Origin of the sequence: Chitinophaga varians (assembly GCF_012641275.1) — a bacterium.
Classification (GTDB): Bacteria; Bacteroidota; Bacteroidia; order Chitinophagales; family Chitinophagaceae; genus Chitinophaga; species Chitinophaga varians_A.
This window is the reverse complement of sequence record NZ_JABAIA010000004.1, coordinates 57,672-115,342: the sequence shown is the minus strand read 5'-3', so window position 1 is coordinate 115,342 and position 57,671 is coordinate 57,672. Positions and strand designations below refer to the sequence as shown.

The following is a 57,671-nucleotide window of genomic DNA, read 5'->3' as shown; positions in this document are numbered from 1 at the left end:
GCGGCATGATGTACCTTGGCGAAAACATCATCGATGAAAACGGGCAGCCATGGCCGATGGCCGGGCTGCTGAAAGTCAGTACCAGCATGCAACATAAAGCCCTCACATTGGGTTACCGGGAAATACATATCGGCAATGAGGTTTTCAGGGGACACGAATTTCACTATTCACAATATGAAACAGTGCCGGAGATCACGGGACCGGCTATACGTATATTCAACGCCCGGCAGGAAACCGTTGCCGGTGTGGTGTTTCACACGCCGCGGATACTGGCGGGTTATATGCATTTTTATTGGGGAGATAATATTGAGGGGTTGCAGCGGGTATTGGGATTAGTCAGTTAAACCTTTCAAAAAACGTCGCTCCTCACGCTTAATATCGCGGCGTATACCACGGTATCTCAAAAGCACCTTCGTGCAGCTCTATTCTCACTATATCATCAACATTAGCGGCCACATATTTCCTCTTCCCGACAGGGATCAATACAGGCGATTTTACAGGCCCCCATGGTTCCACCACCAGAAAATAACTGGTGGACCTTCGTCGGCTGGCCCTTTTATCAAAGACCTTTGTCTCAAAGAATTGTGGCTTGCTATGATCAAAAAAAACATTCAGGTAGACGAGAGATTCAAAGAATGCAGGTGTACAGAAAATAATAAAGCTGATAACGCCCCATGTTTTTTGCGCTGAAGCCGTTTTCCAGTGGCGGATAGCGTAAATGATCCCTACGGTAAACACTCCTGTAACTGCGAAAGCGCCCAGCCATAGCTCTTTCAGGGTTATGTTGAAAATGGGGCCTGCAAATACGAACAAGCCGATTGCACAAAATATAATGGTCACTAAAACGAGGGAGAACGGCTCCTTTTTCCGGCTAATCATAACGGGCTGTCCTTTATAGTAGACAAAGGTTATCAGCGTAACCGGCAACAAAACAACCAGTATCAGCGGCAACCAGGGCATAGAACGGACAAAGAAAAAACACAGCAGCATTACCACGAAGCCGATAAGATTTAGCACCCATGCTATTTTCCGGGCCATCTTTAATTCATATGACGCAACAATGTCCGTCTTATCTTCTGTTCCGGTTACATTGACAGCCACTTCACCGAGTTTAGGAAAACGAGCTGCTATCCAATCTGCTATCTCCCGGAAGTTCCTGCGCCGGCGGGATATGCGGACTTTTCGTTTGCCCGTTACCGCGGGCAACAGCACCAGACTACCTTCTTTTAATTGATACCCTTTTACCTCCTGCCATAATAATTCACGTTTGCAAAGGAAAGACCGGTAACGTATACCTGTGGCGTCTGATGTCACTTCCGACAGCATCTCGTTAACACAGTAGGTCGCCAGGGCCAGACCCGGCAATACCAGCAGGAACCCGCACAAAGTTTGCAGAGGCAATGTTACACCCCCCAGTATTGTTGTACCGAAAGCCACTAACGGCACCAGGGCAAAAGGAGTTACCAGGCAAAAAACAAAGATGCGGAAACCGCGGCTATAGGTATACTGTTGCTGCATAAAGGGTTAATACAATAAAAATCCGGTAACAAACATAAGGAAAAAACGGGCATCCCTTTGTCTGTTACCGGATATGTTTTGTTAACGAACGTTTACTTAGTAAATACGTCGTCGCTGAGATTACTGTTGATGGCCGCCTTCACGACTTTTACATTGGTATCAAAACCGCCGGCGGTGGTGCGGAACCGGGAAGGTATCTGTACGCCGTTTACATTGCGGTATTCCAGGTAGTCTGTTACGGCATTGCTGGCCGGTGAGCCTTCCTGTCCGCTGAGCAGCAGGGTGCGTACTTTCAGGCCTGTTTTGGCGCTGTAATAGTTCTTTTGCAGGCTGCCGTTGGCGGTGGCGATGGTCAGTACATATACGTCTTCATCATTGACCGTTTCTGTTTGAGGCGCCAGTTCCACTTTCACGTTATCCGGTGTTTCCAGCCAGGAAAGTTCGGGGAACAGCTGGTTTTTTTCTTTCAGCATTATTTTTTCGGAAGGCCCCAGCGGTATTTCACGGCCCATCTGCCACATTCTCGCAGAGTCTCCATTGACAGCCACTTTATACGCCACACCGTTGATAGCCGGAATAGTGACCGCCTGCCAGATTTTGCCGGGCACCTTGTACAGTGATTTCAATTCCACTTCCGTGCCTTGTGTTTCTCCCTGTGCTTCTATGGAAAGATCTTTCACGCCTTTCAGTTTTTCGCTGCCGCCGATAGCGTTGACATAGCCTTTCAGCACCGTAGCCGCGGTAGTTCCCGCCGGTACCGGTTTTCCGGTTTCGGCTTTCCAGCTGTTGTTGGACGGGTTAATATCCGGCATATCGCCCTTCGGGTCAATGATAACGCTGACGAGTTTTTCTTTGGACGGATGATGATAAGCCCAGGTAGCGCCACGCTGCCAGATTTCCACCGGCAGGCGCACGGTATCAACGCGGCCGCTCTCCGTGCGGACAGTCATCACTACCGGCATAGGCAGCTGTTCCAGGTTTTGCAGGGTAATGATAGCGCCTTTGGCCGGGTCGCTGCCAACGTAGGTTACGCTCTTCACCGCCTGGTCCAGTTTCCAGATATTGAAGAACCAGCCCCGCCAGAACCACGCCAGGTCTTCGCCTGCGGCATTCTCTATAGAACGGAAGAAGTCCCACGGTGTTGGGTGTTTAAATGCCCATCGTTTGATGTATTCCCGGAAGGCATAGTCAAATCTTTCATGTCCCAGGATCTGGTCACGCAGCAGTTTCAGGCCCATGGCAGGTTTAAAATAGGCTGCCACGCCGTTGTAGCGGAGACCGATCACATCGGGCGTGTTCATGATGGCTTCCGCATTGGAGCCGAACATGGAAGCCGCCGCGCGCTGGCCGGACTGTTCCGTGTTGAATTCTCCCTTGTTAAAGGACGCCGCCGCGATACCATTGATGAAAGTATTGAAGCCTTCATCCATCCAGGCATATTTACGTTCATTGGAACCGACGATCATCGGGAACCAGTTATGGCCGAACTCATGGCTGGTAACGCCCCACAGGCCGCCTTTGGTGGACTTGGCAGAGCAGAACACGATGCCGGGGTATTCCATCCCGCCTACTATCCCGGCCACGTTCGTCGCCACAGGATAGGTATAGGGATACCATTGGCTGGAGTAATGTTCAATACAGCCTTTTACAAACTCCGTAGAACGGCGCCAGGCATTGGGGGCAGCTGATTCGGCCGGATATACCGACTGTGCCAGCGCTGTTTTGCCACCAGGCAGGTTCATACGGGCAGCATCCCATATGAAAGCGCCGGAAGCGGCCCATGCCACATCGCGGGATTCTTTACAGACGAAATGCCAGGTACGGTTACCTTTTACGGCAGCATTATGAAATTCGGTGGTATCGCGGATCATCACGGTAGCGTCGCTGTTGCGCGCTTTGGCAATGCGGGCCGCTTCCGTGCTGTTCAGTACCTGTGCCTCATTGACGAGCGCGCCGGAGCCTACCACCACCATGTTGGCCGGGGCGGTAATAGTATAATCGAAGTTGCCGTACTCCAGGTAAAACTCAGATGCTCCCAGGTAAGGAATATTGTTCCAGCCCAGCACATCGTCGTACACGGCCATGCGGGGGTACCACTGGGCAATTTCGTATATCCATCCGTGACGGGTGTTTAGGCGGCCGGTACGGTCAGTACCATATTCCGGTATGGTATAGCTATAATCTATTTTCAATTGCAGGTTGCCTCCCGGCTTCAGGGCGTCTGAGAGCCGTACCTGCATTCTTGTATCGTCTACCAGGTATTTGGCAGCGCTGCTTTTGCCATTGCTCACCACATCTACCGACTTCAGTTCAAACCCTTTGGTAAAGGTACGGTTGGCAAACCGGTCGCCAGTGGCCGCTACCGTGGCGGTGCCGCGGGAATCCTCGCGGTACACGTTCTGGTCCATCTGCAGCCACAGGAAAGGCAGATGGTCTGGGCTGTTGTTTTTATAAGTGATCAATACGCTGCCGGATATGCGGTGTTGCAGGGTATCCAGGGCGACGGTTATCTTATAGTCGGCGGCATTTTGCCAGTATTTAGGCCCGGGCTGTCCTCCCGCGCTCCTGTATTCATTTCCGTTAGACGGATAAAACAAAGGGGAAAATGCCTCATGATGGTCATACCGGGAAACCGGCGTATTCTGTGCCAGACAAGGCTGTGCCATTCCACACAGCAACAGGGAGGCCAGAGAATAAATCTTGCGTAGTGTCATCTCGTTAGCGATAAGTTAGATTTTGTGGTGTCTAAATATACTGCGATTTGTCGACTTTGACCTTTACGGATTTTGACCAGTATCATTTAATTAATTAATAATTGGCTTATTGGGTTATTGAAAAAGCGAAGACCTGGGCGGGTTATATCCGCTCAGGTCTTCGCCTCTAAATAATCTAATTATAAACTGCTCAATTCGATCGTTATTTCTGCCACCATACTCTGGTAGCAATATCATCTCCACCCATGGCCTGCACTACGTTCTGGTAGTTGGCTGCGTTGATGGTCTGTACGATGATCGGGAATTTCATACGGGCAGGCATGCCCACACCGGCTACAATCCCTTCTCCGCGCGGCAGCACCGGGAAACCGGTACGGCGGTATTCAAACCACTGCTGCATATCGTTAAAGAACAAGGCAAAATATTTCTGGGTAAGCACCTGCTCAGGGGTATTATTGAACGCGATACCCGGACGTGCCAGGAAATCGGCAGGCACCTGTGCGCCCCAGTAGGTAACGGACGCCTTCACACCGTTTTCGTATGCCGTTTGTGCGTTACCGGTAGCATAACCGCGCATAAAGGCTTCCGCCCGGATGAACTCCACTTCCGCATAAGTCATGATAGTGCCGATGAGGTTGGATTTTTTCAGGTCTGTGTTGAGCGTGGAGGCATTGATACCGGAAATATCATCAAACTGCTCCGGTTTATATCCGCTGGGGATGCCTCTGTATACGCCATCGCTGGCTTTTTTGCCCCATAGCGGCAACCGCGGGTCGTTCCAGGAAGTCAGCTTGTTCACGAAGAAAGCGGACAGCGCCCGGTCGCCGTTGAAATCATAATCACGATAGCTGAAGAACGGGTTCTGGAAAGGTTTGATATTGGTGTACTTCAAGACGGCCGACTCGTCATTGTTAAGCATGACAGGGTACTTGTCAGGCGCATTCAGCATATTGGCCAGCTCCTGGCGGGCGTCGGGCGATTTGTGCGCGATACGCATCAGCAAACGCAGGCGGAGGGAGTTGCACAGCTTTTTCCATTTGATGATGTTAGCGGGAACGGCCACACTGTTGAACAACAGGTCATCCCCCTGCTCTATGCCTTTGCTGGTCACAAACAGGCGGTTGGCCGTGTCCAGCTTGGCGATCAGGTCGCGGTAGATATCCTGTTGCGGGTCAAACCTGTTTTGCAGCTGGTTATCGGGATATCCGCGCAGGGCATCCTGGTAAGGGATGTCTCCATAGATATCGGTCAGGTTCTGGAAAAGCCAGGCCCACAGCGTCAGCGCCACCGCTTCGCTGTTGACTTCCCCGGCCAGTTTGGCGGAGGCACGCATATCTTTCACGTTGTTCAGCGTGAGATAGTAGTTTTCCCAGGGATAGTCTGACTCTGTGTTTTTGATGATGTACCGGTGCAGGTCAGTCGTGGAAATTTCGGTCACGGTCACCTGCATCAGTTCATTGTTGATACGATGGGATTCTCTCAGGCCGGTATTCATGCCATCGTACAGGATGGCATTGAGGAAGTTGCCTGCCGGCACCACTTTCAGTGTTTCCGGGTTATGCTGCATGTCCCCGAAGTCCTTGGTACAGGCTACGCTTGTACACAGTCCTATCGCGACACCCATATAAATAAAATACTTTTTCATATATGCCTGTATGTTGTATTAGAAGTTGAGTTTTATGTTAACGCCCATGGTACGGGTAGAAGGGAATTGACCTGTTTCAAAACCCGGTACGATGGAAGAGCTGTTCAGTGTGGCGGTTTCCGGATCAAAGGCCGGGAAGTTGGACCATACAAAGAGGTCGCGGCCATAAAGGCTCACCGCGGCACCTCTGATGAAAGAACGGCCAAAAACACTGGCAGGAACGTTATAGCTCAGCACCACTTCACGCAGTTTGATATAGGAAGCGTCGAATGTGTTGGACTCTACGTTGTTTCGGTCATAGATGGCATTGTAATATTGGTCCATATTGGTGACCAGCACATTATTAGGCACATATTTACCGTTAGCGTCCAGCATCACACCGTCACCGATCAGGCCATTATCACGGCCCGGCAGGGTGGATTTGATCTTGCCCTGTTCAGCCAGGATAGCGTGTGTGAGGGAGTAGATCTTACCGCCCTGACGCATATCGAACAGTACGGAGAGGGACAGGTTTTTATAGGTGAACTGGTTGTTCAGGCCGCCTCTCCAGTCCGGATTGGCATTACCGCGGAAGGTAGCTTCGGAAGACAGCTGCGCAAGACCGTTCTTATATACGATCTGTCCATCAGGGCTGCGCTGGAAGCCGATACCATACAGCTCTCCGAGCGGATGGCCTTCTCTTGCTTCGAGAGTGCCTCTCGGGCCTTCGGCAATGATCAGGGAAGTACCTACTTCCGGGTTCAGCCTGATCACCTCATTACGGTTGCGTGACCAGTTAATGGTAGACTTCCACTGGAAGTTTTTCAGTTTCACCGGTGTTACGTTCAGCATTACCTCTACGCCCCTGTTCTCCACGATGCCTACGTTGGCCAGCTGGTATTCATAACCAGTGGAACGATCGATCGGGATAGCAGAGATCTGGTTGATAGCGCGCTGACGGTACCAGGTAACGTCGAAGCCTACACGGTTGCTGAACAATTTCCACTCTGTACCTATTTCCAGCGCGTTGTTACGCTGCGGTTGCAGGTTCGGATTAGGGATGGTGGTGGGATTGCTCATGCTGCCGGTGATAGAGCCGGACTCATAGTCTTTCTCCAGGGAGTAGGTGCCGAAAGGCGCATCAAATCCAACGCTGGCATAAGAGGTACGCAGTTTGGCATAAGATACGAAAGACGGCAGGTGTACCATTTCGCTCAGCACGGCGCTGGCAGCGATGGAAGGATAATAGAACACGTTGTTCTGCAGCGGCAGGGTGCTGGACTGGTCTCTGCGAAGCGTCAGATCGAGGAACAGTTTATTTTTCCAGGAAGTGTTCACAAAGGCGTACAGGCTGTTTACCTGCGCCACAGGGCGGGAAGAGCTGGAAAGCACCGGGTCTTTACTGTTGGCGAGGTTGTATACGCCTACGGCAGCCAGTTTATCAGCGCGTTGATTCGTGTAATAGCGGCGCTGGTTGCGTACGTTGCCACCCAGGCTGGCGATGATATTGAAATCGGCGCCGATATTTTTATTGTAGCGCAACAGGAAGTCGTTATTGTTTTCGTAGTTCATTACGGTCTGCTGACGGTACATACCATCCTGGAACTTCTGGGTGTTTTTGGGACGGCGCTGGTTACGGAATTCATAGCCCATATCGAGGCCGCTGCGCAGCATCAGCTCCAGGTTGTCAAGAATTTTGTACTTCGCCATCACGTTACCGGTAACGTTGTGCCGGTTGGAGGCGTTGATCATTTCATTTACGATCAGGTACGGGTTGTCAATCAATGAACTGAAAGGATGGTTCTGTTCAATGCCTTCCCTGCCTGGCTTCCAGTAAGGCTTATACCAGTTCAGGTCCACGTTGGGGTTCTGGAAATTGATAAAATAAGCGATAGACTGGTTATTATAGCCGGAGTTGGGCAGGTTGTCAGCGATTTTGTTCGTATAGTCGATCCTGGTAGACAGGGAGATTTTTTTGCTTACCTGTGTATTACCGGAGAACGAGATGGAGTAACGTTTGTAGCCGGTGTTAGGCATGATCCATTCGTTCTTCATGTGCGTGAAGCTGAGGCGCATGTCGCCTTTATCATTGCTGCCTGCCACGGAAACGGTGTTGGTATTGGTAAGACCGGTACGGAAGAAATCCTTGCGATTGTTTTTGTAGGGCACCCAGGGCGTGCGTTCTGTTCTTACGCCGTTGGCGTCCATGGGTGAGTTGAACTGGAAGTACGACTGTCCGTCGAACTTAGGGCCCCATGAGGAGCTGGTGGAGGAAGTATTGGAGCCGTCGGCTGTTTTGCCGTAGGAGTAATATTTAGCGTTGTTGGTACCCTGACCGTATTCATATTGGTAATCGGGCCAGTTGTTGATCTGGTCGAAAGCGAGGTTGCTGCTAACGGTCACGCCCATACCTTTTGTATTGCGGCTGCCGTTTTTGGTGGTCACGATGATGGCGCCGCCGGCACCACGAGCACCGTACAATGCCGCAGCACTGGGGCCTTTCAGTACGTTGATAGACTCGATGTCGTCCGGGTTGAGGTCTGTGAGCGCAGAACCGAAGTCGATGGGGCTGTCGTTGCCGAGATATCCCTGGTGGCCGGTGCCGTTGAAGGATTTATTCACGATTACGCCGTCTACCACGAGGATCGCTTCACCGCCTTGTCCGTCGAGGATGCTTTCCCCGCGGAGCACGACGCGGCTGCTGCCCATAGGTCCGCCGGCTTTGGTGAGGTTGAGGCCTGCCACTTTACCGCTGAGAGCATTGACAAAACCATTGGTAGGCGCGGCGCTGACGGCGCTACCGTCCAATTTCTGTGTAGCGAAGCCGAGGCTTTTCTGCTCACGGGAAATACCCAACGCAGTGACTACAACGCTGTTCAGTTCGCGGCTGTTGGGTTTCAGGGATATTTTAACAATATCTTCCTTGCCTGTCACCGTATATTTTTCCGGGGTAAAGCCCATATATGAAAAGATGAGGGTGTTGCCGGTAGCGGTTTTCACGGAGAATACACCGGAAACGTCTGTGGTGCCCAGCATTTTGCCGTGCTGGTCTATGATGCTTACGCCCGGCAGCGGGGTGTTGGCATCATCAGTCACCTTGCCCTGTACCACCTGGATATCCGTAGTAGCGCCGGTTGGAGCAGGATTGTACTTTACAGATACCTGGTTGCCTTCCAGGAGGAACTGCAGGCCGTAATTTTTTTGCAGGTATTCCAGGGCCGCTTTAACGCTGGACTGATGAAAGGTGATGTGCGCCACCTTTACTTTTTCCAGTGCCTGTTGCTGATAGGAGAAATGGTAACCGGGCGCCTGTTTTTGCAGGCTGGCCACTACCATTGCCAGGTTGGAACCGTGCAGGTCCACCTGGATGGCCTGGGCCTGTACCTGGGCACTCATTACAGCTACCAGTGCTAATGACCAGCAACCAATCTTTGCGCGGTATTGCCATCCGGAAACAGGTTGGAGCCACCGTTGCAGATTCTTTTTCATACTGTTGTTTTGAAGTTTTGTTTGCTTTACAGGAATAAATAGTACCCCTGCACCGCTTTGGGCGATGCCTTACAGACCAATGCAGGTGAATATGTTTATTGAATAATGATGCTGTCGTTCCGCTGCTGAAAATCAAGCTCCCAGATGAAAGCCAGGTGCTGTAACACTTTCGGCAGATCATTGGCCGGGAACACGGCGGTTACTGTTTGTTGTTGTGGTTTGCCGGCATAAATAAAATGCAGTCCATATGTATTTTCCAGTTGAAGCAATACTTCCTTAAATGGTGTATTGACAAAATTCAGCTGCCCTTTACGCCAACTGTCGGCGTGTGCAGGCGGAAGCTGTGTAACAGTTGTATGATGTGTATGTTTATCGAAGATGAGCAATTGCCCGGGGGACAGGATTTTTTCGCCGGAGAGGCTGTCGCAGGTAACGCCGATTTTGCCGCTTTGCAGGGCGATGCGTGTTTCTCCCGCGCCCGGCAGTGCGTTAACGTTAAAGGCAGTGCCATATACGCGGGCGGTGGTGCTGCCGGCTTGTAGCACAAATGGCCTGTTGGCATCAGGATGGATTTCAAAGAAAGCCTCCCCTGCCAGTTCCACCTGTCTGTCTTTTTTATTATAGGCAGATGAATAACGGACTACCGCATGTTTGTTGAGTGTAACGGTAGATGCGTCCGGCAGCTGGATGATACGAACGATATTGCTGTCGTTACGTATTTCCGTCCAGGCCAGCTGTTGCGGCGCAGACAAAGAGAATGCCCACCAGGCGGCGCCTGCAACGGCGGCCACGCATGCAGCAGCGGCGGCTGTGGTGAGCCGGCGCCATTTTCCTTTAGTCGCCGGCGCCATGGCAATCACCTGCGAAGCGAGATGGCGGCGTTCCTCTCCGGTGGAAGTTTGCGCGACGGCGTCCCAGTGCTGCTCCATGAATTGATCTATCCATTCAGCGCCCTGCTGGTCCAGCCACTGTTGCACCTGTCTGGCTTCTTCTGCCGGACAGTGTCCCTGAAAATATTTTATGATGCGTTCCTGGTCCATTTTTCGTTTAGTGCTTCCCGGTAGCCTGTCAGTCCCTCTCCGGAAGCCGTGTTTGAATAATACACGTACACAATGAAAAATGCCTGTACAAAAAAAGCGGGCTTAACAATTTGTTAATCTACGGGCAGTTAACACCACCGTAATTTTGCGGCGTACAAAAATCAACATGTCATTGGCACATCAACAGGAAGAAAGGCTGCAGCGGATAATAGACCAGACCTATGACAAACTTTTTGGGGTACTGTTCGCACTTTGTAAAGACCATGACCTCTGCGCCGATCTGGTGCAACAGGCTTATATCAGGGTATGGGAGAACCTTGACAGTATCCGGGACGATGAAAAAATAATCGCTTTATTAAAAGTCTATGGCAGAAACCTGTTCCTGGACGAACTGCGCAAAAAAGCGCGACAGGAAGAGGCGCTATCCCAATACACGCCGGAAACCACGGCCCCTTCCCCGGAAGAGAAATTAATGGAACAGGAGCTGCAACGCAGGCTGCAAACCACTATCAACCGTTTGCCGGCACAACAGCAGCAGATTTTCAGATTGCATAAAGAGCATGCCTATAGCTACAAACAGATTTCTACCCGGCTCAATATCACTACCGGTACTATAGAAACACAGATGAACAGGGCGCTAAAATTTCTGAGGAAAGAACTGGGACGATAAGTATTTCATCAAACAATAAAATAATATAAGATAAAAGGAGCAAGATCAAAGTGATACCTGCTCCTTTTGTCTTATATCAACATATAGTTACTGAAATAATCTCTTCATATGCTTTAGCCGGAAGGCGAAAATGATGCTCAATACACCGGTCACCCAGAAGGCCGCCGCCATCACGCCCAGGATAGTGGCCACTCCCAGGGCAGGGTTGTCCAGTATCACGATGGCGATCATGATCAGCAGGATGCCGCCCACCAGTACCCAGCCCCAGTTGGGAATTTTGTCTGTACTGAGCGCTATAGCGAACACAATCAGGCTGATGCCTTTGAACATGAACCAGAACCCCAGGAAAATGGGGATGACCGCCATGCTGATAGCCGGATACAACATCAGGATGAAACCCACCACCAGGTCTATAATGCCCGATGCCAGCGACCATCCCCAGCCATGCATGGAGCGCCGGTTGCCGGTAGCGAATATGATTTCAAAAATGCCGGTCACGAATAAGGTTACACTGAAAAAGATGCTGAGCAGCACATAACTGCTGAATGGATTACTGAAAACAATGAAGCCCGCAATAATGAAGATGATGCCATTGAGCAGATAAAGCCACCAATACTTTACATTGTTGCGGATAGCTGACAGGACCTGTGACATATATGAATTTTATTTTATTGTTATAAAATAATGACAATCTATATCTTCCTAACACCTGTACCCTTAAAAAGTTCGGGACGAAGACCCTCGGTTTGGCCGGTGAAATGCCCTAACTTTGTCAAAATGATTTAAATCATAAATTTAATAGACCACGGAAACTATATTTGCAGAATGAATAAGGCGATCAAGCAAGACAGAAAATCACCTAACTGGTGGCATCAAGTGGACTTTCTGGGAATTCATGCAGTTCCCCTGCTGGCATTTTTTACCGGCACCACTGCATTTGACTGGATACTGTGCGGCGTATTGTACGTAGTGCGCATGTTTTTTGTAACCGCCGGTTATCACCGGTATTTTTCGCATCGCGCATTTAAAACGTCGCGGTTCTTTCAATTTATCCTTGCAGGCGGCGCACAAAGCAGCTTACAGAAAGGTGCGCTCTGGTGGTCTGCCAATCACCGTATTCACCATAAACACAGTGACACGCCGGAAGATCCACACTCTGCCAATATCTATGGTATCTGGTACGCCCATATCGGCTGGATCATGGGCCCTGAATATAAACCTACCCGTTTTGACCTGATCAAGGACCACAAAGCGAAAGAACTGTTCTGGCTCAACAAATGGCACATGGTGCCGGCTGTGATACTGGCTATCGCCGTATATTTTGTGGGCAATAAAGTAAACGGCACCGGATGGTTCGACTGGACAGCGGGATTGTCTACCTTGTTGATAGGCTTCTTCCTCAGCACCGTTATTCTGTACCACGGTACCTTTACTATTAACTCCCTGATGCATAAAATCGGTAACCAACGCTATTATACCGGCGACCAGTCCCGCAACAGCCTTGTGCTGGCACTGATCACCCTGGGCGAAGGATGGCACAACAACCACCACTACTACCAGAGCGCTGCCCGTCAGGGCTTCTACTGGTGGGAAATAGACATCAGCTATTATGTGATCAAAACACTGGGCTGGCTTGGCATTGTATGGGATATCCGTCCTGTGCCTTCCAAAGTACAGAACAGCAACAAGCTGAAAGATATCCAGGCAGGACGTGTAGCCGTGCCCGAAGCACAATTACAGGATTAATTACGAATTACGAATTACGAATTACGAATTTTTTTAGCGAAGACCTGAGCGGATTACTGCTCAGGTCTTCGTTTTTTAGGTAAATAGTAATCTCCTCATATTAATTCGTAATTCGTAATTCGTAATTCGTAATTCGTAATTGATTATTATCTTGTTTGCCGGAAAAAAACACCTTACATGCAATATACACCAGCTACCGACAGATATGATGCCATGATGTACAACCGTTGTGGTAAAAGCGGCCTGCAATTGCCGGCTATTTCACTGGGCCTGTGGCACAACTTCGGCTCTATTGACAACTATGAAAATGGCCGTAGTATTATCCGGCGCGCTTTCGACAAAGGTATTACCCACTTTGACCTGGCCAACAACTATGGCCCGGTGCCAGGCAGTGCGGAAGAAAATTTCGGACGTATCCTCCGCCAGGATTTCACCGGACATCTGCGTGATGAACTGGTGATCTCCACCAAAGCCGGTTACCTGATGTGGCCCGGCCCTTATGGTGATAAAGGCTCCCGTAAATACCTTATCTCCAGCCTCGACCAAAGCCTGCGCCGCATGGGACTGGAATATGTGGACATATTCTACTCCCACCGCCCTGATCCTGAAACACCGATAGCAGAAACGATGGGCGCCCTGCATAGCATCGTGCAACAGGGAAAAGCGCTATATGTGGGCCTTTCCAACTATACCGCGGAACAAACCAAAGAGGCTGTCGCCGTACTGAAATCACTCGGGACCACCTGCCTGATCCATCAGCCTAAATACAGCATGTTTGAAAGGTGGGTGGAAAACGGTCTGCTTGATGTGCTCGAGACTAACGGTATCGGCTGTATTCCGTTTTCCCCGTTAGCACAGGGCCTGCTTACAGACCGTTACCTGAACGGTATTCCCGCAGGTTCACGCGCCAGCAAACCCAGCGGATTCCTCCAGGAGAATGAAGTATCAGGAGAGAAAATAGCGAAGATCCGGCAGCTCAACAGCCTGGCGCAGGAGCGCGGCCAGTCCCTCGCCCAGATGGCGCTGGCATGGATACTGAAAGACAAACGTATCACCACGGTACTGATAGGCGCCAGCTCCGTAGCGCAGCTGGACAACAACCTGGATACACTGAAGAACGTGTCTTTTACTTCAGCAGAACTGGAAAAAATAGAAAATATCCTGCACGGCCGGGGCTAACGCCCCGGGCCGCAGGCCTTTATCAACGGGGCTTCGCTCTTTCGTATTGCACCGGCCATTTAACGCCGGTATCGCCCAACAGATGGGCCGCCCGTAACGGGAAATAAGGATCGCGCAACAGCTCGCGCGCCAGCAGCACGATGTCTGCCCTTCCCTGTTCTATGATCGACTCTGCCTCTTGAGCGGTAGTGATAAGTCCTACCGCGCCGGTGGCTATCTTCGCTTTCTTCTTGATTTCTTCTGCAAAAGGCGTCTGGTACAACGGTCCCAGGCTGATCTTCTGATGCGGCACCAGTCCGCCGGACGAGCAATCGATCAGGTCCACCTCTTCTGCTTTCAACAGGGCGGCCAACTGCGTGGACTGCTCCAGGTCCCAGCCGCCGGGCGCCCAATCGGTAGCGGATATACGAACCAGCAGCGGCAGTTCCTTTGGCCATACTGCCCGTACGGATTCCACTGTCTGTAACAGCATACGTATCCTGTTGTCAAAGCTGCCGCCGTATTCGTCAGTACGCTGATTGCTCAGCGGCGACAGGAAACTGTGCAACAGGTAACCATGCGCCGCATGTATCTCCACTACTTTAAAGCCGGCCTGTAAGGCCCTGGCGGCGGCCTTCCGGAAATCGTTCAGCACTTCCAGGATGCCTTCCTGGGTGAGGGCCACCGGCATCGGATAGCCGTCATTGAACGGAATAGCGCTGGGCGCATACACGTCTTCCCAACCACCATCTGCCGGCGTTACCTTGCCGCTTCCCTCCCATGGCCTTCGCGTGCTGGATTTCCTGCCGGCATGTGCCAGCTGGATGCCCGGCACCGCTCCCTGTGCGGCAATAAATGCCGTAATACGTTGCAGCATCGGGATGTGCTCATCTTTCCAGATGCCGAGGTCCTGCGGGGAGATGCGGCCTTCCGGAGACACCGCCGCCGCTTCAGTCAACACCAGTCCGGCCCCGCCTACCGCCCGGCTGCCCAAATGCACCAGGTGCCAGTCGTTGGCAAAACCATCTTCAGAAGAATACTCACACATGGGTGATACCGCGATACGGTTACGCAGCGTGACGGTCCTCAGCTGCAGGGGAGTGAACAAATGCGCCATGGTCTCTCGTTTTATCTGCTTAAAAATAAGATATTCTGCCCGAACTACCATCTTATAAACAGATGCCGGAGGTGGACACAGCAAGCCCTGGTTATCCTATATAAAGCACCACACGCCGCTCCTTTAAAATAGCTACGGCAACGCATATGCTGAGATGGAAAGCCGATAAAGGCCCGGCTCCGTGCGTGTGCGTGCCACAGGGTAAATGAAGAATCATTCAACAAATAACCCCTACATTTGAAGATGACAGCAAATATCGAAGTACACCGGCAACAACTGGCCACGGAAGGCTATACTGTACTGGAAGATATCTTTTCGGGAGAAGAGGTGCAGGCGGTCCTGCAACAGGTAGCTGCTGCCGACACCAGTCAGACGGTGTTCCGTAAGACGGCCGATCTGTTTGCCATCCGGCAGTTCCTGCAATCAGTGCCGGGTGTACGGAACGCTATTTTTACGCCGGCATTACAGTACATCATTCATACACTGTTTGGAGAAGATTATGTACCGGTAAAGTCCATCTATTTCGACAAGCCGGGGCAGTCCAACTGGTTTGTGGCATGGCACCAGGACCTGACCATCTCCGTCAGCGAGCGCCTGCCAGTGGAAGGTTTTGGCCCGTGGACGGTAAAGCAGGACCAGTATGCTGTGCAGCCGCCATTGTCCCTGCTGGAAAATATTTACACCATCCGGCTGCACCTCGATGATACCGACGCACAGAACGGGGCGCTAAAAGTGATACCCGGCACACATTTACAGGGCATTGTAAGGCCGGACACTATTTCCCTGCAAGCCGCTCCTGAAGTAAGCTGCAATGTAAAAAGCGGTGGTATTATGATTATGCGGCCCTTGCTGATGCATGCGTCGTCACGCAGTACCAGTGGCGCCAGCCGCAGGGTGGTACATATGGAATTCTGCAACAGCGGACTTCCCGGCGGATTGATGTGGTCTGAAAAAATTTAGGAATTTTTTGATGTACGATTTTTTGATTTCGGCGATCATCGAAGCGGATGCACATAAAAAAAGATCGAAGCGATGAACTTCGATCTTTTTATTTTATTATTTATTCATTCTTATAATTTCACAAATCAAACTCCGATTTAGTACCCCGGGTTTTGAATCAACACTGACTTCCCGTTTTTCACGCTCAGGTCTATCTGCCGTTGCGGAATCGGGTAATACCTGTTCCTTGCGCTAAAATTACCGGTTGCAATATCAGAGGTGATCGTTCTCTCATAGGTAAAATAGCGGTTGATCTCTGTTTGTGCCAGTCCCCATCTTACCAGGTCAAAGAAACGATGTCCTTCCATGGCCAGTTCCAGCTTACGTTCGAATCGGACCGCTTTCAGTGCAAAATCTTTTCCACCACCGGCGAAGGCACCTGCCGGATAGGGGCTTACGTGATAATTGGCTGCAGGTTCATCGGTGGTACCACCCATAGGGTCATTGGGGTCAATATATTCCTTCACCCATCCTGCGGGATTGGCTGCACGTTCACGGACCATATTCACGTATGCCTGCGCCTTATCGAGGCTGCCGGCATTGGCCTGGCATTCGGCCGCCATCAGCAGTACGTCGGCAAAACGTATCAGTACATAGTTGATGGCATTGCCCGGCGCCCAGGCGTTACCGTCATAGAACTTGTCCTGGTTCACCTGCATGTAGACATTTTTGAGCGCGGCATAAGGGCCTGCTGACTGTTGGTTGCGTACCCATGCCATGCCCGGATGCAGGCCCCAGTCGAGGAATGGAATACCCCGACGGCCAACGGTCCAGTCCAGCCGCGGGTCCAGGTTGCCGTTATCCGGTGTAAAAGCTACGGTATCGGGCACGCCCATATCATTTTTTACCGGATGCTGATTAAAATCGTCAAGATAAGGCAGTCCGTCATCATTAGTACGGAAGGAATTCACCAGGTCCTGTGAAGGCTGATAAAAACCGCAGCAGCTGAAAGGGCCGTTGTACGGATAGTTCAGCATTTCGCCCTGATTGGCATTACCGGTACCACCGGAACCGTCATTGGCGCTGTATTGTATGGAGAAGACCGCTTCCTTGTTATTTTCCGTAAAAGCATCGAAGTTATCGTGGAAATGCTCCATCAGGCCAAATTTCAAACCTTTCGTCGTAACGCCGGAATTGATCACATCTTCCAGCAGCGGCAAAGCGGCCGCATACTTTCCCTGGAACAATAATGTTTTAGCGAGATAAGCCACGGCAGCCCACTTATTGGCGCGGCCCACCTCCTTTTGTGTTTCGGGCAGGTGATCCGCGGCATACTTAAAATCCGCTTCGATCATCGGCCAGATATCCTTATCATTCGGTACTTTATAATCATCTACCACCAGTTTCTGATAGTTGGCTGAATTTTCATCTACCCAGGGCACTTTATCAAACATCTTCTTGAGGTCGGAATAATAGTGGGCGCGCAGGAAGCGGGCCTCCCCTGCCACCACCTGTTTCTCCGCGTCGGTCATGTCGGTCACTTTGGCCAGCACGTGCAGGGTGAAGTTACAGCGACGAATTCCTTCATAGTCTACTCTCCATTTATCATTGAAGAAGCCGTTGCTGGAGTTGGCGACGAAAGTACCGATCTGGAGAATAGGTGCCGCATCGCTGGGGTCACTGCCTTTGTGGGCATCGCCACCGGCCACGCTGCCATAGATCCAGTTGTCCGGTGATACGGCGTAACCACTGCCACCGGAGAGGTTTTTCATATCGCCGTCCTGATAGTCCTGTCCGTCGAGCGCGCCATATGCGCCGATGAGCAGTGTGTTCACCCCTTTTTTATTGGTGAGTGCGTCTTCCTGCAAAGCAGATTGAGGTTCGCGCTCCAGGAAACTTTTGCTACAACCGGCGAGCAGCAGGGTTGTAAAAGAAGCGCCCAACACTATATGATAGAATGTTTTCATGGTCTTTAATTTAAGTGAGCAACGATTAAAAAGCCAGGTTCACCCCGATGAGGTATTGGCGTTGATTCGGGTATGCGCCTTCGTCCACGCCGAAGTCGGTGATATTGGAACCGCCGATTTCAGGATCGATACCCGAATATTTGGTGATGGTGAACAGGTTGGCTGCCTGCACATATACCCGGAACTTCGTGATGTGTAAGCGTGACAGGGAGCCGGCCGGCAGCGTATATCCGAGCGTTACGTTTTTAGCGCGCAGATAGGCGCCGTTTTCCACCATATAGGAGTTGGGAACGCCTTGTGTGCTGACAGAGCCGTCCACTTCCTGTATGGGTGCTTTGGCATCTTTATGGTCAGGGCGCCAGGAATCGTAGAGCGCTGTTTTACTCTTTGCGCTTTCGAATGATGAATAGAAATCGCGCCACCAGCGGACGTTGTTCCATATCTGGTTGCCATGTGTACCGAAGAGGAAAATATTGAAGTCGAAGTTTTTGTAGGCTACGCCGATATTGATACCGTAGGTGAAGTCCGGGTTAGGATTACCGAGGAAAGTGCGGTCGTCCGGCGTAATGCGGCCATCGCCGTTGATGTCTTTATAGCGGAAGCGTCCCATGCCGGCGCCTTCCTGGTAGAAAGCGTCCGGGTTATTGGTGGCTTTCTTTACTTTATCGTCTGCATCGGTTACTTCCTGGGCGCTGTTCCAGAAGCCTTCGATCTGATAGCCGAAGAACGAAGACACCGGATGGCCTACTGCATTACGGATAATGTTGCTGCCATCGAAGCGGCGGCTGTCACCATCGAAGTAGTCCACACCGTCGGCGATCTTTATGATCTCGTTTTTGTAGGTCGTGAGCGTACCGGTAACATTCAGTTTCAGTTTGTTGCTGAATTCCTTGTGCCATCCGACAGAGAAATCGAAGCCATGGTTTTTCATCTGCGCGATATTCACGAACGGCTGCGCGGCCGTACCGGCGAGGCCTGGCAGCTCAGGGTTGTACAGCAGGTCTTTGATGTCTTTGCGGTAATAATCGATAGAGAAGTCCAGTTCACCTTTGAACAGGGACGCGTCCAGGCCGATGTTGGCGTTGACATCACTTTCCCATTTTGCATCGGGGTTACCGATCTGCATGCCTGCGAAGCCGGCCGTAAGGCTGTTGTTGGTGCCTGCCAGGTCGTAGTAGCTGGCGCTGCGTTTGCCGCCATAGAGGAAGTACCCGTTGTTGACGCTGAGATTGAGCTGGTTGCCCATGATGCCCCAGCCGCCACGGATTTTCAGGTCGCTGATCCAGGTGAGCGGTTTCATGAAGGCTTCCTCGGAGAGGCGCCAGCCTGCTGTTACAGCGGGGAAGGTGCCGAAGCGGTTGTTGATGAATTTGGAAGAACCATCACGGCGGATAGTGGCGCTGATGAGGTATTTATCACGGAAGGAATAGTCCACTCTTGCGAGGAGCGAATACAGTCCTTCCTGTTCGCGGTTGCTGTAGTTTGTCTGAGTGCCGGTGCCGGTGCTGAGGTCAGGGAAATTGGGATCGAAAGTAAAGTAGTCTTTGGTAGTGCCGCCTACAGCGCGTTTGCGGCTATCGAACGCTTCTGTGCCGGCCAGTATTTTCAGGTCGTGTGTATTATTAAAGCGCTGGTGATAGGTCAGCGTGTTGGTCCATGTCCAGCTGTGGCCGTTGTTAGAGCCTTCCGAGTAGGAGTTGGAAGTATTGTTTTCCTTGTTCTCATACTGCGGATAGGTAAAGGAGTGGGACCACCCGGAATAGATCTCACCGCCAAAGCTGGTACGGAAGGTGAGGTATTTCAGGAAGTCCACTTCTCCGTAGATGTTACCAAACAAACGGGTGTTAAGGCCTTTGTTGTTTCTGGTGCGAGCCTGCATCGCTACCGGGTTATAGGCATCTCCGAGGGCATCGCCCCAAGAGCCAGCAAAATTGCCTTTGATATCATACACCGGTATGATGCTTTGTTCGCGCATGGCGTGGCCGATGGCCGCGTCGGAGCTGTTGATTTCCACAGCAGGGTTTTCCGTCATCGAAAAAGCGAGATTTTCCCCCACTCTGATGTGATCAGTGATGTTGTACTGGGTATTGGAGCGGATCGTATATCTTTTCAGATAGGTGTTCAGCAACGTACCCTGTTGATTAAAATAATTGAGGGAAAAGAGGTAATTGCCGCGGTCCCCGCCACCGCTCACGGCCACGTTGTGGCTGGTGATGGGGGCCGGGCGGAAGACTTCATGATACCAGTCAGTCCCGGCCTTGTTGGCACGTACAATGCGGTAAAAGTTGTTATAATCGTTTTGATCAGTAAAGTTGGGATTCACATAATATTTGGAAGGGTCTACAGCGGGATCGCCTTCCATGGCGCCATCGGGGGTGATATAATCGGGGATGACCGGCGCATTGCCGTTGCCATATTGCGGGGTATGTGGATTAAGGCCGGAATTGGTATAGGCCATCCAGCGGAGCTGTGCCTGTTCTGTGGGATTGAGGGTATTCCAGACATTGCCTTTTTTCGGGTATTGGCGGCCGTAGTACCCGTCATAATGAACGGATACTTTGCCGGTGCCCCGACGGGTGGTGATAACGATCACGCCGTTGGAGGCGCGGGCGCCGTAGATAGAGGCAGCGCCGGCATCTTTCAGTACCTGGAGGCTGGCCACATCGTTGGGGTTGAGGTCAGCGATATCTGTTGTGGGCACGCCGTCCACCACATACAGGGGGGAGTTGGAGCCGAAGGTGTTGATACCGCGGATTCTGATCTGTGGCGCCTCACCTGGTTGACCGGAACCGATGACCGTCACGCCTGATGCCTGTCCTTGCAGCTGTTCCGTTACCTGCGCCGTTGGTTGCCGGTTCAACTGCTCAATGTTTACCACTGCCACTGACCCGGTGAGGTCTTTTTTCTTCTGTGTAGTATAACCGGTGACCACAATTTCATTCAGTGCGCTGGCACCTTCTTTCAGGGTGAAGTTCACCAGCTGTCTATCGCCAACGACTATACGCTGTGTTTCAAAACCGATGAAGGTCACTTCCAGCTGGTCGTCGCTTCTGCCGGGCACGGAGATGGTATATACGCCGTCCGCGTTGGTAACGGTGCCGATGCTGGTGCCGGGTATTTTTACGGTCACGCCGGCGATGGGATTTCCTTTTTCATCTTTCACGGTACCTTTCACCGGGCGCTGCTGCAGCGGGCCTGAGGAGGTAGCAGGCGCTGCGGGCGCTGTTTTTTCGGTGATCATGTAAAAGTGGTCCCTTAATTTTTCGAAATGCAGGTTAAATGGTGCCAATGCTTTATGCAGTGCTTCTTCCACTGTCTGGCAGCCGTCGACGGACAGTTGAACCCTTTTGCTTTTCACCAGGTTGCTTTTGTAAGCGATAGATACATTAAAACGTTGTTCTATCAGGTGCAGCACATCTTTCAGGGAAGACTCATCAGGTTGGCCCATAGTTCCCGGACGCAGGGGCGTCGCAGGAGTGCCGGTGGCAGCCAGGGCCGGGACAGCAACCGATTGAAATAGGAAATACAGGGCTAAAGAGGGCACTAGCGCCACACGTAAACCTCTTTTCATGTGAACGGGTTTTGACGATTAATATTAATAATGAGATTTTGGTTGCAGCAAAAGGTGGCCTGCCTTTTACGCGGGTATTACTTCTTTTGTATCCAGACTTCGTCGCCTTTTTGGTTGAATTTCATTCGGAAAACCTTTTCCAGCTGTACCAGCATGGTATCAGCATTATAGATGATGGGCATGGAGCCCGACACTTTGTATTTCAGCAGCTGGGTATCCGGAACGATAATGGTTTTGCCGAAGACCTGCTGCATGAATGCCGCAGCATCGGCGAGGGAATAATCGTCCATCACGAGACGGCCGGTATGCCAGGAAACGTACTGGCTGGCATTGACGCTGCTTTTGGTAAAGTCGCCGTCCTGTTTGTTGTACCGTACCATTTCTCCCGGTTGCAGGGCCATGGAGGTATTCCGGCCTTCGATATTGAGCTGTATCTTTCCCTGTTGCAGTACCACTACCACTTCTTTACCTGCGCTGTTGACATTAAACTGTGTGCCCAGTACTTCTACATTGATATTGTCATAGGTATGCACCACAAACCGCTGGTGTGAGACCGTATGTTTTACATGAAAGAAAGCTTCGCCGTCGAGCCATACTTCCCTTTGTTTGCCGGAGGTGGCGTACAACAGGCGGGAATCGGCGTTGAGCGTTACTTCCGAGCTGTCGGGCAGCAGGAGTGTCTTCGTTTCCCCCAGGCGGGTATGCGCGCTCACGATGGCGGGTGTATGGTCTTCGCGCCACCAGGACCATCCGCCGGCCAGGAGCATGCCTGACAGCAGGACTGCCGCATACTTCCACAGCTGACGCCAGTGCGACCGTGTAGCCGTTGCCGTGATGGGCGCCTCGTCTTCCAGTCCCCCGCTGATAGCTGCCCACAGCTCCTCTTTCTGCCCTTCAGAGAGCTGATACGATGTGAAGCTGATGCCTTGTAGCAGTTGTTTTGCTTCCCGGATGTCATTTTCCTTCTCCGGGTGTTGCTGCAGCCAGTGTTCCCAGAAAACATTCCTGGTGGACGGTTGCAGCACCCATTGCTGGAAATCCTCGTCCAGGGCAAAGTCACGGGCGCTATATGACAGATAATCTTTACGGGCCAAGTGGCGGTCTTTTTACTAAAGAGCAGGTAACGGGTTTTTTCTCATCACTTTTTTGGAGATTTTTTTTCATCTTCCCAAAAACAGCAACAGCAGCGGGAAAGGCAGGTTCTTTTTGAGGATGGCGATAGCTTTGGAGATGGTGTTATATACGGAATCCACCTGCATGGACATGATACCGGCCACTTCATTGTAACTGAGGTTCTGATAAAAACGAAGGTAGATGGCTTCCCGCTGGCGGCGGGTCAGGTTACCGAGTGCAGCCTGTAACAGCTTCTTTTGTTCTGCTGCGGTCTCTTCCTGTATCAGTTTATTCTCCTGTGGGGTGGTGAACTCAAATTCAAACCCCTCCCAGGAGTCGCGGTATTGCCAACGGCGGTCTTTTTGCAGGGAGCGTAGCAGGCGACGGCGCAGGCTGCTGATCAGGTAATAGCGGATATGTTGTACCTGCGGGCTCAGGTGTTCTCTGGTAAGCCAGAGGTCCTGGAACAGGTCCTGGATGTTGTCATTCACTCTTTCATGGTCGCGGCAGAAATGCATGCCATAATGATAGAGGTGATCAACATGGGTTTTATATATTTCAGCGAAGGCGTGGCGATCTCCCTCCAGCAGGCGTCCCCAAAGTGAGGAATGGGAAGGCACCACTTTCAGGTCTGCGCGTACTGCTTTCCCTGTGTTCATAACTATTTTGGTTGAGTTAGATAAAGCTGTGCAATTATTCTGACAAATACAAATCTTTTTTGGTACGGGATATGTATCGCGTTCATTTAAAAACATATCCATGAAAAAGCTTACCTCTCTCCTGTTAGTAATGATGATCGTAATGATGACCAGCTGCGAAGTTGTTGGCGGTATTTTTAAGGCCGGTGTATGGACCGGTATAATTATCGTGGCGGTGGTGATTGCATTGATCATCTGGCTGATTTCCCGCGGCACCCGGAAGAATTGATTATCATTCGGGAATAAATAAAATTCAGTTTAATATTCGTTATTCCTACATTGTTTTGTAAAGACAACCAAGTAGTTAAACCAACTATTTTTGAAAAAAAGTAACGCAATATTTTTTTAATTCAAATAATTACCTACTTTTGCATCCCCGTCAAACGGGAAACACACCGGAAAAAAGTTTCGGGACGTAGCGCAGCCCGGTAGCGCACTTGCATGGGGTGCAAGGGGTCGCTAGTTCGAATCTAGTCGTCCCGACGAACAAAATCAAGCACTTACATATTACTGTAAGTGCTTTTTTGTTTCCAGTAACCTCCCAGTAACCTCCAAATAAAATTGATTCAACACAAGGTTCCGGTAACACTATTCAAATCTATTTCATATGGTTAATTTTTATTGTGACATGAAGGTCATCCCAACGCTCAAACGGGACATCATACACGTATGAAATTTATATTCAAAGACATAAGGAATGGCACCAGACGAGAGATTACGGCAAATGCTAAACAAAGGCTTAAGCCATTAATGGATAGTTAAAATTTTATTTGTGGTTGTGGTGTTCAATATTCAATCATTCTATTAGAGGATACGACCTCTTAAGAATATTCAAGGCCAACACTATCTGTTACGTCAAGCATGATAAATATCTTTGATTCGAGCGCGTTGATGCACGGAGCCTTATATGCAAATTAATGGAAATCAAAAGATTTATTTATATTACATTCTATGTTAAATCTATTATTTCCTAATATTTATGAGTTACATTCCCAAAACCATCAGTGAGGTCGTGACAGAATACCTCAATAAAACAACTTTTCTACCCGCCATACAAAGGGAGTACGTTTGGAATACAGATGCAATTGAAAAATTATTTGATTCGATAATGTGTGAATATCCAATTAGCACATTTCTTTTTTGGAAGATCCGGGAGGAAAATAGAAATCAATGGACTGCATATGAGTTTATTCGAGATTTTAATACAGACAATCCTCATAACAAGGAAGCGAACTTAGCTGGTGTCAGTCATGATATTTATTTGGTTTTGGATGGGCAACAACGTCTAACCTCTCTGCTTATTGGACTCAAAGGCTCCTATAAATACTTCTACTACAGGTGGCATAAAACCAAATTATACATTAACTTACTTACCTCCCCTATACCTCCTGAAAATGCACAGGATCTTACCTATGAGTTTAAATTCAAGCCAGACAACAAAGCTGATCAAAAAAATTCTAATCCTCAGTATTGGTATCTAGTGGGAGACATCCTCAATTTTGAAGAAGCTGAAGATGCAAAGAAGAGTATCAAAACTGATTTGGCCAACTTTACAGAAGATCAGAGAGATATTGCCAACTCTAATATCGGGAAGCTCTTCTCTCGTATTCATATTGCCAGGACGCTGAACTATTATGAAGAAAAGTCTCAAAACTATGATAAAGTTGTAGAAGCATTTATTCGCGCCAACACAGGTGGCATAAAACTTGGGTATAGCGACATTTTGCTTTCCACTGCTACGGCGAAGTGGAACAAGTTGAATGCCCGGGAAGAAATACACGCATTTACAGACGAAATTAATTCTATTGGTAGTGGCTATTCTTTTGAAAAGGATTTCGTTTTAAAAGGCTGTCTATACTTAACAGAGAATCTGCCTATTCAATATAAAGTCCAAAACTTCACTCGTGATAACTTGGCGAAAATTGAAGATAATTGGGAGATAACTAAGAGCTGTATTGAGAAAGCAGTAAAACTGGTGTCAAAATTTGGTTTCAATGACAAAAACCTAGTATCCAAAGGGGCCTTACTCCCTATTGCACTTTACATAAAGCTCTTAAACAAGAAAAATTTCATAGAATCTACAGCTAGCACGGATGTGCTAAATCAGTTATCTATTCAACGTTGGTTGACCATTTCTCTATTAAAAAATGCTTTTGGAAGTTCTTCTGATAGTACTTTAAAGGTCGTCCAGGATGTGATCAAGGATCAAACAGACTATTCTGTGTTCCCTTTTGAAGAAATCAACAAGAAATTAAATATTGAATCTTTTTTTAATGATACTGAAATAGAGCAATTATTATCTGTGAACTATGGAACAAAGTATAGCTTCCTATTGCTATCGTTGCTATACCCTGATCGTGACTGGAAAGACAATAAATACCACGAGGATCATATATTTCCGAAGTCTGAATTTACTACATCAAAGTTAAAACAACGTGGGTATGATGAAAAAAGAATCGAGGAATATAAAAAATGCTACAATGCATTACCCAATCTTCAACTTCTTACAGATAGCGAAAATCTGCAAAAGAATGCTTGTGAATTTGATGAATGGCTGGTGAGCCGCGACTCGAACTACAGAAGCAGACACAGTATTCCTGACTTAGAGAGTTATGATTTTGATCATTTTACTTCGTTTATACAGGGAAGAATGGAACAAATAAAGAGTAAATTGCAGCAAATTACCATAGGACATAAAGTAGGCAACCTAGAGATAGCCGGTTGATAATTGTATTGTAGCAAACGGACAATTACTTGATTTGTTCTAAAGGCTTTGTGTTTTAACTCTTGAGCATTTTAGTAAAGAATGATGCAGTAAACAACAGCCACATTCCCTCCGTCTGCAAGAACAAACGGTAACTTTAGGCGTATAAGGAGTCAATTCAAGACGCTAAAGTTTTTGCCATATGAAACCGAATGAAAAAGTGTATTCGCTGTGAAAAAACCAATACTACTAGAAAGCAATGAGTAGACTAGCTGAATTTATTGGTCAAACCAAGGCCAACGAGCAGCAAAAGAAAGCAATCACCTGCACAGAGGGACCTTTGCTTATTATTGCAGGGCCAGGTTCTGGCAAGACGTTCACTTTGGTGGAACGAATTGTTTATCTCGTACTTCAAGGGGTTGCCGCAGAGCGTATTTTTGTAGCCACATTTACGGAAAAGGCCGCAAGAGAGCTTGTTAGTCGTGTGTCAAATAGATTACGGGAGATTGACATGAAAGTCAACCTTAATGCGATGTATATTGGCACACTGCATTCCCTATTTTTGCGAATATTGGAGGAAAACAGACTTGAAACCAGGCTGAAGCGCAATTATCGTTTATTAGACACCTTCGATCAACAATATTTTATTTTTCGTAATATCAAATCATATCTTCAGGTTCAGGACGCAGATCGACTTCTAGGTTCTCCTGCTGCAAGTAACTGGGATAAGGCACAAAAACTGATCAGTTATTTAAGCAAGGTCAGTGAAGAGTGTCTTCAACCCAGTAATCTAAAGGCTGCAACAGAAACTGAAATACGTTTAATAGGTGACTTCTATGATATTTATAAAAAACAACTAATTGAGGAAAATGCCCTTGACTTCAGTACGATTCAAACGGAAATACTGGATTTGTTGCAGACCCGGCCTAAGGTACTGGAAAAATTACAGGGTGCGTTTGATTATTTCATGATTGATGAATACCAAGATACTAACACTATCCAGGAAAAGATTCTATTACTTTTGGCCAACCGAAGTAAAAATATCTGTGTGGTTGGCGATGATGATCAAAGTCTTTATCGTTTTCGTGGAGCTTCTGTGCGGAATATTTTAGAATTTTCGAACCACTTTCCTGAGGGCAATTGCCAGCGGGTTACACTCAATATCAATTATCGATCTACGCCTGATATTGTACGTTTCTGCAACAATTGGATGATGGAATGTGATTGGACAGATGGAATAAGGACTTTTCGTTTTGAGAAGTCTATAAAAGCATACAGGCAGGATAGTTCTGACCAACCATCTGTAATCAAAGTAAGCGACTCCGGAACACAGGAAGAATATTTTACTACAATTTACCAGTTTATCGATGCTTTGAGGCAGTCCGGTAAATTGACAGATCTGAATCAGATTGCCTTTCTTTTCAAGTCCGTAAAGAATGAAAACGTTGTCGAACTTGCTAATTTCCTAGAGTCGAAAGATATACCAGTATTTTCCCCGCGTTCCTCGCTCTTCTTTGAACGCGAGGAAACACAGTTGCTTTTAGGGGCAATTATCTTTCTCTTTCCTAACCTATTTGATGATCTTAAATGGAAAGAGGAGGCGCGTCTTTCTATATGGGATACCTATTTAGCATACAAAGTTCGGTTTGCTGCCAAGCTTCGCAGCGATCCCGATCGTCATAATGCGCTGCTTCAATATTGTAGAAAGAGAGCAAAAGAACACCTAACACTTTCTTCTAACACCAACTATAGCTTCTCGAGCCTACTCTATCAATTATTAGAATTTCCCATGTTTGGCGATTATTTAAATACGTCAATTACTAAAAAAAATAATACGAGGGCTGCATACAACATTGCGATGCTGTCTAAACTATTTTATAAGTTTGAATATTTATATAATATAAACGTCCTAGGTCCTAAGAATCTCCCAAAGGTACTCCAGCAGCTTTTTAATCAATTTTTACGGTTTGTTATTGAAGGTGGGATTGAGGAGTACGAAGATTTTGATGAAGCCACGCCTTCGGGATGTATTTCCTTTATGACGATCCATCAGTCAAAGGGTCTGGAATTCCCGATCACTGTTGTCGGATCACTAAATTTGGTCCCTCGAAAACAGTTTGATCAGATCGATATTATCCTCCAAAATGAATATTATGACAAACCACCCTTTGAACCTATGGAAAAGGTTAAAAATTTTGACTTTTACCGACTGTTCTACACCGCCTTTTCAAGAGCGCAAAATCTCCTAATATTGACCGCCAGAGAACAAGGGGGTCAAGGTAGGAACCCATCCAAATACTTTGAAACCCTTTATCGGTCAACTCCCGCTGACTTCAATATAAATCAGTTACATTTAAATCAGGTAACAGCTACCAACGTTAAACACGAATACTCGTTTACTTCTCATATCCTATTATATGAAAACTGCCCATTGCAGTACAGATTTTATAAAGAGTTGGAGTTTGTGGAAGTACGAACGGGAGGTGTGCTCGGCGGTAGTCTTCTGCACCAGACCATCGAAGACATACACAAAGCTGTTCTTCGAGGCGAAGAAAACCAGTTAACTGATGATCGAATATCCGATTGGTTTAACAGTAATTATTTTCTTCTATCTAGACAGCAAAGATCATATATGCACCAGGGGCAGTTGGATGCACTACTTAGGCAGATAATCCGTTACCGAGACAGAAACACCGGACTTTGGGACCGCATCAAAGAAGCAGAAGTTGATGTGTCACTGGTCAAAGACAATTATATACTCAGGGGTACAATAGACCTCATTCGAGGTGAAGATGACACTGTAGAGCTAATTGATTTTAAATCGGGAGATAAGCCGGATGTTAACTCAAGTGACACCAAGGACAGGCAACTCATGGCCCGTTACCAACGGCAGTTGGAGGTATATGCTCACCTAGTAGAAGAACGTACTGGACAAAAAGTGTCAAAAATGCATCTTTATTTTCCGAAAGAAGACGAAGGAAGTCCTTACATTTCTTTTTTATATAACCCTGAGCGGATTACTAATACTATAAGGGCATTTGATGAGGTGGTAAACAAAATTGAAAATAAGAACTTTGATATGGATACGGTGGTAAAGTCAGAAAAGCAGTGCGGAAACTGCGATATGAGATATCATTGCAATCCAAAGCAATACGATTAATTTATGGAAAAACTGGGATTAAAGATCGAAGAATCAATCGACTCTGTTGAAAATTACAAATTCGAGCCTATAAAAGGCTATCCAATGCTGCACTGGAAAGGAAAGCGGCCATTCACAGCAACACCGTATTTTCCGGCACAACTCAAAGAGCAACATGGACAGGAAATTAATGGTTGGATCAATAAGATTTTTTGGGGAGATAATCTTCAGGTTATGGCACATTTGCTCAAGCAGTATCGCGGGCAAGTGGATCTAATTTATATTGACCCTCCTTTTGACAGCAAAGCTGATTATAAGAAGACGATTCGGCTAAAAGGAGTCCAAGCTCAAAATAATGCTACAGCATTTGAGGAAAAACAATATTCTGATATCTGGAATAATGACGAGTATTTACAGTTTATGTACGAGCGAGTGATTTTGTTGAAAGAACTACTTTCAGACAAAGGTCATATTTTCCTCCATTGCGACTGGCATAAAAGTCACTACCTGCGTCTAATATTGGATGAGATCTTTGGCTCAGAAAATTTTAGAAACGAGATTATTTGGGTGCGCTCCACGAATCCTAAAGGATCTCAGCATGCAGCTTCTCGCTTTAGTACCTTCACAGATACGATTTTGCTTTATTCAAAAAGCGCACTGGCAAGCCTTCGATTAGACAGAATCAGGCGGCCGCTCAATGAGGAGGAAATTGCCGAAAAGTACCACCGTATAGATGATAAAGGAAAATTCTATGATGGTCCAATTATTCGTTCTCTCTCAATGGGTGAACGTCCGAACCTTGTTTATGAATATAAAGGCTACACTCCTCCGGCCTCTGGTTGGAGGGTTAAAAAGGAGACGCTGAAAAAGATAGATGCTGAAGGAAACCTCGGCTGGTCTTCTAACGATGTGCCATTCCGAAAGTTACGACCAGAAGATGATAAAGGAAATCCAATAGGAAACATATGGGACGATATTTCACTGATTAACTCCCAGGCTCAAGAACGCGTTGGCTACCCAACACAAAAGCCAATCGACTTGCTTAAGCGTATTATTTTGGCGTCAACAGAACCAGGAGATCTTGTTTTTGACTGTTTTATGGGTTCTGGTACAACACAAGTTGCAGCAATGGAATTAGGTCGAAAATTTATTGGAGCTGACATAAACCTGGGAGCCATTCAAACTACGACTAAGCGGCTTATCCATCATTCAGTATCATTGAATCAAGTGATTGCGGAACCTTCACTTGATATGGATACTGATGAGCAAATTGAAGAGGAGGAAAATGAAAAAAGTATCAGCACTATTTACACAGGATTCCAAGTATACAATGTAAATCACTATGATGTATTCCGAAATCCGGTACAAGCAAAAGAACTTTTAATAAAGGCCTTAGAGATCCAGCCTCTGCCGAATAATGCACTTTATGATGGTGAAAAGGATGGCCGGATGGTTAAAATTATGCCAGTTAACCGGATAGCAACAAGAGCCGACCTTAATGAATTAATCACAGGATTTGACTATAAAGTGTTTGAGAAGCGAAATACGGAAAACCCTGGAAGGGCTGTTGAATATTTATTACTCGTATGTATGGGACATGAGGCGGACCTCGCCGCCGCTTTGCAAAAACAAATGCCTTATAAATTAGACATCGAGGTAGTTGATATCCTCCGCGACAAATCGAATTTAGAGTTTAAACGTGATTCCGAGGCTAAAATTAGCATTGATTCTGAATCACTTACAATTGAACAGTTCTACCCGATGAATCTACTCCAAAAACTATCGCTAATGAAAGAGCATGTTGAAGACTGGAAAGAACTAACCGAATCAATCATGATTGATTTCAATTTCGACGGAGCTGTTTTTGAGCCCCAAGTAATCGATATTCCATCAAAGGAAGAACTGGTTGCTGGCAAATATCCAGTCCCCCAAAATGCAGGAACTATAAAAATCCGGATCACGGACTTGCTTAGTGAATCCTTTGAAATGGAGTTGGTTAATTAATCTAGTGGAACGATATTTAGAAAATCATGGTAAAACAACAACAAAACGAAATTGAGTTTCCTTTTTATGTGTACCTGAGGGCTTTTTATAACCAGGAGCGCAAAAAGATACTGACTTCCTATAACACACTAACCCGAAAGTTTATTAGTTTTAATGATCCGGATAACAAAACTTCATTTTTACGTAGGCCACAATTTGAAGCACTGGAAATCTATGTTTTCTTAAAAGAGTTCTGCGAAAACAAGCACCTACATGAAATTTTTCAGGAATGGTTTGACAAATCCGGCAAATTCAATAACAGGTCGGACACTGGAATTTCAAGCTCAGGGCAAACCTCTTTATTTGGCCCAGTGGAAACAAAAGACTCGGACGAAAAGAAAGCTTTTAAAGCCGTCTTTGAGCAAATAAAGAAGTTTGAACAAATATATCCTAACTTCATTTTTGCTCTTACAATGGGCCTAGGTAAGACCGTACTTATGGCCACTTCCATATTTTATGAATTCTTGCTTGCGAACAAATATCCTAAATCAGAACGGTATTGCCATAATGCGCTGGTTTTCGCTCCTGACAAAACAGTACTTCAGTCTTTAAAAGAGATCCAAGTTTTTGACAAATCTAAGGTAGTTCCTCCAGAATATATTAATTGGCTAGAAGCGAATTTGAAATTTTATTTCCTGGACGAAAGTGGAGACGCTCTCAATACAATTGAAAATTCCAAGTATAATGTTATAATTTCCAACTCGCAGAAGATCATACTGAAAAAGCAACACAAGACTAAGAGTGCTTCCCAGCTCCTTTTTGAGGATTTTAACACTAGCTATAAAGCTAAAAGCCTTAATAAAGACTTTGAAGATCTCTATGGATTTGAGATAGACACAGACCAGGATCTAATCACGAATCAGCGATTTGCCAAACTTACCAAGCTTAAACAGCTTGGAATTTATGTAGATGAAGCACATCATGTCTTCGGAAACCAATTGGCAATTGACTTTGGGCTGAAGAAATCTTCAACAAGTCTGAGAGTAACTATCAATGAACTGGCGGAAAACCTGAAAGAAGCCGGTACGAGAGTAGTAGGTTGTTACAACTACACAGGAACACCTTATGTTGGCAGCCGCTTGTTACCAGAGGTTGTGTATGCTTATGGGCTAAAAGAGGCAATCAATAACCGATACCTGAAAAAGGTCAATATCAGCGGCTTTACCAATGTTAAAACACAAGCCAAGGCATTTGTTCGTACAGCCATAGTAGAATTTTGGAGTAGTTACAATAGGAAGCGCTATGAGGGCTGCTTACCCAAGATAGCTTTTTTTGCCTCTTCTATTGAGGAACTTGATAAAGAGTTACGGCCTGCTGTTGAGGATGTGTTAAGTGAACTAGGAATTCCTCTTTCGAGCATCCTTGTTAATGTAGGTGATGCCAAACTGACTAGTAATGATGATCTACGTGAGTTTAAGAATTTGGATACTCCAACCTCCGAAAAGCAATTTATTTTATTGGTTAACAAAGGGAAAGAAGGCTGGAATTGTCGGTCGCTCTTCGGAGTCGCACTGAATAGAGAACCTAAATCCAAGATATTTGTGCTTCAAGCCGCAATGCGTTGTCTGCGACAAATTGGCGATGTTCAGGAGACTGGAATGGTATTTCTATCCGACGAGAACGTACGTATCCTTAATGAAGAATTGGAAGAAAATTTCAAGTTGTCAGTAGATGATCTCAATGAAGCCGGAGATAACTCTGAAATTATGGAAGTCAGACTGGTTCCTCCGCCTGTGAAGGTAAAGCTTAAGAGAATTAATAAACTCCATCAACTGGTCCCTAAAAAAATTGGAGGTTCTGTAGATCTCGAACTAGCATCCTTCGATACTGAAAAGTATAAAATATTTCGTTCCCAGCGAAACATTACTGATTTGTCTAAAAAAATTGGTCAGGAGGTAGATTTTTCCCATATAAAGGACAAAAGACAATATTCAGAGATCATGCTTATTGCGGAGATTTCAAGGTACCTTAACGAATCTCCAATCAGAATTAGAGAACTCCTCGTAGATTCCGTAGATGGTCTTGATCAGGTGATCGCAAAAGTTAACGAATTTAATGAAGTACTTCACGACTGGATCATACCTCGACTTTTTGGAACACTTTACACCATTAAAGAATATACCGATGAAGAGGATATGGAAATCGAACTGATTAAGGAACCTAAAGACGGTGATTGCTACAAGGTAAAGGCGAGACAGGAACTTATTGCAAGTCTTGACTCAGAGAGATATGCTCCATTTGCCGAACGGTCCTTCCATGTAGACAAGTATTGTTTCGACAGCAACCCCGAAAGCAAGATGTTTTGGACACTGTTGCAAGATGAACGAATCGAAAAGGTGTGGTTCACAGGTATGTTCACACATGGGCAATCTGACTTTGTTGTCAACTATATTGATCCAGAATCTCATACAGTAAGAAGTTACTATCCTGACTTCCTACTGAAACTGAAAGAGGAAGCAGGAGACGGATATGTTATCCTGGAAGTTAAAGGTGACAATAAAATTGAAGATGCAGTGGTTAAAGCTAAGTCAGAATATGCCACCCAAATAGCAGGAGCAAGCGGCATGGTATATAAAATTATTAAGGCTAGCGATGCAAGTGCTGGAATACGACTGAAATATTAATAATATATATTCAGGAATTTAAAAAGCATGTAACTAGACGGTAAACAAGCTGTGTCAAGGGCAAAAAGTAGCTTTTGCCACAGTTTATTTTACACTCCCGACCCAAAAGAAAAATCAGGCTGAAAGCTACCCTCAAACAGTAACGTTTTTAACTAAGGTTCCTATTCATTGAGGTCACCTCACATTTTTTGGAAAAAAAATAATCATCGGAGTACTCTACTTAATTGGATTGTAATTTACACGGAATTCTACGCAAATTACACCTAGCACAACCTCATAAATTATTCATATGTTTGTAAACAGAAATATTTAACATGCATATTGTAAAAAGCCACATATAGGCAATTGACCTCAGTAGGATTGAAAGAAAAACTATAATAAATTAATTATCCATGAAGTTGCAATTTCTCTAGCATTGGGTATTTTCTCCGAAAAGGCCTCAAAATTTGAAACAAATAATCTGAATTTTTATTAATTGTACCCTACAAACTTAAAAAATGCTTTTACTTGCCAGCACACAAGAATCATCTAATGATTTGATAATCAAATACTATGGAACAAATGAAATAGAAATCTCAGCTTTAGCAAATAGTATAATAAATATTGCCAATGTCATACAAGGAATTAACAGTGAACTGTATACAGGAAAAGTTATTCAAATTGAAATAAGTTCGATAGAAAATGGTAGCTTCATTGTTCATCTTAGAATTAGGGCATTCCTACAGAATTTAAGAAGAACTGTATTCACTAACGATAATATTTCAACAACTGCAAATATTATTGCAATCGTTGGCGGAATTTATGGTTTAATGCTGTTTTTAAAAGGAGATAAACCTGAGGCAATAGAAAAAGAACAAAATGAGGTAATTGTAAAGAATGATTCAGGAGAAACAATGATTGTTGACAATAGGGTATATAACATATATATTGGAAATAATGAGATCAATACCTATGCTGTAAAAAGTATTGAGTCAATTCAAAAAGATAATCGGATTACAAATTTTGAACTCCAAGACAGCTCGGGACAAACGTTGGTAAATATTCCAAAAAAATCATTTCCTGCAATCACTGAGAAGGAAGACATTGCAAAGGCTCACAATCTTAGGACCATTACAAAACAAGGAATTCTAAATATCGAAACATTATCCTTTGACCATCGCATCAAATGGATATTTTATTATGAAGGACATAAAATATCAGCCAAAATTAAAGATGAAGAGTTTACGAAAATGATAGATAGTGGTGAACAATTTGCAAAGGGAGATAAGTTAGAAGCAGAAATCGAAATTACCCAAGAATACGATAGTTCGGTTGATGTTTATATCATCAAGAGTTACACAATAACAAAAATAATCAATCACATACCAAGGAATAACCAACCAAGATTAGATTTTTAGTAAATCCATCTAAATCAGATTTAGTTACTCTGACCTTCTATGTAAGTACCCCATCTAGGAGACTATTACATAAAGTGTGTCAGTAAAAAGTTTTTTAACTTTAAACTGACAATATGGAAAAGCAAAACTTTGATTTCGAAGCCTTCAAGAAGCAAGCGGCGAGCCGTTTGAAGAACGGAGATACGCTTTTAGGCAAGGACGGCGTGCTAACGCCGTTGCTAAAGGAGTTTCTTGAAGGCGCCCTGGATGGTGAGTTGAAAGTTAGCTTGTCCCCAATCCTGTACACGGTAAATTAGAGATTTTGGGCGTTTTTATGTCTTTCAACGACCTCGTTCGGCGTTAGATTATTAAGCGAACTGTGGGGGCGAAAATTGTTATACTCCCAGCGCCAATGTTCGATTTTCTCCTGGGCATCCTCAAGGGATAAGAACCAGTTCACATTCAGACATTCATCCCGGAAGCTACCATTGAACGATTCGATAAAAGCATTATCGGTGGGCTTTCCGGGTCGGGAGAAATCCAAAGTTACGTTATTTTCATAAGCCCATTTGTCAAAATCCTTGCTGATAAATTCACTCCCATTATCAACCTGGATTCGCCGGGGAATGATATTTTTTTGACGTTTTAAATCTTCCAGAATTTTCACCACATCGATACCTTTTATTGATTGCCCAACCCCGATTGTCAGGCATTCGCGACTAAAATTATCCACTAAAGTTAAGGTCCTGAATTTCCGTCCGTCAAACAGCTGATCTGCCACAAAATCCATCGAACAGCACTGGTATATTCCAGTTAAGCCAGGCCGTTCCAACCGATGTGCTGCTGCTTTACTTCTACGTGGACGCTTACTTCTGAGATTAAGCCCCTCTTCCTTGTAGATACGATGTACGCGCTTACGATTATCTTTCCAGCCTTCTCTACGCAGCAGTATATGAATCCGCTTATACCCATATCTTACCCTGGCTGCAGCAATCTCCCTGATACGCTGTCGGACCGGCAAATCGCTCTTCCGCTTTGATCTGTAATACCACTTCGAACGGGCATACTTCACCACTGAGCAAGCCCGCTTTACAGCTACCTTATAGCTGGCTATCAGGTACTGCGCGTGTTTCTTTATCTGAATACGCGTTAAACACTTTTTTTTAGTACATCCTGTAACATTTGCTTGTCCAGGCTTAGATCCGCGACAATCTGTTTCAGTTTGAAGTTTTCCTCCTCCAACTGACGTAATCTTTTAAGCTCTGTGACTCAAAGCCCGCCATACTTCTTTTTCCAGTTGTAGAAGGTCGCTTCACTCACTCCCATTTTTCGACAAACCTCCTGGACCGACACGCCGGTTTCTGCCTGCTTGAGCGCAAACACGATCTGAGCTTCTGTAAATTTGGATTTTTTCATGGCAATTACTTCTTTTTAAAGTTACCCATAATTGCCCATTTTCTCTATTTTTAAACTGTCCGATTTTGCGGTAGAAGGTCAGTGATCGCCTGAAATTACGGTTATAAGGTGACACAGTTTATTTTACACTACCGTCACAACTACATTCTCGCACATGTTAGGCAAATTAGTACTATTAAAACTTAAGTAAAAGTCGCGATTAGATCCTCCTACCCTTTTTTTGCTGTTTTTCAGGTTTTCGCTTATTTACGGTTAACGCTTTGTTTATGGCATCAGCTACAGGCTTATCATCGAGCTCCTCCAGGTATACCACAGTTTGCTCTTCCGTCTCATGCCCTAACGCCTCCTTGATAATGGAAATATCAACGTCGTTATTCCTTAAGTGGGTGGCAAATCCATGTCTTAAGGAGTAACTTGTGAACTTTCTTTCCCATCCAACCATTTCAGCCATCTTTTTGAGGTCTTCATTAAATTTTCTTAATTGATGATGAATGCGCGAATCAACTTTTCGAGCGGTGTCATGCCGCGAAAACAAAACAGGGAAAAGATAACCAGCATCACTTTGTTGAGGATAATTTTTAAAATATTCAACAATTTCAATTGCTCTGGGATGTAGGGTGTAATCATACTCTCTATGGTTTTTAGATCTTGTATAACACAAAGTCCCATTGGCGACATCCTCACGCCTCAATTTACACACGTCACCAAAATTGATTCCCCTGCCATAATACATAAATTGAAGAATCAAATGAGATCTAAAGATTCGACTGCCAGGATCAAATTTAGCATCGATTATATCTTGTAGAAAATCCTGGTTGATGGAGCGCTTTTTAGTTCGTATCCTCTTGTAAGCACGGAACTTAATAAATTTGGAAGGGTGATGTTCTTCTCTTGTGCAATATCCTTCCTTGATAGCCAAATTCCAAATCCGGTAATATGTTCTCAGATACAAGCTTATTGTAGATTCCGACGCACCGGCCGAAACAAGTCTCTCATACTTCTGATGGTCATCCTTTGTAAATGCCAAGAATGGCTTGTCTTTTTCTCGTTCCCGTTCATCGGCAGGAATGAACTTATTATTAATTAGTTTACTAACTGTGGATCTCGTGCTCTCAAACACATCCGCATATCCGGGGTTACCCGCCTCCTCCAACTCATTAATTACTTTATCAAAAAACTCCAATATTTTAAGCTGATCATGCTGTAACGGCAAATCTCCAGCCGTATGCAATACTGCTCGTTTTACCTCAATACATGAAATAAAACGTCCCGACCTCTGCGCCTTTTTTAGTTCAAAGTCAATATCATCCATTATTCTATTGATCTTCTTAGAAAGCTCTTTATAGTGAGGGTGACTTGGTTTAGGTAACATATGCACCTCATCCCAATTCTCGACACTTGAACTATAGCCTAGAGAAATAAATTCTTTTTCTTTATATTGTGATAGGCGAATTCGTACCTCATACTCCCCTTCCTTAAAGGACTTTCCGGACTTTTTAATCTTTCTTAGCGTGTAGATCAGTGATTTTACCTCCATACCCTAACTATTAATTAATACCCTCACAAACAGAACCTCTTAACCGAAAAATCATCTAAGAATTTCGGCCAGATGCTTTTTTCCTTTAGGTAGACTCAACAATGCTTGATCTAACTCATCTGCATGATAATAACAGATACCGCCTATTTTTCGGAAGGGTATAATTCCATTATTCCTAAGTGACTGAAGTGTAACTTCCGAAATTTCAAGAATAGCTAAGACATCTTGGGTTTTAAGCCACTTCTTCGTCTTGTTATTATAGATAATTCCCTCTATATCAATCAATAGCTTTGATCTGAACTCTTCCAAGTCCTCCCTGGTCAAAAAATCTATGGTCATAGGTTATCATTGAGAAATTGATAGTTTTTCGAATATTCAACAGAGAATAAAAAGCATTCATCTTACATAGCAGAAAGCCAAATGCCGGCCCAAATGGATTCAGCAACTGCTAACATTAAATACTTTAACACTTTCGATTCCATGCTTGCGGATATTTTCTTTAAAGTCAAGCCATAGGCGAATGTTATAATCCGCCAACTCCATTAGTTCATCCTTTGACAGGTTACTTGGATTACCGATGCCAATAGGACTTTCTCCATCAACGTTATTTTTATGAGAAAAAACATTAGGAACATAACATTCACCTATTTCAAGCGAGGGGCTAATCCCAATGCAAATTCCAAATAGCTTTACTTTTTTTCCGGACATAAAGGATAATATCCTTTTTTTTATTTCCGCCATAAGTCAATATTTAATTTTTCATTCATGATAAAAAATGGATCATCACCGCCATCACAAACGTCTTTTAATAGGACGTTTCCGGTTTTCCATCGTATCTTGACGATAAGTAATTATATTCGGAAGATCGGAAAGCTTAAATGGCCGATATCCCTTTAAAATCCTACCTACAAGTTGGCGATAAAAGACGCGGTTTTCGGTATCTGGATTATTAACAATGTGATTATTAATAATATCCTTAACAACTTCCATCATGGGGTCTCTGCGGCCCGTCTGATGTGCCATAGTATGTTCATGATCATGCAGTGCTGTCGTCAGTACCACATCAGAACCTACCAAATGAACTTCTTGCTGACAGATCAATAGATTAAGCTTTCTGGCCGGGTCAAAATCTTTTTCCGGATATACCGAACTTTCAGATACAACGATAGAAATCCCCTTGGCGTACTCAGCAAACCGCTCTCCTATCGGGAAATGATCTTCATCCGGAAAAGGAAATCTAAAGCTGAACCCCAAATCCGGTTTTGCGTATTCAAATGGCATAAGACTGCCAGGTTGCTGCTGAAGAAAACCTGAAGCCAATGCAGCTACGAACTTTTCAAAAGTTGCATAATACAAGTTCTCATAGTTGCCTATCGTTACTGGTCGCCCTTTGTATTTTACAATTTCTGCCATAGCACTATTTAGCTATAATGATTTATTAAAGCACTTCATTATTTCGTAGTAACCTGCATCTTATTCATAACTTACGTTTGGATTGCCCCTTTGGCGGAAGCGCTTTTAACTTCCCGGTATCCGCTATTATACGGATATCCTCCTTTAAGTTCCTATGCAGATGATATCCTTTGAGGATGCGCAAACATACCTGACGGTAAAAGTGCTTTTTATCAGCATCAGGTTCTGAGGCTATATGATGTTTTACAATTTGAGCAAGAAGATTTTTGACGGAGTCGTCGTCTTCCAAGCGGGCAAGCCTTTCTGCTCCCTGATACACCACGGCCAGACATAATTTTCCATCGGATTGGCGGTGAACCAACCTTTGCTGGACAATAGAAATCTCATTGCAATTTGCCTGAATGGTATCATCCGGACCGAAAATAAGATGCGCTTTGGAAGGGTCATATCGAACAGGTAAACCACGCATGTAGTCGCCATTGATCTCTCCGAATGGCAAGCCATCTTCATCAGGAAAAGGAAACCTAAAGCGATTACCGTTTTCAGGAAGAAGATAGTTTATTGGATAGTCATTTCCTTCGCATCGTTTGAGATGTCCCGATTTATATGCCTGGAGAAATTTTTGAAAACTGGTGTAATACATATTTTCCACGGTGCCGATTTTCACCTCTGTTCTATTATACCTGACGTATTCCCCCATCTTCTTAATTTTTTTTCTTCAATACTCGATTATCGTTTAATCCCTCGATATTGCGCCAGCGTGTGGATACAATAGGCCATTAAAAATTCGAATTCTTTAATAAATTCAAGCGCTTTCCTCCGCTTCTGCTTCATACGGTAATAAATGACCAGGGTACAAGCACTTACGTTGCCACTCGCCCGGCTGCCGCGCCCTCATTATAATATCTGCTGGTGAACGGATAGTCAATAAAGCATCGGTATGGTACTTCCCATAGATATTTTGATCAAAGTGTACTTCAGCGACATTCTCCTCCGAAAGTGCCATTACCTTCCCACTACTGCGTTGCATACAAGCCAGATCTGTAGCGAGGTCCCGAGGCATTAGGACTGTTTTTCCTACAAGGTGTCTGTTGTATCAACGCTTTACACTGGGGGACTTCCTCTTCTTAGGAGGCTCCTGCAGCTTGGCAGAATGTCTTATATTGGATACATCTCGTTTTTTCCTGCCGACCGCTGGTATAGAAAGGCTGTGTTCCGTCCCCTTCTTGTCTATAAACCTAAATCCTGCGATCCTTGGATCCACCCAAAGGGAACCTTGTATTTTTTCGCTGTTATTGTCAAGACATGCGGGTATAGGCTGACCACTGTTCGCTTTGGACAAAATGTTACGCATCTTCTCCAACTGAACGACCTGGGGTAATGCTTCAATAGCTCCACGCAGGTCAAAGTCAGCATATTCCTTTAAATGACCATTCTCGGCCATGAGCCATTGGCCTTTCAAGGGTAAGATCAAATGGCCATTGCTATTGATCTCTGGCTTGTTTACAGCCCTGCCTTGCAATAGGTGATAAGCTTCCTTTATATCGATATCGTCGATCTGCCCCGTTACCGGAAATGACATTTCTTTCCTTATGCCAATCTCAGGAAGTGGATACGGTACCAGCTTTTCCATGGGCGTGCCTTTCCAGTATTTACACATGAGCATTTCCACCGCCTGGCGGGCTATATCATTCTCCCTGGCCTCCATCACTTTTGCCTGCGTTAGTGCTGAACCAGGCTGCGACAAAACGGACCGCTCCTGCCACTTAAAGGCTTTCAGCTCTTTTTCCAGACTAGCCGTATCAATTAGGGCCGTTTTTGCATGCTGGATTTCAGGAAAGGAAAGTGTATATACGGTATAAAATACGACTTCCCACTCCTTGCCCTTATCGAGGTTATAAAGTGCGTAATTATACCGGACAATGTCCGTTTCCGTGGGATAATATTGACCCTGTACATCTGTTTTCCACGGCGTTCGCGGCCTTAGCAATTCGGGGTCCAGCCATTTATCCGCCAGGTACAATTCCTGTAGATAGGCTAACAAATCCTCCGGGCTATTAGTCTTCATATCCAATTCATTTAAATAATCATCAAATAATAGTTCAGTGTATCGGGTAGTTCGCCGTTACCACTTCTGTTTTTTCCTTTTGTTTGCCGCTTTTTGTATTGACGGTAACCAACATCGATCTCTGTTTCTGTTGCCAGCCAAGCTGTTTAACAAAACCATCCAGGATTGAGGACGGATAGGAGGATAGTAGGAATTTTCCTTTAATGCCCGAGAGAGTATTTAACAGCGCGGTAAAGTCTGCTTCGGTATAACCTTTGTAATGTCCGAGATCGCTGCCGATATAGGGCGGATCGCAGTAAAAGAAAGCCTTTTCATGGTCCCGGCTTTGTATAACATACAAAGCGTCGGCGCATTCCAGTTGGACGCGGGACAGTCGCCGGGCAATCTCAGGAGTAAAAGAGATCCTTTTGTTCTCGATCCTTTTGGAGGTGGTGTTATCCGTCTTATCGTAACCAAATGTCCCATCCAGCTTGGCTGCAAAGCTCATCGCTGCAATCGTCCATATGGCCCAGGCTCTTTTTATCGGATCGAACATGTCCGGGTTCTGGTTGATGACCATAGCCTGGCGGAAGGCATCACGACTATGAAGTGTATCCTGCACCAGCTTATTAAGCTTTGGGAACTGCGTTTTAGCCATCCTGTAAAAGTTGATCAGCTCTCCGTTGGTATCATTGATCACCTCCACACGAGAGGGCTCTTTGTGAAATAACACTGCCGCCCCGCCGCAAAAAGGCTCCCCGTAAAGGACATGTTCGGGTATCATGGAGATGATCCATGGTGCAAGGGTCTGTTTACCGCCATAGTATGTCAAGGGCGGTCTTAGTCTGTCAGCCATATCCAATCTATTGTTTAAATACTTCCTGATCGATCACTATTAAATATTTTCAGGGCCGTAATCCCCGGCCCGGCCTTTTCCTGAACAGCCTTAACTCTGTATTTCGTGCGGCCATTTCAGGGTGGACCTTGACGATACGAAGTGCTGTGCCATCCTCCAGGAAAATACGCAGGTCGTCGATGTCAGGCGCCGCTGATATGAACACCGGCCGGTCGCCGGATGTACCCTGGATGTGACAGGGCACCTTATCCCCGTTCATCAGATCGACAATAAGGCTGCTTCCCGGCGTTTCCTCCATATATTCTTTGATTCTGTATCGAACCAACAGTGCCTCCAGGTCATAATGGGATCCCAGCATCGTGAACTTACCATCAGGAAGCCACTGCCAGCTGGAGGATGTTACCTCCGGATTATTCAGGACTTGGGAAAATCGGAGTAGGGAGCGACCGACCAGCAAGCTATAGGCCTGCCTAGCCGTAAAATCTTCGAGCGTACCCTGAAGCTTAAAATAACGGTGACTCCTCAGATCATCGATATTGCCTGCCGGGATCAAATCGGCAACAGGCGATTGCAGCCAATGCTTTACCAGCAATGCAGTGGCCACGGTTGAAGCGCCGTCGGGCAGCCCTTCCAGGAGTTCGGGCAAGGAAGATAAAATTGTGCCTGCGAGTTTATCGTGCTTGCCACGCTCATGGACAACCGGCTCAACGGACAGTTCGGCCCATTCCATCTCCCGGGCGATGGAAGCAGTATCTTTCTCCAATTCCATATCAACATAAAATTTAAAAAATGATCTGCCGTGACGGCCTATGGTTTTAATCCCCTAGATCTTGATTTTCCCCACTCAATCTTCTGCGGCTTTTTTTTTTCGTCCCCAGGACCAGTTTCCTGCTTTTGTTCCGGCGCCTGTTGCTGGTGCTCTTCCTGTTTTTTCCGGGGTATGGATACAGCCTCCACTACGTTGCCTGCCGTATCCCTCAGCATAGCGCCTTGCTGCTTTGGATTGATGGTGATCATTCCTGTCTTCTCCTGTCCTGCTTCGAAATACTGGACCCGGACAATATTGGCCTTCCTCAGCTTTTCATCCAGCCGTTCAAGACTAAGCGAATATTGAACCTCTTTGATCGGCGTCTGAAATCTTTTGAGTGCTTCTGTGGGCAGGAAAGGCTGGCCGCCGAAATAGTTCTGGTGATAGGTCTTTTCAGGAAAATTGTTGAATTCGTTCTTTTCGCTGGTCACATCAAGGGAAATCCAGGTATTATACTTTTCTCCCTCTTTGTCGAAAAGGTTCTTGTTGACGGCTACATCCAGCCCATGCTTTAGCATGCGGTATGCTTCTGCGGCAGTAATCATAAACCGGGTGGGAAAAGTATGTTCCCGTATTTCTCCCGGGCGCTCCGTATTTTTTAGCAAACCTGCAGTGAAGGAATTGAAGTATACGTTACCATCCTTTTCACTGCGTGCGAAGTGAAGCTGGTAGCCGATCTCATCGCCATTCTTCATGGTGGCGAAGTGTTCGATCATAAACGCTTCAGCGGGGGAATTGATCTTTTCTTCGAGCTCCCGGTAAAGCTCTGTACCAAAGCCCTTACGGTATAATTGCTCTTTAAGGTTTTCCAGATTGTCCATTGATATAATTTTATAACTGAGCAAAATGGGGCTGTCAACTAATTTACACGATAGTACTATACTACAGGTGACGGCGCTTATGGTGCCGGGTGACCCTGCGGGCAGCATTGCTGCAATAGAGAGGCTTATTTAACTCAATGATTGCAGGAAAGGTAATTTTCAGCTGCGCCATGATTTCCTGGATGGAAAGGTTATCCGGAAAGATCCTGCCGATCAGCTCAACCCATTTACCACTGTCTCCCAAAAGACTTAAATGGACGATCAGCTGCCTGCCATCTTTGCCTGATGGCTTGAACTCAAACCTGCATCGTATAAACCCGATTGCCGGCCTCGAGGTATAGAGCAGTATAGGAGGCTTATCCCCATAACATTCGGCTGAACTTCCCAGGTGCATCACCTGCTGTTCATTAAACCCCAGCCACATCAGGCTCTCCTGCAATTCTTTGAAGTCTCCCATCAGGCAATAAATTTCTTTATTAAACAGGATAAGTTCCGTAATCCAGTCCTAGCTTACATATGCAGGCCATTTCCTGTCTTCTGCTCCTTTTTACAACCCAGGTCCTGGCCGACAGGCTTTTTGACAAAAATGTCTTGTGCATTTTCAGTCGCTTGGTACACCTGCCTTTCCTCTGTCGGCGGTTTGTACCGCTGAAACACGGAATCATTAAAAATGGTGTCGGTCGGCTGTTCCTGGCGACGGCCAACATCCAGCCGTTCAAATAATGCGACACCGACCTTATGGATCATCCTGGCGATAAGGGATGGGTATAGCGCTTTCTCCAGCCGTTTGCGTTCAATATCCGCAACCAGGAGCCAGGCTTTTTCATCACGGGTCCTGGCGGTGCTGCGGAACTCACGAACGATGCGTTCATATTCGAAAAGCCGCAGCTGCAACCATTCCCGGTCTTTGAGCACCTTCGGCCCCGATATTTGTTCAATTGAGGCTTCTATTCTTTTCCAACTACTGATTTCTCCCATGACTGTTTTATCATAGGCGGTGGTCGCTTCATTCAACATAGCATAAAGATTAAAAGGATTAGAGGGAATGTGCCTTGAGCAGTTTTTTTTGTTTGATACGGTTAGTGGGATTACGATCGCCCTGCTTTTCCATAATCTCAATACCGAAGTACTTGTTTTCTGCAATGGTAAACCGAGGGAATGCCGCAACGATGGTAGTTCCCCGGTCCGATTCAGGAGTACCGGATTGCAGGATGTTCAGCGGTACGATCTCTGTATCCTGCGACGCCGTCCGCTTTGTGCGTGCCCTATCGCGGATATAAAACCGGATGGTCGCCGGCTCAAAGGGTATATGCGTTTCATTTTTTACCCGGAACTGGAAAAACAATACATCATCCTTCACATAAACACCTTGTGTTTCCAGACTGAGCCCGTAACGGTGAAACCTTCCGCCCCGCAGGAATGCGTAAGTCTCGGCCACTTTAACGGATAGGTCTTCTACCTGCTTACTGTTGAGCGAAACACCCGGAAAAGTTACCGGAGCATAAGGCATTGCCCTTCCCATATCAATGGGCCTTGCTGGTATGTTATCTTTATAGTTAACGGTAAAGCAATACACTTTCCCATCGCTGGTCACCACCTGCAGGTTACTTTCTTCAAAATTTTTCTTTCCCGCTTTTACCTTAAGTATATTATTGGCATCTTTAAAGGTTTCCGCCAAAACGTAGGCATCCCCACGGTCGGCATCTTTTATGGGCTGCGGAAAGATCAGTACAGCCGTTTTGTGCCAGGTAATATCGAGGGGAAAGGATGGCAGCTGGGCATTTTCCATGATCCGGCTTTGCTGGGCGGTGGCGGTAAGCATTCCGTAAAGCAACGCGGTAAAAACAAACAGTAACTGTTTCATATGATCTGTCGTGTTTAAATTATTAAATAAGTCATGCCGGGTTTATTGGAGGTCCTGCTGCGCTTTGGTATCCATGAGCAACAAGGGGAAGCCGGCCTTTACGGTTACCCGGACCAGTCTTGCTTTCTTGCCGAATAATCCCTTTGCGGCTTCGACTCCGGCGCCTGCAGCCTGTGCTGCGATGGAGGGATCCATGCTCATCAAATTCAGGCTTTGTACCGTCCTGTCGAGGCCTTCTTTCGCAGCGTCCCTGGTCAGGGCGCCGGGAATGCTGATCCCTTCCAGGCCATCAAGACTGAAAGCTGACAGGGATACCGGAAACAGGTGCTTGCCGAATCTTATGCCGGGTATGGCAATCTGGAGGCGTTCGCCACTGATAGCGCAGTTGCCATAAATGAAATTACCCTGCGGTATCAGCACGCCATTGACCATAACATCTTCAGTCAGGCGTATCTTGATGGTGGAGCCAGAAATTACCGTTTGGGTTTCGTGAATAACTGCGGGTATGGCTGTTTGTCCCGTTTCGGTGTATGCGTCTGCCTTATTCAGGTCGTAAAAGCTGTTCCGCTCCGACAAAGGCTCATAGATCGCAGCAGCGCCGGAACTATCGACCTTGCGGGCCAGGGACAAAGCAGCGCCATTGGATAAATAACCAGCAGAAGGTTCCTGCACCGGACGGCTGACGGTATAAACCCTGCCTCTGTTCTTTTCCGATTGCTCCCTGAGCTGCTGCTGTACCCTGGCCGGGTTCTGAATATCCTTGATCGATTCCAGCATTTGACCCAACTGCTTCATTTCAGTATCGCCGCTGGAAGGAGCTGTTATGGACTGCATCATTTGCTCAAGGCGGTCCAGGTCCGGATGGTCCATGGCAGGAGCATAGAATGGCTCAGGAGGTGCGACAGGCGCTTTGGATGGCGTTTCTATAATCGCCTCCAGCTTTTTTAAACGATCGGCGACCTTCTGTTCATTGGCATCCGGTTCATGCTTCCAGGTTGTCCGGGTAAGGCCGCCGTCTATTTCTTCCAGGGTATCCGGTACAGGCAGGGAATCCAGCTTAAAGGCTAGTCTGTCTGCCGGTCCGGCATTGAATGGATCCATAGCCCTTCTTTGACGTAATGCTGCGGAATCATCGGCGGCCTTTCGGTAAAGGCTCATTTTATCCAGTGGGCCCTGGGGAAGTTGTGCATCCGGCAGCTCATGGTTGAGCCCTTGCGGCTCCCTGACTGTTTGTGCTGTCCCTTTGCCTCCGTCAAGCATCCAGAAGGCCAGCGTAGCGAAGGGAAGGAAAAGAAGCGGATAGACCAGCAGTTTCCTTCTGCTTTTCCTCTGTTTTTCTGTCTTTGTCGTCATGCTTTTATCGTTGTATTGGTAAATGAGTGGCATTGAGATATCCGGTCCGCTTGACTGTACTGTCCATATGAGGCCGCAGCCACTTCGCTTTTGTCGCTTTGGGGTCATTTCTGAACAGCGGGATGGTCACCCAGGTCAGGCAACTAAAGAACAGAAACCCCATAATCAGGTATACGACCTTTCGCTGGCGACCACTGAGCTTCCGGTCCAGGGACGCCAGCCTGTCGGCAAGCTTCAACTGATGACGCAGTATAACCATGGCAATCCTGCTGGCAGCGGCATCACTTAATCTGTGGTGCTGTTTGTTTTTTAAAAATCGCAACATCACTATCTGTTTTTGATCTCCAGGTCATGGTTGTCAATAATTTTCCAGCGCTCAATCAGAAATCCGTGAGGGTTCACGTCGCTGCGACTGACGCTCCGCAGGAATCCTTCAGTAATAAGGTTGCGTGTGAGAATAGCAGTAGGCCGTATGATCTGCTGCTTTCCGAAATACTTGAACCGGAAAGGATAAGTATCTATACCCAGCACGATGGAATCCATAGTGACCATCTGGCTGATATTACCGCTGATTATTCCGGTATAGTAGCCACTTTCACTGAGGTTATCGAATTGCTTTTTGGCACTGGCATCCGACAGGTACAGGGCCTGACCGATATGGCTGGCAATCAGTTTATCATCAGGATCCAGTTGAAAAAAGTAGAAGTGGAACATCTTAATGTGATCCCTGGCCTCTACCGGAATATTGTCCTTTCTTTCACCAGCAAGGGCTTCCAGGGCTTTACCACTTGCAAGGATATAAATACGCTCCTGGGCTTTGGTAACCATCCTATAGCTTTCCAGGATGGTAAAGCATACGATGGACATGCAGGCTGCTATTAAAACAAAAGTGAATAACCGGACATGCCTGAAGGCGGTTTCTATGTTGTGGAACTGCTTGAACATTGCGCGTTACATGTTTCATTGGGGACAGTTTTCACGATTTAAAAAAAATTGAATTCCGGTGAGGCCCTAAAGCTTCCCGATGGCAGCCATAGCCACTTTCCCACCTGCGCGTGTCATATTGTTGATCTTATGCAGGAGAGTGTCCCTTCCGCTTGCCTGGATAATATAGCCGGCGACGTTAGGAACAGTAGTATACCCAACGATAGAAATGATCATAAAAATGATATAGACTGCGCTGCCAAAAAATCCGGGGCCCATAGTCATCAAGTTGGCCAGTATCTTAGAAGTGATCCCTCCGAAGATGTTGGCAACGGGCAACCACATCCAGACGTTGATATATCGCGCAAACCAGCTGGAGAGCGAGTTCTGAAAGCCGTCGAATATGGAAAGGGCAAAGACGATCGGTCCGAGGATGGCCAGTATGATCAGGTAGAACGTGCGGATCGTATTGATGCAAAGACCGACTGCGGTGTAAAGGATCTGGACGATCTCCATAATAAAGACCTTAATAAAGCTTTTGATATTAAACCAGGTAAAGACGTTTTGCAGTCCGGAAAAAATACCTTCGTTGCTGCCGTCCGGCTGCTCGTATTTTCCCATATCCGGCGCTGATGGTCCTGTACCGGGAGGAGCATCCTGTTTGATCGCCTGCTCCTGCTGGTCAATATTGTACCATACCGCGTCCAGCGCGTCGCCTGTCATGGCCCGCGTGGCTTCCTCTATAGGCTTCAGCGCACCATTCATAATCTTGATCACGAACGGGAACAGCATAATGGCCATCCCCAGGGCAAAGGGCCTTAGCAGTGGAAAAAAATCAACCGGCTCCGCGCGGGCAATGTGCCTCCAGACCCTCAGCCCTATATAGAACAAGGCGCCCAATCCACCTACGGCCCTACCTACCCCGATCAGCCGTTCACATAGGGGCAACATTTCGTCAAAAAGCCGATCCAATATATTGTTGAATTTATAGATACCTGAACTTAGCCCCTGCGCTTGTACAAAGCAGGGAAGCGACAGGAACAAAAGGATCAGCAGAAGGCTACCGGATATAAATATGAGTTTTTGCATGGAATGGTGCATTTAACAGGATCAGTTATGGTAAAGGGATCGCAGCGTTTTGTTTTCCCGCAGATACGCTTCCCGCTGGTCATTAATTGCCGAAGCCCTTTTATTGAATGCCTGCAGAAAGGCTGTCTTTTCATTCGTATCGTTGTACAGGCGGTCAATAGCCTTGATTCGTTCGTCGTCCGACATCCTCAATTGTCCCGAAGTCAGTACCATTGTAAGCTCGTCGAGGTTTCTAAGGCTCCTGTCCAATAGGTTGCCGTAAACACGAAGCATATAGTCCAGTTCCTTCTCCGTAAACCGGCCGCCAGCCCTGAACTGCCGCCAGGCAGTTCTGTATTCAGACAGCATCCGGGCCTGCCCCGAAACAATGGCCGGCACCTTACTGTAACGGGCAATCCCGGGATTAACCCTCAGCAGGCCATTCAGGAATACCTCGTGGATATTGAAATTGCCTTCGCTGATGTTCTTAATAGTACCATAGCCCTTAGAGACGATGTCATAGCCTCTTTTCAGGTCGCTGAGGATACTTTTGAGTTGGGCAAGCTTCTCCAGATTGAGCGCCAACTGCTCTAACTCCGCCGCCTGGGCGGAAGCCAGTTGTATCTTTGCTCCTGCCAGTAAAAGCACCAGTAGCAACAGTATTTTTTTCATTGTTCACTGTTTGGTGCGCCGCTTGCCACAAGCAGGGCGGCGCAGGTTAACGATGCCGGTTACACATGGCAGGTACCGGAGCACTCACCCCATTGGGTATCTCCACGGGAATCAAATTCAACGCTTTCCAACGGCCTGCAGGAACGGTGCAGGAATACAGGATAATGAATTCCCGCCCGGGTACTGTTCCGGATGGCGTTGTCGACAGCGATTGCGGCTGCAAAGTCATCTGGGAAGAGCTTTTTACGGATTGCCCAGCTGGCATCCGATTGATAAGGACAAAAGACACAGGCGCTCTTTGGTGGCACTGGGAGCTCACGAAGCACATACCAGCGGATAACATCCTGCCGGGCCATGGGCTTTGACCATTCCAGCTTTTCTGTTGCGCCACCGTGTGTGGTATAATATCCGGCAAAGGGATAGGTATTCACCTTCCAGGCTTCACGCGGAAAGGAGAGCCTTTCTATTTCGTCGGTTGTGATGCCATACCATAAGGCGGTTTCCGGCCTTCTAGCATATTTCGGCAGGCCATAGATGCTGTTGCGGATATAATCGTCCATCACCCTGATTTTATACTCGGAAGTGCATTGCCTGCGTAGCATGCCGATAGTGCCATCGGGATTATAGGTGAATGCAGGAATGCTGGTAGGACGTTCTGCGTAGGATGGATGCAGCAGGTCCTGGTACAGGTTCTTGCCAGTAAGCACGGTCAGGGGCAGGCCATTGTTGCCGGCTTGCCAATTTTGCAGAAAACGCAAATACTGGTAGGTTCCGGTACCTTCCTTGCCGGTGTCCACGAAAATGGCCAAATCTGCTTTCGGTATCATTCCCATAGAAGACATCAGGTATAATGCGGTACTTTGTACACCAAGCCCGAGTAAGATAATTTTAAGCATAAGAATAAACATGTATCCGCATTGGCGGGGGAAGCCTTTGGGGATGATAAATAAAAGTTCAATCAAATATTTTCCTGAAGCGCCCAAGGTCAGCCTGGCGTTGCCTGTAGTACTCGCGGAACGCGTATATATGTTGCAGTAACCGGATCTGGTAACTATATAGGCGCTGCACCTGGACATGTATCCGGTCGATGGCTTCCAGGCGGGCATCCTCCGTCATCCCGGAGCGGCCATCTTCCAGGATCAGTAGCAGTTCATCGAGTTCGCGGGCCGCAGACTCAGCGCCTGTACAAAGCATGGACCGAAGGTTGCCAGAAGTGCTATCCGGCAGTATAGAAAGATAGGGGGCTATCCGGGAGGTTGCCTTGCTTATTTCCGACTCCATTTCATAGATGGCCTTCACCTTTGAGTAATGGCTGACTCGGGAACTGACTGTGTAAAGACTGCTGAAATAGTCTTTATGCAGGCCGAAGTCACCATCCTTTATATCGCTGATAAGACCTGCGCCATCCCTCACGACATTGTAGCCGGTTTTCAAAACACTCTTATAAGCTTTGAGCGCTGCGATCTGTTCCAGGTAATATTTAACCTGCGTCTTACTCTGATTGAAAAAGCCTCCCAGCAGCTGGGCCGATGCATTGTAGACAACCAACATGGATAAAAGCAGTAATAAACCCATTTTCATAAGCCGGTATTTGCTGTTGATGAAATGGGGGCTAAAAGGACAGATGTTCAAAATGGACGGAAACCACGCCTGTTCGTAGCGCGTCCCAATTTCTGGTCTGCTTTCTCGTTTTCTTTAAGAAGGGTATAGGCTTCATGCAGGTCGGGAATTGCAGAATTACTATGCGGAACAATAACTATTTCACCATGGTCATTGTCGATCTTCATTTGTTTCAGATCAATGGTTCCAAGGTTCCCGTTATGGTGAAACTCAAAAGCAATACCTACCCGTTCCTTACTGGGCCCTATTTTTCCGAAGGTTTGCAGGACCAGCAGGCCATCCTGATCAGCCTTTCCCTCACTTAAGAATTCAAGGAACCCTTTTTGAAGGTTCATTTTTGTAGCATCAGCTGGATGACCGTTGCCCAGCGTAGCATCATCGTAATGCTTTTCCGCTAAAAGTTCCTGGTAGGCTTTTATATACTCCATCAATCGCTCCTGTTTCATGACATTTAGAATTTGGGTTTGAAACCATTTCCGCGCAGGAAATCATCCCAGGGCTTCTTCGTTGGAAAAAATGTAGGGACCATTGCCGCGCCGGGAACCTGCTCCACCGGCAGATGCTTCATCACATGGTGCAGATCCTGCTTCACATCATAAAGATGTCCGATGCGGATATGGAAGCCTGAAATATGTGAGTAATCCAGTAAAAATGTACACCGGTAGTGCTGGCACGCAGGATCGGAAAATGTGGACAGCAATACATCCTGGCAGTCACCGTTAAGCTCAAACTCCTTGCGCAGTTTACTTAAGCAGTTCTCAATGGTGCCATCAGTCGGCAGCCGCCGTTCTGTGCGGCTATCCATCAGGAAAAAGTTACCCCTGTATCCTTTGAGCCGCAAAGCAATCGCAAAGCGTTCTGCCATATGCTCATATTGCCGACCATCGATCTCCATAAGTATCAGTTTGCAAGTCCGTAGAGTTCCTTGATCAATCTTTGTTCATCCGCGCTGGCAGCGCGGGACAGGCTGATACGGAAATTCTGGTTATTAAAGCGGCGGAGGTCAACCAGGTTCTGTTCCAGCTGACGGCTGACGGATGCGATTAGCTCCAGACGGCGGCCATCGCCCATTTGCGTCGTAAGACTGCTGACTACCATCGTCAGTTCTTCAATGCTTTTCACACTCTCCTCCAGGATACCGCTATAGATATGGTACATCTGCCGGAGCTCGCGTAGTGTAAAGCGGCCGTCTTTCTGCAGCAGGGACCAGGCATGACTGTACTCGTCCACCAGGCTGGCCTGCCGTCTGATGATAGCGCGGACCTCCTGATAAGTATGGATGGCATTCTTAATTTTCCAGAGCTCTTTAAAATACTGATCATACAGCTGGCGTTGCTTATCAGACCATTCGGATATCTCTTTCAGCTTCAACCGGGACATGGTATTTTCTAAATTTTTCTGGGCGTTCTGCATCCATATCACTTTGTTTTGCTGGCGCTGAATACCCAGATCGATCTGGCGGATCACCTTTTTAAGCGCGGCTTTAACGACAACCCAGACAATAGCATGGCTCCGTTGGGTAGGTATTACTGTTAATGTCCCCATCAGCAGTAGTACCAGCAAAATCTTTTTCATTATTATCGTATTAGTGGAGGTTTAATTAAATCTGGAGGATTTACTTTAGACCGATCTGTCGCTTTTTCAGCTTGGGATTAAGGGCACTTTGTATATTTTTATTCAGGGCAGCGGCTTCCCGCTTGGCGGCCTTAAAAAGATTTTCATAGGATTCTCCACTAGGCCCTATTTTTTTTATAACTCGGTCGATCATCCGCTGTGTTACCGGTACGGTCTCTGCAACCCGGTACATCAGCATACGGCCATTTTCAAGGAACCGGGAGACCGGCAGGTTAGTGAGCATGGAGTACATGTAGGGATCCAGAAACCGGCTCTCCGGGATCTTTACCAACAGCATGTTTTCGGCGATACACCCGGTTAGGTCATCTTTTCCCTCGCCGCTTTTTTTGTCATAAAAGAATAGCTGGGATTCATTATCGTAAGTTGAACGGCTACATTCACTCATCCTGATCTCAGAAAGGTTATAAGGGTCGACTGGCCGGAGGACACTGAAACGGGTCTCGATATAATAGGGCATATCGGCAATAACCAGCATAGGCAACCTTCCGCTTTGTCGGGCCGGTAGCCCGTCCTCCTCTGCATGCGCTTTATATAGCGCCACCACTGCTTTTACGTCCATGATCGTTGATATTTACTATTGTTATTTATTATCGTTGAAAAAATGGGGACATTATCAGGCCGCCTCCTCTAAAGCAATAGCACGGAGGGCTTTACGGATATCGCCACCGTATTTGTCCGTATACTCCTGTACTTTCATTTTTTCCCGTTGCTCGGTACTGTAGGCGTAGTATTCCTCGATACTGGGTTCGTACCGGTAGACCTTCATGATCGTGTTGCCCAATTCAATATAAACTTCCCGGTACCGTTTCCCAGGCTCATTGGCGCGGTTCAGGCTAAGGACAAGGTCTTTGCCCTTGTCGGTCATGCCGAGCGTTGCCTGTATATCATCGAATTTGTTGGCGAATTTTTTCAGATCAAGCAGGATCTTGCAGTCCGAGTTGTTGATGATGGCTTCTTTAATGACCGGGCTGCTGATCAGGTCATCTATCTCCTGGCTGACCGTGATAGCCTCGCCCATATGCTTTCTGACCGTCTTGTACAGGTACTTGATGAATTCGGCCATGCCTGCCCTGGATATGGCTTTCCAGGCTTCCTCTATGACAATCACCTTACGGATACCTTTAAGCTTGCGCATCTTGGAAATAAACATCTCTGCAATCACCAGGGTAGTTACCTGGAAGAGCGTCGGATGGTCTTTGATCGCGTCCAGCTCATAGACCACGAACGGCTGAGATAACAGTTCCAGGTTCTCAGAGCCGTTAAGGATATAATCAAATTCTCCACCTCGGTAGAAGGGGCGCAATACATATAGGAAGTTGTGGATATCGAAATCCCTGTCCTTAACCTTCTCTGCTTCCAGCTCCTTTATATAATGCTGCTGCAGGAATTCATAGTAGGAATTGAAACAGGGAAAGATCTCTCTATGACCGGATAAAAAATGGAAGTAGGACTGCAGCGAATTGCTGATGGCCACGTATTCACTCCGGCGGAAGTTTTCATCATTGGCTTTCCAAAGCCCAACCAGTAAGGATTTGATGCTTTCCTTTTTCTCTGTATCCAGGTAGTCGCCGGCAGGGATATAGAACGGATTGAATTTAATAGGGTTGGCCTCTGAATAGGTGAAATAATATCCGCCCAGCAGCTTGCACAAACCCTCGTAACTGTGACCGACATCCAGGATCACGCAATGTGCGCCCTGAAGCACATAGCTGTGGCAAAGATGATTCATGAACATGCTCTTTCCCGAACCGGAGCCACCGATCACCAGCTTATTCCTGTTCGTGCAGACCGTTTTCATCGGCTCATCACTGATGTCCACATGCAGGGGAACGCCTGTCAGCCGGTCTCCCAGCCGGATACCGAAGGGACTCTTGGAGGAACGATAGCTTGTCTCCAGGTTAAAGAAGCAGGCGGCCTGTTCTGCGAACGTATAAAAGCATTCATTCTCAGGCAGCTCGGCAGCATTGCCAGGAATGCCTGCCCACCAAAGCTGCGGGGCGCCAACGGTCTCTTCGTGAGGGACTACTTCCATCTTGGAAATCGCTGCCGAGGCCGCATTACGGATCTCCTTCAGCTGTGACTCGTCTTCAGTCCAACACAGAACATTGAGATGTGCAGTAATCGGTGTACGGGCATCTGCAACGGCTTCATTCAGGTATTCAACGGTGGCATCCCTGCTGATGGCGTTTTCACGGCTGTAGGCACTTAGGGACTGCAGCTTTCTACGCTTGGCCTCCATCGTCTTTAGGGTCTGTACCGGATCTTCCAATACCAGGTACTGATTGAAGATATGATTGACGGGTAGCAGCTGCCCGACGGGAGTGGCAAACCCGACAAAGAACTTCGTACGGTCGGTGGTGTACTTGTCGTAATTGAGCTTAGGTGCGCAGGAAGCCGGCAGCTGATCAGCATCTGCGACAGAAAATACCAGGCAGCGCTTACTGCCGACTTTCAGGTCCGGCTTGAAATGGATATCTTTTAATACTGGCTCCCGCTGATCATTACTCAGGGAAAGGTATCGGTCAATAATACCTTGCGTTTTACCGGTCCCGGCTATCTCTTCAGGGCTAAGGACACTGATGGCCACAAACCCGCTATCTGAAAGGATACGGCAGAATTGCCCGATGCTGCCTTGCAGCTGCTGTAAAATGGAACTGTCGGTCAGCTCCCGGGGCACCATACTTCTGCGTAGCAGGCTGGAATAACCGGAGCTAGCCGGTTTGCGGCCGGGAGCTTTAATGGTAATGTACAAATAGCATTGATGGGCCAGATAGGGGCGCTCGTTAAAAAAACGGTCGCTGCTTAGTTGCAGGAAGTTGTCCTGCGACCTTTCGGGCATGGCTGAATATCGCTCGGCAGTAAACCAATCCTGCTTATGAAGGATGCTGCCAACCGGCAATACTCTAATAGCTTTCAGCCAGGCAACGTGCAGAGATTCGTATTCCATCTCCGACAGGGTGAAGATCTCCGGCAGCTCTATTTTGAGCCCGACGGTTGCATCTCCTGCTTTGGACAGTATTATTCCCTTTTCCAGCTTCCATATCGGTAAGAGCGCTTGCAGGTCACTCTCCGTTTTTGCGGGAGGGCGGGCATTGAGTATCGCTGCTGCCAAGGTGATGGCTGCAAGAATAAATATGAGTACCATGTCTGTTATGTCTTTTCTGTGCTAACGGTGTCGTGATTTAATGCGATGATCGTCTTACGTGTATTGCAGTAAATAGCAGAGGGTAACCCGCGCCTGGCGAAGGCTTTCATCAGCCCGTGTACGCCATACCTGTGGCTCAACCGGAACACCGTACTCAACAAACCAAACCCTGCTATTCCAACAGCCGGCAGCAACATGGTCGTGGGTACCCCCGCTATATATAAGATGCTGAAAGAGATGAGTAATGCCGCGATTCCGACCGCCATAACATAGATGTAAGGACCTTTCAGACCCTTGAATTCAATCGGCCGGTTAACGCCTTTATTGATCTGGTACCTTATCATACATCTTCTGTTTATTGCAGAATATCATCCAGGTCCTCTTCCTCATCATCTTCCCAATCGGGTGGCAGACCAGGCGGGGCGTGTTCCCCGCAGAGCAGCTCTATGGGAATATTGTACTTAAGGGCGATGCCTACAGGGTCCAGCTCCATCAGGGCGGCAAGTGTTACCCAAACATAGCGGCTGGAATCAAGGGGCGGAGCATTAGGAGCAGGAATATGCTCCGAAAGTTCTTGCGGCGAATTTTTTTCTACTTTATCATACAGGAAAGTGTAGCCTTCACCTTCCTGGTAAAATGCACTGAAGGATATACGATTGGCCGCATTGTCCTTCTGACGCAGTTCTTCGCGAAGTACATCGACGAGGAACCCTGTCCCTTCTATGTCGATTAAAGGTAGTTTCCGTTCCATAAGAAAGATAGTTTAGAGGGCAAAGAACGCTTTGAGTACTGTTGCTACGACTACCAGAAAGATGCATGCAGAAAACCACGCACTGGCCACCTTTGCGGTATCCGGCTCGCCTGCTGACCATTTGTTATAGACCTTTATCGCTCCGATGAGGCCGACGATCCCGCCGATGGCATACAATAATTTTTGCGCTGTATCGAAGTATCGTTTAACTTCAGTAGTAGCTTTTTGGATGCCGGCGTTGCCATCCTGCCCTAACACCGTTATTGTAATGATCACGAGCAGGACGGTAAGCCAAACGGGGCCTGCAGGTGTTTTAAAAGGAATACGTTTTTTCATATGCACCGTTTGAAGATTCGGTGCATGGCCATGCATCTATATTGAGTAACTGTACAGTAAGATTAATGAGCGATTCCAGAGGAAGCCATCGGTATCAGGATATCCAGCTCCCTTTCGGTAACGGTGAAACCACATGCCTGTGTGGCATTACGGAT

At 46.8% G+C, this 57,671-nt stretch carries 51 protein-coding genes, 1 tRNA gene and 1 pseudogene (2 of these 53 cut by a window edge); 14 read left to right on the top strand and 39 right to left on the bottom strand.

The features are described 5' to 3' along the window. Window positions 1-344: the 3' portion of a cobyrinate a,c-diamide synthase gene (locus tag HGH92_RS29900; RefSeq protein WP_168874525.1), read on the top strand. The gene continues 958 nt to the left of window position 1, outside the view; the window shows 344 of its 1,302 coding nt (coding positions 959-1,302); the start codon falls outside the window, past its left edge; it ends in the stop codon at window positions 342-344. A 28-nt stretch (window positions 345-372) separates the two neighbouring features. Here HGH92_RS29900 and HGH92_RS29895 read toward each other — a convergent pair whose 3' ends face one another. From HGH92_RS29895 to HGH92_RS29875, 5 genes are all read right to left on the bottom strand, one after another. After that, window positions 373-1,518: a hypothetical protein gene (locus tag HGH92_RS29895; RefSeq protein ID WP_168874524.1), complete on the bottom strand. Its 1,146-nt coding sequence runs from the start codon at window positions 1,516-1,518 to the stop codon at window positions 373-375. A 92-nt stretch (window positions 1,519-1,610) separates the two neighbouring features. Continuing rightward, the gene (locus HGH92_RS29890) at window positions 1,611-4,232 is read right to left on the bottom strand and encodes a M1 family metallopeptidase (protein WP_168874523.1); all 2,622 of its coding nucleotides are present in this window, start codon (window positions 4,230-4,232) and stop codon (window positions 1,611-1,613) included. 202 nt (window positions 4,233-4,434) lie between these two features. Next, window positions 4,435-5,877 (bottom strand): SusD/RagB family nutrient-binding outer membrane lipoprotein, encoded by a 1,443-nt coding sequence (locus HGH92_RS29885; RefSeq protein WP_168874522.1) that lies wholly within the window; start codon window positions 5,875-5,877, stop codon window positions 4,435-4,437. 18 nt (window positions 5,878-5,895) lie between these two features. Next, the gene (locus HGH92_RS29880) at window positions 5,896-9,345 is read right to left on the bottom strand and encodes a SusC/RagA family TonB-linked outer membrane protein (RefSeq protein ID WP_168874521.1); all 3,450 of its coding nucleotides are present in this window, start codon (window positions 9,343-9,345) and stop codon (window positions 5,896-5,898) included. A gap of 95 nt (window positions 9,346-9,440) precedes the next feature. After that, on the bottom strand, window positions 9,441-10,385 hold the full coding sequence (locus HGH92_RS29875; RefSeq protein ID WP_168874520.1) for a FecR family protein: 945 nt from the start codon (window positions 10,383-10,385) through the stop codon (window positions 9,441-9,443). A gap of 166 nt (window positions 10,386-10,551) precedes the next feature. On the opposite strand from HGH92_RS29875, the gene HGH92_RS29870 reads away from it, so the two are divergent. Beyond that, window positions 10,552-11,055 (top strand): RNA polymerase sigma factor, encoded by a 504-nt coding sequence (locus HGH92_RS29870; RefSeq protein ID WP_168874519.1) that lies wholly within the window; start codon window positions 10,552-10,554, stop codon window positions 11,053-11,055. Window positions 11,056-11,142: 87 nt separating this feature from the next. Here the strand turns inward: HGH92_RS29870 and HGH92_RS29865 are convergent, their stop codons facing one another. After that, complete coding sequence (locus tag HGH92_RS29865) at window positions 11,143-11,709, bottom strand: HdeD family acid-resistance protein (RefSeq protein WP_168874518.1); 567 nt, start codon at window positions 11,707-11,709, stop codon at window positions 11,143-11,145. Between the two features lie 171 nt (window positions 11,710-11,880). Between HGH92_RS29865 and HGH92_RS29860 the strand changes: the two genes are divergently transcribed. Beyond that, window positions 11,881-12,801: an acyl-CoA desaturase gene (locus HGH92_RS29860; protein ID WP_168874517.1), complete on the top strand. Its 921-nt coding sequence runs from the start codon at window positions 11,881-11,883 to the stop codon at window positions 12,799-12,801. Between the two features lie 177 nt (window positions 12,802-12,978). Next, window positions 12,979-13,980 (top strand): L-glyceraldehyde 3-phosphate reductase, encoded by a 1,002-nt coding sequence (gene mgrA, locus HGH92_RS29855; RefSeq protein WP_168874516.1) that lies wholly within the window; start codon window positions 12,979-12,981, stop codon window positions 13,978-13,980. Window positions 13,981-14,002: 22 nt separating this feature from the next. Here mgrA and HGH92_RS29850 read toward each other — a convergent pair whose 3' ends face one another. Next, window positions 14,003-15,076 carry an NADH:flavin oxidoreductase/NADH oxidase gene (locus HGH92_RS29850; protein WP_168874515.1) on the bottom strand — a complete coding sequence of 358 codons (1,074 nt, stop codon included), beginning with the start codon at window positions 15,074-15,076 and terminating at the stop codon, window positions 14,003-14,005. A 243-nt stretch (window positions 15,077-15,319) separates the two neighbouring features. Here HGH92_RS29850 and HGH92_RS29845 point away from each other — a divergent pair, with 243 nt between their 5' ends. After that, window positions 15,320-16,036 (top strand): phytanoyl-CoA dioxygenase family protein, encoded by a 717-nt coding sequence (locus HGH92_RS29845; protein WP_168874514.1) that lies wholly within the window; start codon window positions 15,320-15,322, stop codon window positions 16,034-16,036. A gap of 137 nt (window positions 16,037-16,173) precedes the next feature. Here the strand turns inward: HGH92_RS29845 and HGH92_RS29840 are convergent, their stop codons facing one another. The 4 genes from HGH92_RS29840 to HGH92_RS29825 form a co-directional block, all read right to left on the bottom strand. After that, a complete protein-coding gene (locus HGH92_RS29840) occupies window positions 16,174-17,982 on the bottom strand; it encodes a RagB/SusD family nutrient uptake outer membrane protein (protein ID WP_168874513.1) in 1,809 nt (602 codons plus the stop codon). A 25-nt stretch (window positions 17,983-18,007) separates the two neighbouring features. After that, on the bottom strand, window positions 18,008-21,553 hold the full coding sequence (locus HGH92_RS29835) for a SusC/RagA family TonB-linked outer membrane protein (RefSeq protein WP_168874512.1): 3,546 nt from the start codon (window positions 21,551-21,553) through the stop codon (window positions 18,008-18,010). A 77-nt stretch (window positions 21,554-21,630) separates the two neighbouring features. Beyond that, complete coding sequence (locus tag HGH92_RS29830) at window positions 21,631-22,647, bottom strand: FecR family protein (protein WP_168874511.1); 1,017 nt, start codon at window positions 22,645-22,647, stop codon at window positions 21,631-21,633. Window positions 22,648-22,713: 66 nt separating this feature from the next. Next, window positions 22,714-23,325 carry an RNA polymerase sigma factor gene (locus HGH92_RS29825; protein ID WP_168874510.1) on the bottom strand — a complete coding sequence of 204 codons (612 nt, stop codon included), beginning with the start codon at window positions 23,323-23,325 and terminating at the stop codon, window positions 22,714-22,716. Window positions 23,326-23,425: 100 nt separating this feature from the next. Between HGH92_RS29825 and HGH92_RS29820 the strand changes: the two genes are divergently transcribed. The 8 genes from HGH92_RS29820 (at window position 23,426) to HGH92_RS29785 (ending at window position 35,567) form a co-directional block, all read left to right on the top strand. Further along, on the top strand, window positions 23,426-23,593 hold the full coding sequence (locus HGH92_RS29820; protein WP_168874509.1) for a phosphatidate cytidylyltransferase: 168 nt from the start codon (window positions 23,426-23,428) through the stop codon (window positions 23,591-23,593). Between the two features lie 180 nt (window positions 23,594-23,773). Continuing rightward, window positions 23,774-23,847, top strand: a tRNA-Pro gene (locus tag HGH92_RS29815). A 529-nt stretch (window positions 23,848-24,376) separates the two neighbouring features. Next, complete coding sequence (locus HGH92_RS29810) at window positions 24,377-26,089, top strand: DUF262 domain-containing protein (RefSeq protein ID WP_211092793.1); 1,713 nt, start codon at window positions 24,377-24,379, stop codon at window positions 26,087-26,089. A gap of 238 nt (window positions 26,090-26,327) precedes the next feature. After that, window positions 26,328-29,228, top strand: coding sequence for an ATP-dependent helicase (locus tag HGH92_RS29805; protein WP_168874507.1), 2,901 nt, complete (start codon window positions 26,328-26,330; stop codon window positions 29,226-29,228). A 3-nt stretch (window positions 29,229-29,231) separates the two neighbouring features. Continuing rightward, window positions 29,232-31,211 (top strand): site-specific DNA-methyltransferase, encoded by a 1,980-nt coding sequence (locus HGH92_RS34100; RefSeq protein ID WP_168874506.1) that lies wholly within the window; start codon window positions 29,232-29,234, stop codon window positions 31,209-31,211. Window positions 31,212-31,237: 26 nt separating this feature from the next. Then, window positions 31,238-33,874 carry a TnsA endonuclease N-terminal domain-containing protein gene (locus tag HGH92_RS29795; protein ID WP_168874505.1) on the top strand — a complete coding sequence of 879 codons (2,637 nt, stop codon included), beginning with the start codon at window positions 31,238-31,240 and terminating at the stop codon, window positions 33,872-33,874. A gap of 497 nt (window positions 33,875-34,371) precedes the next feature. Next, window positions 34,372-35,271 (top strand): hypothetical protein, encoded by a 900-nt coding sequence (locus HGH92_RS29790; RefSeq protein WP_168874504.1) that lies wholly within the window; start codon window positions 34,372-34,374, stop codon window positions 35,269-35,271. A 113-nt stretch (window positions 35,272-35,384) separates the two neighbouring features. Then, window positions 35,385-35,567 carry a hypothetical protein gene (locus HGH92_RS29785; protein WP_168874503.1) on the top strand — a complete coding sequence of 61 codons (183 nt, stop codon included), beginning with the start codon at window positions 35,385-35,387 and terminating at the stop codon, window positions 35,565-35,567. On the opposite strand, the pseudogene HGH92_RS29780 reads toward HGH92_RS29785, so the two are convergent. The 28 genes and pseudogenes from HGH92_RS29780 to HGH92_RS29645 form a co-directional block, all read right to left on the bottom strand. Next, a pseudogene (locus HGH92_RS29780) lies at window positions 35,564-36,666 on the bottom strand (IS3 family transposase). The gene HGH92_RS29785 and the pseudogene HGH92_RS29780 sit on opposite strands and share 4 nt — an antisense overlap. Window positions 36,667-36,865: 199 nt before the next feature. Beyond that, window positions 36,866-38,203, bottom strand: coding sequence for a tyrosine-type recombinase/integrase (locus tag HGH92_RS29775; RefSeq protein ID WP_168874502.1), 1,338 nt, complete (start codon window positions 38,201-38,203; stop codon window positions 36,866-36,868). 51 nt (window positions 38,204-38,254) lie between these two features. Continuing rightward, window positions 38,255-38,542 (bottom strand): helix-turn-helix domain-containing protein, encoded by a 288-nt coding sequence (locus HGH92_RS29770; protein ID WP_168874501.1) that lies wholly within the window; start codon window positions 38,540-38,542, stop codon window positions 38,255-38,257. A gap of 99 nt (window positions 38,543-38,641) precedes the next feature. Beyond that, window positions 38,642-38,944, bottom strand: coding sequence for a hypothetical protein (locus HGH92_RS29765; protein WP_168874500.1), 303 nt, complete (start codon window positions 38,942-38,944; stop codon window positions 38,642-38,644). A gap of 51 nt (window positions 38,945-38,995) precedes the next feature. Further along, window positions 38,996-39,616 (bottom strand): hypothetical protein, encoded by a 621-nt coding sequence (locus HGH92_RS29760; protein WP_168874499.1) that lies wholly within the window; start codon window positions 39,614-39,616, stop codon window positions 38,996-38,998. 64 nt (window positions 39,617-39,680) lie between these two features. Further along, a complete protein-coding gene (locus tag HGH92_RS29755; protein ID WP_168874498.1) occupies window positions 39,681-40,316 on the bottom strand; it encodes a hypothetical protein in 636 nt (211 codons plus the stop codon). Window positions 40,317-40,712: 396 nt separating this feature from the next. After that, on the bottom strand, window positions 40,713-41,684 hold the full coding sequence (locus HGH92_RS29750; protein ID WP_168874497.1) for a hypothetical protein: 972 nt from the start codon (window positions 41,682-41,684) through the stop codon (window positions 40,713-40,715). Between the two features lie 34 nt (window positions 41,685-41,718). Beyond that, window positions 41,719-42,519 (bottom strand): DNA adenine methylase, encoded by an 801-nt coding sequence (locus tag HGH92_RS29745; RefSeq protein WP_168874496.1) that lies wholly within the window; start codon window positions 42,517-42,519, stop codon window positions 41,719-41,721. Window positions 42,520-42,568: 49 nt separating this feature from the next. Further along, complete coding sequence (locus HGH92_RS29740; RefSeq protein WP_168874495.1) at window positions 42,569-43,288, bottom strand: hypothetical protein; 720 nt, start codon at window positions 43,286-43,288, stop codon at window positions 42,569-42,571. 38 nt (window positions 43,289-43,326) lie between these two features. Then, complete coding sequence (locus HGH92_RS29735) at window positions 43,327-44,148, bottom strand: hypothetical protein (protein ID WP_168874494.1); 822 nt, start codon at window positions 44,146-44,148, stop codon at window positions 43,327-43,329. 61 nt (window positions 44,149-44,209) lie between these two features. Then, the gene (locus tag HGH92_RS29730) at window positions 44,210-44,605 is read right to left on the bottom strand and encodes a hypothetical protein (protein WP_168874493.1); all 396 of its coding nucleotides are present in this window, start codon (window positions 44,603-44,605) and stop codon (window positions 44,210-44,212) included. A gap of 53 nt (window positions 44,606-44,658) precedes the next feature. Further along, the gene (locus HGH92_RS29725) at window positions 44,659-45,165 is read right to left on the bottom strand and encodes a hypothetical protein (RefSeq protein ID WP_168874492.1); all 507 of its coding nucleotides are present in this window, start codon (window positions 45,163-45,165) and stop codon (window positions 44,659-44,661) included. A gap of 19 nt (window positions 45,166-45,184) precedes the next feature. Further along, entirely contained in the window at window positions 45,185-46,012 is an 828-nt protein-coding gene (gene traN / locus HGH92_RS29720) for a conjugative transposon protein TraN (RefSeq protein WP_168874491.1), read from the bottom strand. Window positions 46,013-46,054: 42 nt separating this feature from the next. Beyond that, a complete protein-coding gene (gene traM / locus HGH92_RS29715; protein WP_168874490.1) occupies window positions 46,055-47,365 on the bottom strand; it encodes a conjugative transposon protein TraM in 1,311 nt (436 codons plus the stop codon). Between the two features lie 4 nt (window positions 47,366-47,369). Then, a complete protein-coding gene (locus HGH92_RS29710) occupies window positions 47,370-47,690 on the bottom strand; it encodes a hypothetical protein (RefSeq protein WP_168874489.1) in 321 nt (106 codons plus the stop codon). 2 nt (window positions 47,691-47,692) lie between these two features. Then, on the bottom strand, window positions 47,693-48,310 hold the full coding sequence (gene traK, locus HGH92_RS29705; protein WP_168874488.1) for a conjugative transposon protein TraK: 618 nt from the start codon (window positions 48,308-48,310) through the stop codon (window positions 47,693-47,695). Window positions 48,311-48,376: 66 nt separating this feature from the next. After that, window positions 48,377-49,378: a conjugative transposon protein TraJ gene (locus HGH92_RS29700; protein ID WP_168874487.1), complete on the bottom strand. Its 1,002-nt coding sequence runs from the start codon at window positions 49,376-49,378 to the stop codon at window positions 48,377-48,379. Window positions 49,379-49,399: 21 nt separating this feature from the next. After that, complete coding sequence (locus HGH92_RS29695) at window positions 49,400-50,029, bottom strand: TerB family tellurite resistance protein (protein ID WP_168874486.1); 630 nt, start codon at window positions 50,027-50,029, stop codon at window positions 49,400-49,402. A gap of 59 nt (window positions 50,030-50,088) precedes the next feature. Then, a complete protein-coding gene (locus tag HGH92_RS29690; RefSeq protein ID WP_168874485.1) occupies window positions 50,089-50,925 on the bottom strand; it encodes a hypothetical protein in 837 nt (278 codons plus the stop codon). Between the two features lie 58 nt (window positions 50,926-50,983). Continuing rightward, window positions 50,984-51,610 carry a hypothetical protein gene (locus HGH92_RS29685; RefSeq protein WP_168874484.1) on the bottom strand — a complete coding sequence of 209 codons (627 nt, stop codon included), beginning with the start codon at window positions 51,608-51,610 and terminating at the stop codon, window positions 50,984-50,986. Window positions 51,611-51,657: 47 nt separating this feature from the next. Further along, window positions 51,658-52,095 carry a hypothetical protein gene (locus tag HGH92_RS29680; RefSeq protein ID WP_168874483.1) on the bottom strand — a complete coding sequence of 146 codons (438 nt, stop codon included), beginning with the start codon at window positions 52,093-52,095 and terminating at the stop codon, window positions 51,658-51,660. A gap of 5 nt (window positions 52,096-52,100) precedes the next feature. Then, complete coding sequence (locus HGH92_RS29675; protein WP_168874482.1) at window positions 52,101-52,544, bottom strand: hypothetical protein; 444 nt, start codon at window positions 52,542-52,544, stop codon at window positions 52,101-52,103. Window positions 52,545-52,549: 5 nt separating this feature from the next. Then, window positions 52,550-53,224, bottom strand: a complete 675-nt coding sequence (locus HGH92_RS29670) for a conjugal transfer protein TraI (protein ID WP_168874481.1) — start codon at window positions 53,222-53,224, stop codon at window positions 52,550-52,552. Window positions 53,225-53,264: 40 nt separating this feature from the next. After that, entirely contained in the window at window positions 53,265-53,843 is a 579-nt protein-coding gene (locus HGH92_RS29665) for a hypothetical protein (RefSeq protein WP_168874480.1), read from the bottom strand. A gap of 54 nt (window positions 53,844-53,897) precedes the next feature. Then, on the bottom strand, window positions 53,898-56,429 hold the full coding sequence (locus tag HGH92_RS29660; protein WP_168874479.1) for a TraG family conjugative transposon ATPase: 2,532 nt from the start codon (window positions 56,427-56,429) through the stop codon (window positions 53,898-53,900). Window positions 56,430-56,434: 5 nt separating this feature from the next. Beyond that, on the bottom strand, window positions 56,435-56,773 hold the full coding sequence (locus HGH92_RS29655; protein ID WP_168874478.1) for a DUF4133 domain-containing protein: 339 nt from the start codon (window positions 56,771-56,773) through the stop codon (window positions 56,435-56,437). An 11-nt stretch (window positions 56,774-56,784) separates the two neighbouring features. Next, window positions 56,785-57,180 carry a hypothetical protein gene (locus HGH92_RS29650; RefSeq protein WP_168874477.1) on the bottom strand — a complete coding sequence of 132 codons (396 nt, stop codon included), beginning with the start codon at window positions 57,178-57,180 and terminating at the stop codon, window positions 56,785-56,787. Window positions 57,181-57,192: 12 nt separating this feature from the next. Further along, complete coding sequence (locus HGH92_RS29645) at window positions 57,193-57,516, bottom strand: DUF4134 domain-containing protein (protein ID WP_168874476.1); 324 nt, start codon at window positions 57,514-57,516, stop codon at window positions 57,193-57,195. 65 nt (window positions 57,517-57,581) lie between these two features. Here HGH92_RS29645 and HGH92_RS29640 point away from each other — a divergent pair, with 65 nt between their 5' ends. Continuing rightward, window positions 57,582-57,671, top strand: the 5' portion of a protein-coding gene (locus HGH92_RS29640; RefSeq protein ID WP_168874475.1) for a hypothetical protein. It continues 60 nt past the right edge of the window; the window shows 90 of its 150 coding nt (coding positions 1-90); its start codon is at window positions 57,582-57,584; the stop codon falls past the right edge of the window.

Excerpts from the sequence above, each read along its gene's own strand:
- HGH92_RS29650 (WP_168874477.1), bottom strand. The coding sequence starts at position 57,180 with ATGGAACGGAAACTACCTTTAATCGACATAGAAGGGACAGGGTTCCTC.
- HGH92_RS29700 (WP_168874487.1), bottom strand. The coding sequence starts at position 49,378 with ATGCAAAAACTCATATTTATATCCGGTAGCCTTCTGCTGATCCTTTTG.
- HGH92_RS29670 (WP_168874481.1), bottom strand. The coding sequence starts at position 53,224 with ATGAAAAAGATTTTGCTGGTACTACTGCTGATGGGGACATTAACAGTA.
- HGH92_RS29690 (WP_168874485.1), bottom strand. The coding sequence starts at position 50,925 with ATGCTTAAAATTATCTTACTCGGGCTTGGTGTACAAAGTACCGCATTA.
- HGH92_RS29890 (WP_168874523.1), bottom strand. The coding sequence starts at position 4,232 with ATGACACTACGCAAGATTTATTCTCTGGCCTCCCTGTTGCTGTGTGGA.
- HGH92_RS29845 (WP_168874514.1), top strand. The coding sequence starts at position 15,320 with ATGACAGCAAATATCGAAGTACACCGGCAACAACTGGCCACGGAAGGC.
- HGH92_RS29795 (WP_168874505.1), top strand. The coding sequence starts at position 31,238 with ATGGTAAAACAACAACAAAACGAAATTGAGTTTCCTTTTTATGTGTAC.
- HGH92_RS34100 (WP_168874506.1), top strand. The coding sequence starts at position 29,232 with ATGGAAAAACTGGGATTAAAGATCGAAGAATCAATCGACTCTGTTGAA.
- HGH92_RS29655 (WP_168874478.1), bottom strand. The coding sequence starts at position 56,773 with ATGATAAGGTACCAGATCAATAAAGGCGTTAACCGGCCGATTGAATTC.
- traK (WP_168874488.1), bottom strand. The coding sequence starts at position 48,310 with ATGTTCAAGCAGTTCCACAACATAGAAACCGCCTTCAGGCATGTCCGG.
- traM (WP_168874490.1), bottom strand. The coding sequence starts at position 47,365 with ATGACGACAAAGACAGAAAAACAGAGGAAAAGCAGAAGGAAACTGCTG.
- HGH92_RS29865 (WP_168874518.1), bottom strand. The coding sequence starts at position 11,709 with ATGTCACAGGTCCTGTCAGCTATCCGCAACAATGTAAAGTATTGGTGG.
- HGH92_RS29765 (WP_168874500.1), bottom strand. The coding sequence starts at position 38,944 with ATGGCGGAAATAAAAAAAAGGATATTATCCTTTATGTCCGGAAAAAAA.
- HGH92_RS29825 (WP_168874510.1), bottom strand. The coding sequence starts at position 23,325 with ATGAACACAGGGAAAGCAGTACGCGCAGACCTGAAAGTGGTGCCTTCC.
- HGH92_RS29875 (WP_168874520.1), bottom strand. The coding sequence starts at position 10,385 with ATGGACCAGGAACGCATCATAAAATATTTTCAGGGACACTGTCCGGCA.
- HGH92_RS29840 (WP_168874513.1), bottom strand. The coding sequence starts at position 17,982 with ATGAAAACATTCTATCATATAGTGTTGGGCGCTTCTTTTACAACCCTG.
- HGH92_RS29755 (WP_168874498.1), bottom strand. The coding sequence starts at position 40,316 with ATGGGGGAATACGTCAGGTATAATAGAACAGAGGTGAAAATCGGCACC.
- HGH92_RS29820 (WP_168874509.1), top strand. The coding sequence starts at position 23,426 with ATGAAAAAGCTTACCTCTCTCCTGTTAGTAATGATGATCGTAATGATG.
- HGH92_RS29695 (WP_168874486.1), bottom strand. The coding sequence starts at position 50,029 with ATGAAAAAAATACTGTTGCTACTGGTGCTTTTACTGGCAGGAGCAAAG.
- HGH92_RS29725 (WP_168874492.1), bottom strand. The coding sequence starts at position 45,165 with ATGTTGAATGAAGCGACCACCGCCTATGATAAAACAGTCATGGGAGAA.
- HGH92_RS29775 (WP_168874502.1), bottom strand. The coding sequence starts at position 38,203 with ATGGAGGTAAAATCACTGATCTACACGCTAAGAAAGATTAAAAAGTCC.
- HGH92_RS29645 (WP_168874476.1), bottom strand. The coding sequence starts at position 57,516 with ATGAAAAAACGTATTCCTTTTAAAACACCTGCAGGCCCCGTTTGGCTT.
- HGH92_RS29785 (WP_168874503.1), top strand. The coding sequence starts at position 35,385 with ATGGAAAAGCAAAACTTTGATTTCGAAGCCTTCAAGAAGCAAGCGGCG.
- HGH92_RS29740 (WP_168874495.1), bottom strand. The coding sequence starts at position 43,288 with ATGGAATTGGAGAAAGATACTGCTTCCATCGCCCGGGAGATGGAATGG.
- HGH92_RS29880 (WP_168874521.1), bottom strand. The coding sequence starts at position 9,345 with ATGAAAAAGAATCTGCAACGGTGGCTCCAACCTGTTTCCGGATGGCAA.
- HGH92_RS29685 (WP_168874484.1), bottom strand. The coding sequence starts at position 51,610 with ATGAAAATGGGTTTATTACTGCTTTTATCCATGTTGGTTGTCTACAAT.
- HGH92_RS29660 (WP_168874479.1), bottom strand. The coding sequence starts at position 56,429 with ATGGTACTCATATTTATTCTTGCAGCCATCACCTTGGCAGCAGCGATA.
- HGH92_RS29835 (WP_168874512.1), bottom strand. The coding sequence starts at position 21,553 with ATGAAAAGAGGTTTACGTGTGGCGCTAGTGCCCTCTTTAGCCCTGTAT.
- HGH92_RS29680 (WP_168874483.1), bottom strand. The coding sequence starts at position 52,095 with ATGAAACAGGAGCGATTGATGGAGTATATAAAAGCCTACCAGGAACTT.
- HGH92_RS29850 (WP_168874515.1), bottom strand. The coding sequence starts at position 15,076 with ATGGCGCATTTGTTCACTCCCCTGCAGCTGAGGACCGTCACGCTGCGT.
- mgrA (WP_168874516.1), top strand. The coding sequence starts at position 12,979 with ATGCAATATACACCAGCTACCGACAGATATGATGCCATGATGTACAAC.
- HGH92_RS29895 (WP_168874524.1), bottom strand. The coding sequence starts at position 1,518 with ATGCAGCAACAGTATACCTATAGCCGCGGTTTCCGCATCTTTGTTTTT.
- traN (WP_168874491.1), bottom strand. The coding sequence starts at position 46,012 with ATGAAACAGTTACTGTTTGTTTTTACCGCGTTGCTTTACGGAATGCTT.
- HGH92_RS29745 (WP_168874496.1), bottom strand. The coding sequence starts at position 42,519 with ATGGCTGACAGACTAAGACCGCCCTTGACATACTATGGCGGTAAACAG.
- HGH92_RS29790 (WP_168874504.1), top strand. The coding sequence starts at position 34,372 with ATGCTTTTACTTGCCAGCACACAAGAATCATCTAATGATTTGATAATC.
- HGH92_RS29730 (WP_168874493.1), bottom strand. The coding sequence starts at position 44,605 with ATGGGAGACTTCAAAGAATTGCAGGAGAGCCTGATGTGGCTGGGGTTT.
- HGH92_RS29805 (WP_168874507.1), top strand. The coding sequence starts at position 26,328 with ATGAGTAGACTAGCTGAATTTATTGGTCAAACCAAGGCCAACGAGCAG.
- HGH92_RS29675 (WP_168874482.1), bottom strand. The coding sequence starts at position 52,544 with ATGGAGATCGATGGTCGGCAATATGAGCATATGGCAGAACGCTTTGCG.
- HGH92_RS29735 (WP_168874494.1), bottom strand. The coding sequence starts at position 44,148 with ATGGACAATCTGGAAAACCTTAAAGAGCAATTATACCGTAAGGGCTTT.
- HGH92_RS29860 (WP_168874517.1), top strand. The coding sequence starts at position 11,881 with ATGAATAAGGCGATCAAGCAAGACAGAAAATCACCTAACTGGTGGCAT.
- HGH92_RS29710 (WP_168874489.1), bottom strand. The coding sequence starts at position 47,690 with ATGTTGCGATTTTTAAAAAACAAACAGCACCACAGATTAAGTGATGCC.
- HGH92_RS29665 (WP_168874480.1), bottom strand. The coding sequence starts at position 53,843 with ATGGACGTAAAAGCAGTGGTGGCGCTATATAAAGCGCATGCAGAGGAG.
- HGH92_RS29870 (WP_168874519.1), top strand. The coding sequence starts at position 10,552 with ATGTCATTGGCACATCAACAGGAAGAAAGGCTGCAGCGGATAATAGAC.
- HGH92_RS29885 (WP_168874522.1), bottom strand. The coding sequence starts at position 5,877 with ATGAAAAAGTATTTTATTTATATGGGTGTCGCGATAGGACTGTGTACA.
- HGH92_RS29770 (WP_168874501.1), bottom strand. The coding sequence starts at position 38,542 with ATGACCATAGATTTTTTGACCAGGGAGGACTTGGAAGAGTTCAGATCA.
- HGH92_RS29750 (WP_168874497.1), bottom strand. The coding sequence starts at position 41,684 with ATGAAGACTAATAGCCCGGAGGATTTGTTAGCCTATCTACAGGAATTG.
- HGH92_RS29760 (WP_168874499.1), bottom strand. The coding sequence starts at position 39,616 with ATGGCAGAAATTGTAAAATACAAAGGGCGACCAGTAACGATAGGCAAC.